Below are 43,274 nucleotides of genomic sequence, written 5' to 3' on the forward strand. Positions count from 1 at the left end.
CTGGACAGCGGCCGGACACTTGGCGTCATGGCCGTTACCCAGCAGCTCGCCCGGATCACCCCGGACTACTTGGAGCGCTGCCGCCGGCACGCCGCACTCCACGACGGAGATCCGGACTGGGACCCGCCCGCCGGGGACCACCTCGACCTCGACTGGTCCCCGGTCGCGCTCCGGGCCGTCTGCGAACGTGCGGGCCTGGAGAGTGCGGGCCTGGAGAGGACGCAGGTGGACGCACTGCGCCGCGCGCTCGACGGCTCCGCGGCGGTCGACCTGGGTGTCCTGAACACCTGGCCGTACCCGATCGCCTTCGTGGGCCCGGCCACCGCACTCACACCCGCCGAAGTCGCCGGAGTCGCCGCCGAGTTGGCCGAGATCGACTTCCCCGCCCTGCTCGACCGGCTCCCGTCCGGCCCCACCCTGGCCCCACTGCTCGGCTTCGACCTCGACGGCGACCCGGCGCGCTACCTGCTGCGCCACTTCCACGCCTTGCAGGCGTTCTACGTGGGCGCGGCCCGGCGCGGGCTGATGACCGTCCTCTGGTGGGACTGACCCAGCGCCTTCGCTCGCCCGGCCAGCTGGTCCAGGAAGTCGCGCAGACAGTCGGCCTCGGCATGCCGCGCAGACGGTCAGCCTCCGGCGTGCTGTGCAGACAGTCGGCATCCAGCGCGAACCCGGCGTCGCGGGAGGCGGCGAGCGAGCGCAGCACCCGGCCGTCGGTGGTGAGGGCGAAGAGCAGGCCGCCGCCGTCGCTGGCGAAGACCAGCGGGTGCGGGCCGTGGGCGGCGACCAGGTCGGGCGGGCGGACGAAGAAGCCGTGGTCGACGTCCGGGAGGCGGCGGCGGCGATCTCGCGGTAGAGCGCGGCGAGGTCGGCGGGCAGCGGGCCGAGAGCCTCGGCGGCGGCGCGAGTGGCGGGCGTGGCCGGGTGTGCCGCGTTGACGCCCGGTGGGCAGCCGAAACGGTCCTCGAAACCGGCCGTCAGGTCGGCGAGTGCCGCGTTCGTGCGGGCCTGCCAGGCGGCGATCGCGTCGGAGGTGAGTGGGGCGACCATGCTGCGCACCGTACCGGGCTCGAGGGACAGGCCCTCGGGAGAGACCTGGTGCGTGATCAGGGGCGGCGAGCTCGCGCGGCCGATTCGGAGGGTCTGCTCGTGCACAGGACGGCGGTGGCGCGCCACCGGCCCCGAAGGGAGACATTCTCGGGGCCGGTGGCAGCCGAACTACCAGACGGGGGCGAGGAGTTCGCCGGTGGTGGCGTGGTGGACGGCGATGGCCTCGACGGGGCACATCTCGGCGGCTTCGGTGAGGTCGGGGGACGGGGTGGCCGTGGGGTGGAGGGGGGTGGCGCGGCCGTTGGGGGCGAGGGTGAGGGCGTCGGGGGCGGTGCGGGCGCAGAGGCCGCTGCCGATGCAGCGGGACTGGTCGACCGTCACGACGACGGGGTCGGTGCTCACCAGGTCACCTCCAGGCGCAGCGGGCTGCGGGTGAGCAGGCCGGTGCGCCATGCGATGTCCTCGACGGGGGCGGCGAGGCGGAGTTCGGGCAGGACGCGGGCCAGGTGGTGGAGGCCGAGTTCGAGTTCCATCCGGGCCAGCCAGGCGCCGAGGCAGTGGTGCGGGCCGGCGCCGAAGGTCAGCGACGGGGTGCCGAGCGGCGTGAACAGGTCGGTGGGGCCGGGCGGGTAGACGTCCGGGTCGAGGTTGGCGGCGCCGGCGTCGCAGGCGATGATCGCGCCCTCGGGAATGACCACGCCGCCGATCTCCACGTCGGTGACGGCCCGGCGGAGCAGTCCGGGTGCGGAGGTGCGGTCGCCGAGCGGGACGGTGCGCAGGATTTGCTCGGTGGCGGCGGTCGCCGCCGACAGGTCCTGGCCGATCTTCCGCCAGGCGTCGGCGTGTTGGGGGTCGAGCAGGTAGACCAGGGCGTTGCCGAAGCTGGTCATGGTGGTCTCGTGTCCGGCGATCACCAGGCCGATGGTGAGCGAGGTCAGCTGTTCCTCGGTCACGCCGCCGGTCTGGTCGGCGGCCTGCACCAGCGAGCTCACCAGGTCCTCGCCGGGGTTCTTGCGGCGGGCCACCACCAGCTGGTATCCGAACTCGCTGAACTCCCGGATGGCGGTGCGGATTTCGTCCGCCGTGTACGCCGTGGTGGACAGTGCGTGGTCGCTCCAGTGGCCGAGCCGGTCGATGTCCAGGCCGTCGAGTTCCATCAGCCGGCTGATCACCCGGACGGGCAGCGGCTTGGTGAGCGCCGCGACCACGTCCGCGGGCGAGCCCGAGGCGACCAGGTCGTCCACCAACTCCCGTACCACGCCGTCCACCCAGGGCCGCCAGCGTTCGATCGCCCGTGGCGTGAAAGCGCGCTGCACGGTGCGGCGGATCAGCTGGTGGTCGGGGCCGTCGCTGTTCAGCATCGACGCCGGGTCGTCCAGGATGTTCGGCGTGGGCGTCAGCGGCGGCGCGTCCGGCGCGTACAGCGTGGCCCGGCCGAAGCCGGGGTTGGCGAGCGCCTGCCGGACGTCCGCGTGCCGGGTCAGCACCCACACCGGGGTGCCGGTCGGCAGCGCCGCCAGCCTCGGCGGGCCGGGCTCGGCGCGCAGCAGGCAGTGCAGGGGCACCAGCGGCTGCGCGTCGGGGGCCTCGGGGTGCGCGGCGGTGGTCATCCGTCCTCCTGGCGAGAGATCGCAGACTGCCGACCGGCAGCCACCCCGACCGTATGCGGCACACCCGCCCCGCAGCAGTACGGAATCCAGCCACCCGTGGAATCTCAACCGGCGGACAGGGGGCGGGTATTGGCCCGGACGGGTTTCAGCCGGCGACGACGGCCATCGCCTCGATCTCGATCAGGATCTCGGGCCGGAACAGCGCCACCACCTGCATCGCCGAACTCGCCGGGAGCCGCGCCGGGTCGATGTACGCCGCGCGGGCCTCGCGGATCGCCGGAAGGTATCCGATGTCGGTGACGAAGATGGTCAGCTTCACCACGTCGGCGAAGCTCGCGCCGGCCGCGGACAGGCAGCGGTCCAGGTTCGCGAACACCTGCCGGGCCTGCGCCTCGGGGTCGCCTTCGCCGACGACCCGGCCCTGCTCGTCGAGGGCGACCTGCCCGGAGACCTGGACCAGCCGGCCGGTGCCGGTGACCACGTGGGTGTAGCCGGTGGCGGGGGCGACGCCGGGCGGCTCGGTGATGTGGGTGAGGTGCGAGGAGTTCATGACGATCATCCTCGCCCAGCCGGGCCGCCCCGCGCACCCCCAATTCGGCGTACGTCAATCCTCGATCCGTGGCAACTCCCGCAGGAACGGCCGGTCGCCGTCCGGAAGTCGCTTGAGCGGACCGGCCGCCCGCAGCACCACGCCGAGCACCGCGTCCGGGTCGCACGCGTAACCGCCGCTCGCCCAGGCCGCGTTGGCCTCCACCACCGCCCAACCGCCGGGCGTGCGGCCGACGTCCACCACCGCCGCGCTCGGCAGCGGCGCGCACTCCGCCGAGGCCGCCAGCACCTCGGCGACGAACGCCTCCGGTCCGTCCAAATCGTCGGCGCCGATGGACAGTTCGCCGTCGCGCGCGTACCGGGACGCCGCCCGGACCGTGCCGTCCAGTACGAACAGCCGGTACTCGACGGCGAATTGCACCACCTCGCTGACCAGCATCGACACCTCCCCGTCCAGCAGTTCCGGGCCCGGAAGCTCGCCGCCGTCGCGGTACACCCGCGCCGCGAAGTGCTTGTCCGCCGGGGCCTTCACGAACGCCGGCCCGGTCAGCCGGCGCGCCGCCGCGAGGGTGGTCAACTCGACGCTGCGGCCTGTCAGTTCACGCGGCAGCGCGGCCAGCCAGCCGGCCGAGGGCTCCAACAGGCCGAGCCTCAGCGCCCCGCCGACCGCGTCCCCGAACAACGGGCCGCCGTACAGGTGCACCTGCTGCCCCAGCAACTCCTGCGGGGCCCGCCAGGACGATGCCGTGAACGCCCGCATCCCGCGCCGGCCGGCGGCCGTACGCAGTTGCAGACCGGTCTCGTTGATCCGGGGCGCGAGCAACAGGGTGGGGGAGAGGACGTTCATGCCAGTGATCATGACGCGCCGACACCCCGCCCTGCCAGCGGATTTCCCGAACCCGGGCCGGACTCAGCAGGCCGGCGGACGCTCCGGGCGGCCCCAGTCGGCGCCGGCCGCCGTGCCCGTCCCGTCGGTCAGCTGGAAGCAACTGCCGTACGGCCACACGGTGACCGAATCCGGCCGACGGTCGACCCCGAACAGCCCGTGCGGGCCGGTCGTGCCCCGCCACGATCCGTCCTCGCCGGGCGTCGGGGTGACCACCGCGAACGTCCGGCCCGGGGGGATCCAGTAGGCCCCGGCCCAAGGCTCCACCGTCAACTCCTGGGGTTCCTCACCGCTGTTGCCCACCAGCAGCCGTGCCGTTCCCCGCGCGACCATGCTCAGCCCCTCCCACGTCCGGCCGCCCCGCGCACCGGGACGGTGGCACTCACCGGCGTCCGGGCGGGCACCAGGTGGCTCAGAGAGTACGGCGCATCGCCAGCCGCGGCCAGCGGTCCAACCCGTGTTCGGCCTCCCGCGCCCGCACCTCCCGCAGCTCCGGCCCGAGCAACTCCGCCGGCACCGGCCGGAACCCGCAACGGGCGTAGTACGGCGCGTTCCACGGCACCTCCGCGAACGTCGTCAGCGTCAACGCCGGCAGCCCGTCGGCCCGCGCCACCTGCGCCGCATGCTCCAGCAACGCCCGCCCGACACCCCGGCGCGCCGCATCCGGATGCACCGAGACCTGCTCCACGTGCAACGCGTCGTCCACCCGCTCGGCGATCAGGTACGCCACCGGCCGGTCCTCGCCGTCCACCGCCACCCAGGCCAGCCCCGCCTCGACATACCGCCCCAACTCCTCGACCGACAGCGGCTCGTCCTCCGCGATCTCCGCCATCCCGACCTCGTGGAACCACCGACCGGCGGCCCGCTCGATCTCCTGAAGCGCCGACAGTTCCTCGACCCGCACCGTTCGTACTCGCATGCGCCTCATTGTGCCCCGCCCGGCAGGCGCCGGGCGCACCTGCCGCAGTAGGGTCACCCTGCGCCGTTACGGGGCGGGGGAGTTGAGATGCCGGACGGTTCGTTCGCGGTGTTCCGGTCGGTGCCGGTGATCGCGGTGGCGCTGGTCCGCTCCGCCGCACTGCGGGAGTACGGCACCCCCGTCGCCAAGCGGGCCTCCTACGTCTTCCTCGGCATCGCGGCACTGCCGGCGCTGTCCCTGGCGCTGGTGGTGTGTGTGGTCGTCGTAGGGCTCGCGGGCAGCTGAGCGTTGCCGCGGGCGGGTGCGGGCCGCCCGGCGGCGGGGCCGGGGTACTTGCGCTTGCCACCGCGCTTGGCCGACCCCGAGATGCGTCGACGGCGGCTCCCGGCGGCCGGAGGCGTCACAGGCCCGACGGGCGGCGGGGCGGTGCCGATCCCCGGCGCGATCGCGGGATCAGCCGGCCGCGAGGTAGACGACGTCGGCGAGAACGTCGCGGCCGGACGCGTCCGCGTTTGTGAGGTGCCCATCGAACGGGCCGACCTTCGTCACCGACCGGCCGCCGCGCAGCACGATCTGGAGGCCGTGCTCGGGCTCCCAGGCGCACTCGCACTCGATCGACACGTACACCTGGCGATCGCCGGCCCGGTCGTTCCGCTCGACCGTTACCTCGGTGCCGGGCCGGATGTGCTGCCAGATCTCGTCGGGGCCGCTGATCGGCACGAGGCCCTGATCGTCGCCGACCAGGTCCTTGACGTCCTGGTAGTACTGGAAGATCGGCAGGGCGGCGGACTCCAGGACGGACGCGTCGAGCGTCAGAAAGGCGTCGATGGCCGCGTGGAAGTCTTCCGGTGCCTCGTCGTCGTCATATCCCATGACAGCCACGGAACATGCCGCGCCGCCCAGCGCGGGCACGGGCAGGGGCGCGCTGAGGTAGCCGTCGTAGTCGGCGTCGAAGGTCACGTGTCCAAGGCCGGGTATGTCCATGGCGTCCACTCTAGAAGAAGCGCAGGTCACAAGGCCCGCCCCGGCGGTCAGCTCTCGGCGGGGAGGCGGCCGGTGCGGATCGCCGTGAGAAGGGCGGCGTGGTCGGCTTCGGACTGGTCGGCGTAGGTGATGGCGAAGGCGGTCAGGGCCTCGTCGAGGCGGTCGTCCTTGCCGCAGTAGCCGGCGAGCAGGGCGGCGTCGGCGGTGTGGGCGTGGGCGCGGGCGAGGAGGGCGGCGGTGAGGCGGGCGTAGTCGTCGAGTTGGGCGGGGGTCAGGGCGGCCGGGTCGACGCTGCCCTTGCGGTTGCGGAACTGGCGTACCTGGTACGGGAGTCCGGCGACGCTGGTCCAGCCCATCAGCGGGTCCGACACCACCTGCATGCGCTTCTGCCCGAGCACCACCCGGCGGCCCTCGTGGCCGCCGTCCGCGGGTATCGGGAACCCGGCCCGCACCAGGTGCGGCAGCAGCACCGACGGGCGGGCCTCCTTCACCTGGAGCACCAGCGGCCCGCCCCGGCGGTCGGTCAGCAGCACCACGTACGAGCGGGTGCCGACACTGCCGGTGCCCACCACCCGGAACGCCACGTCCTGGACCTGGAACCGGCCCAGCAGCGGGTGCAGTTCCGCCGGGACGGTGTCGCGGTAGGAGGCCAACGCGCCTGACACCAGGGAAGCTTGACGGTCCGTCACCTCGGTCAGGATCGGCGGTGCCGGAACGAACCGCCAACCCCCGTCCTCCGTAAGGACGGTGGAGCGCGCCGCGAACTTCGCGCCGGTGTTGCGCAGCGCCTTCGCCGACACCGCCGCCAGCACCTCGCTCAGCTCGTGCGCGTCCGCGAACTCCACCAACTGGTGCTCGGCGATGGCGTCCCAGGCGTTCCACGCGTCCAGCGCCGGCAGCTTGGCCAGCCGCCGCACCGTCCGCCGGTAGGTCGCCGCCGCGTCGAACGCGGCCTGCCGGCAGGCGAGTTCGTTCGCGCCCAGCTGGCGACCGGCCAGGACGAGGCTCGCCACCAGCCGCTTCAGGTCCCACTCCCACGGGCCGACGACCGTCTCGTCGAAATCGTTAAGGTCCAGCGCCAGCCGGCCCCGGGCGTCCCCGTACAGGCCGAAGTTCGCCGCATGCGCGTCCCCGCACAGCTGCGCGGTGACGCCGCTCACCGGGGTGGTCGCCAGGTCGTGCGCCATCAGGCCGGCCGAACCGCGCAGGAACGCGAACGGCGACGCCGCCATCCGCCCGACCCGCAGCGGCACCAGGTGCGGCAGCCGGCCGACGTTCGCCGACTCCACCGCGGCCAGCACGTCGGGCCGGGACGCCGACAGCACCAGCCCGGCGTGCGACTCCAGCGGCACCCGCTCCCGCAGCAGCTTCCCGCGCCGCTTCGGGCCCTCCGGGTCCGGGGCCGAGGCGAACCCGTCCACCGTGAACCGCCGAGCGGAGAAAGACAGTTGCCCGCCCTCCCGGACCTCCACCGTCGCCACCCCGTACTCCCTCCGCCACCGCGCCGAACCCCGACAGGGACCGCCCCCACCAGCGGTGACGCTACCCGGCCCGGCCCGCACCCCAGCGGGCGGGTCCGCCCCAGGGCCGCCCGGGGGCCGCCACGGAGCCGCCCCAGGGCCGCCACGGAACCGCCCCAGGGCCGCCACGGAGCCGCCCCAGGGCCCGCCGTACCATGCGGGCATGGCACACGACATCCACAACCTCGACCCGGCCTACCTCGCGTTCTGGCGCGAGTACCAGCTGTGCACCCTCACCACGCTGCGCCCCGACGGCACCCCGCACGTGGTGCCCGTCGGCGCGACCTTCGACCCCGAGACCGGGATCGCCCGGGTGATCAGCAGCCGGGAGAGCCGAAAGGTCCGCAACGTGCTGGCCGCCGGCGAGGCCGGGCAGCGGGTCGCCATCTGCCAGGTGGACCGGGCGCGTTGGGCCACCCTGGAGGGGCGCGCCGTCATCCGGCAGGACGCCGCGTCCGTCGCCGACGCCGAACGCCGCTACGCCGAGCGCTACCGCCAGCCGCGCGAGAACCCCGAGCGGGTGGTCATCGAGATCACCGTGGACCGGGCCCTCGGCCGCGCCTGAACGGTGTTCAGGCGCGCGCCGTGACGACGTGGAAGGTGACGGTGGCCAGGAACGGGCCGGTGGCGAGGTGCGCGAGCCAGCGGTCGGCGTCGGCGGGGGAGAGGTAGCCCGCGGCGACGGCGCGCCGGGTGACCCGCTGGAGGCCGAGGACCCGGTCGGCGGAGGCCACCTCGCGGAAGACCGGCGTGAGCGGGTGGACGTCGACCACCTCGAGACCGGCCTCGGCGGCCAGCCGCGGCAGTTGACTGCCGATCCGGGCGTTGCGCACCGCGTGGTCGGTGATGTACCGGGTGTACGCGGCGGTCAGCGACGGCTCCGGGTGGTCGATCGTCAAGGTGCCCCAGTCCGGTTCGCCCAGCACCAGCAGGCCGCCGGGACGCAGTACCCGGCGGGCCTCGCGCAGCGCGAGCGCCGGATCCGCGACGTGCTGCAGCACCCGGTCGGTGCGCGCCCGGTCGCAACTGGCGTCCGCCAGCGGCAGGTCGTGCACATCGGCGAGCCGCACCGCGACCTGGAACAGGTGCGCCGTCCGGTCGGTGGCCGCGTCGGCCGCCTCCCGGTCGTGGTCCACCCCGTACACGGTGCCCTCCGCGCCGACCGCCTCGGCCAGCGCCGCCAGGTCCGTGCCCGGGCCGCACCCCAGGTCCACCACGGTGTGGCCGCGCTCGGCGGCGAGCGCAGAGAGCATCGTCGCCTTGTAGGCGAGACCGAGATCCGAGACGGCCAGTCGATCCAGGTAGGCGATCGGGTGGGGCGGCACGGTCTCGAACACAGGGGAGGTCATGACCGGAAGTCAATCAAACCCGGACTCGCCAGGGAAGCGTCTTTCGCCAGGACAAGGGGCGTACGCCGGGGAGGTCAGGGGGAGCGGCAGCGCGTTCGACGGGGGAGCCGTGGCGCATTCCCGACCCTGCGCCGGACCGGTCGTCGGCGGCCCCGCGGAGCCACCGGCGGTAGCGCGTCAGTGGCCCCGCGGAGCCACCGGCGTCAGCGGGACGGTGAGTTGGGTCTCGGAGTCGAACGTCCGCGCCGCGTCGAAGGTTCCGGTCAGGTCCGGGTGGCGGCCCAGCAGGTCGTGGGCCTGCGCGAGGGCATCCGGTTCGAGGCGACGGGTCAGGCCAAGGTGCGGCATCCAACGGCCCGGCAGATACAGCGGATTGGGGTCGGGGACGGCGGCCAGCAGCCGCCACACCTCGCGGTGCAGCTCCACCAGCTCCGGGCTCGGCACCACGCCCCAGGCCAGCACCCGCCGCCGGCTGCGCGCGCTGAACGACAGCAGACCGGTGAACCGGACCTCCAACGGCAATGCGGCGGCCAGGAGTTCACCCAGCTCCGCGAGTTGCTCCGGTTCGACCGCCCCGCACGCCGCCAGCGTCAGGTGCGGCCGGTGCGCCGGGTGCGGATTGTCCGCCAGCGAGTCCACCCCACCGTCGGCCAACTGCCGCCACACCGTCCGCACCGCCCGGTCCAGCGCCGGGGCGCAGGTCAACTCGATGGTTCGCATGCCCCCACCGTAGGGCCCGCCCCGGGCACACCCGAGACCGACCCGTGTGATGGGCTGTGCGGATGCGCACCAGCGACCCGCACCCGCCACGCCCACCGCACCCGGCCGATCCCCACCGTCCGCTGGTGGAAAGGAAGTTGACGTTTAGTCAGATATGCAACCGTGCCCGCTGGCTGCTGGCCGCCGCGGCCGTCGTCGCACTCGGCCTGGTCGCCCCCGGCCTGCTGCCGTCCGCCGCCGGGGCGCTGCTCGGCGGGGCGCTCTACACCGCGCTGCTGCACACGCTGCTGATGGCCGCCGCGCCCCGCCTGCGGCCGTGGACCGCCGGTGCCGCCGCGCTCGCCACCAGCTTCGCCGTCGAGACGTTCCAGCTCACCGGCGTCCCCGAGGCGCTCGCCGCACACAGCCGCCTGGCCCGGCTCGCCCTCGGCACCACCTTCGACCCGTCCGACCTGCTCGGCTACACCCTCGGCGCACTCGCCGCCGTCGCCGCCCACCTCGCCGCCCGCCGCCTCGCCGGGGGGCGCGGCCGGCGGTAGGCGGGGGAACGCCGAACACGGCGTGTCGGCCGGGTCGGCGGGGGGACGCGCCGCCGGGCAGATGGGTACATTTGGGACATTCTGGAGCAGAGCACAGGCTTCGCGCGTCCACGCACAGCAGGCCGAACCGCCACAGAAGGCCGAACCGCCTTCGGAAAGGGTCTCCATGCACCCCGCCCTCAGCCCCGCCGTCCTCGCCGAGCTGCGTCGGCCGCGCCCGTACCCGGCGGTGTCGATCCTGATGCCCACGCACCGGCGGGAGCCGGACAACGCGCAGGACCCGGTCCGGCTGCGCAATCTGGTGGCCGAGGCGAAGGAGCGGGTCCAGGCCGATCCCCAGGTCGACCGCGCCGTCCGGATCGACGTGCTGGGGCAGCTCGACCAGGCCCTCAAGGAGGTCGACCTGGTGCACGCCGAGGACGGCCTGGCGATCCTCGCCGCGCCCGGCGAGCACCAGGTGTGGTCACTCGGCCGTACCGCCGCCGCCCGGGTGGTCCTGTCCGACACCTTCCTGACCCGGAACCTGGTCGCCGCGCAGATCGCCGAGCGCCCGCACTGGGTGCTCGCCGTCGCCGCCGACCGGGTGGTGCTGTGGGGCGGCATCGACGAGCGGGTGACGGAGGAGACCGGCTACGGCTTCCCGCTGATCCGGGAGTACGAAAATCCCGACCCGGAACGCCAGGAGCAGATCGGCGACACCCCCAGCACCTTCCGCGACGAGGAGACCAAGACCTTCCTGCGGCAGGCCGACACCGAGATCGCCAAGGTGCTGGCCGCCGACCCCCGCCCGCTGTTCGTGTTCGGCGACGCCCCCGCGCTCGCCCTGCTGGACGCCGTCGGCCCGATGGCCAAGGAATCCGCCGCGCAGGTCCCGCACGGCGGCCTCGCCCAGCTCGGCGCCGAGAAGGTCCGCCAGGTGGTCGAACCCGCCGTCCGGGCCCACGCCGACCAGGAGATCTCCGACGCGCTCGCCCAGCTCGACAAGGCCCGCGGCCGGAAGGCCTTCGCGGCCGGACTGGACGAGGTCTGGCAGACCGTCGGCGAGGGCCGGATCGCGCTGCTGGTGGTCGAGGAGAACTTCCGCACCACCGTCCGCGACGACGGCGACCACCTGGTGCCCGCCCAGGCCGACGAGCCCGGCGCCCGCGAGGACATCGTCGACGAGGTCATCGAACGCGCCCTCGACGCCGGTGCCACGGTCCGCTTCGTCCCTGACGGCACGCTCTCCGACGCCGGACGGATCGCCGCCGACCTGCGCTACTGAACGTCCGTCAGGGGCCCGTGCCGCGGCAGCCCGCGCGGTGCGGGCCCCTGACGTACGTCCGGGCTCCACGCGGTGGACGCGCCCAGCACGCGCGGTACGGGCCCCTGACGCGCGTCCGGGCTCACTCGGTGGACGCGCCCAGAATCGTGCCGACCGCGTACGTCACACCCATGGCGATGGCGCCGCCCACCACGTTGCGCAGCACCGCCCGGCGCGGATCCGCGTCACCCAGCCGGGCGCTCTTCCAGCCCGTGAACACCAGCGCGGCCAGCACCGCCACCACGGTGATCCAGATCCGGTACGAGGGCGGCGGCAGCACGATCGCCAGCAGCGGCAGCAGCGCACCCACCGTGAACGCCGCGAAGGACGCCCACGCGGCGTGCCAAGGATTGGTCAACTCGTTCGGGTCGATGCCGAGTTCGGCCTCCGCGTGGGCGCCGAGCGCATCGTGCGCGGTGAGCTGCACCGCCACCTGGTGCGCCAGCTCCGGATCCAGGCCCTTCGCCTCGTACAGGCCGGCCAGCTCCACCAGCTCGGCCTCCGGCGTGTGTCGCAGCTCGTGCCGCTCCTTCGTCAGCGCCGCCTGCTCGGTGTCCCGCTGGGTGCTCACCGACACGTACTCGCCCGCCGCCATCGACAGCGAACCCGCCAGCAGGCCCGCCAGACCTGCCGTCAGCAGCTGCGTCGAGGTGGCGTTCGCGCCGGCCACGCCCACCACCAGGCCCGCCGTCGACAGCACACCGTCGTTCGCGCCGAGCACCGCCGCGCGCAGCCAGTTCAGCCGCCCGCCCAGCCCCGGGTCGTGCGCCTCGTCGTGATCGGCCGGGCCGAGCCCGTGAGAAGCGGTCATGCCCCCAGTCTGCCCGCCGATCCCCGGGCGGACCCGTAGCGGCGGCCGGGCAGCGGAGAACGCGTCGCCGGCGGGCGGCTCAGGCGGGGGCGGGGCGGAGGCTCAGGCGGTGGCCGGGCGGCGGGTCAGGCGGTGGCCAGGCGGCGGGTCAGCTCGCGGTGCACCTGCCGGGAGGTCAGGCCCAGCGTGTGCAGGGCGATCCGGCCCGGGCCCTGGTGGTCCTGCTCCAGGACGCTCAGCAGCAGCCGCTCCGTCAGCAGACCCGCCCCGGCCGACGGGTCGGTGAGCCGGCGGTACACCCCCTCCGTACTCGAGGCGAACGGCGGGAACTCGCCGTCCGGCACCGGGAACCGCCACCACTTGTGGCCCTCCCACGCCTGCGCGATCGCCGACTCCAGGGCCTCCTGCGAGACCCCCAGCCCCGCGAGCACCGCCGCCGCCGTGTCGTCCACCGCCGTCAGCGCCAGCAGCAGGTGACCGGTGTTGGTCTCCCGGTGCCCCAGCTGCCGGGCCCGTTGCAAGGCCCCGTCCAGCAGCGCGTCCGATTCGTCCTCCGCCGCCTGCGCCTCCTCGCAACCGGCCTCGGTCGGATCCGCCGCCGCGAGGTAGTGCTCCACCAGGCGGTGGCCCAGCTCGGTCAACTGCCTTGCCAGGCGCTGTGCGTGCGCGATCCGCTGCATGTCCCCGGCGCCCGCCGTCTCGGCGTCGACCCGGGCCACCCACCCCGCAAGATCCAGATCTGTCATGTCCACCAGGCTGCCCGGGGCCCGCCGCCCGGTCAAATCCGCCCGAGGAATGGTCAACGGCGCCCGAGAGCCGTGCTGTTGGAGGTCAGAGCGTGGTCGGGTCCGGGTTGCCCTGCGGGCTGCCGGTCCACCAGTTCCCCGGCGCCTCGGGGTCGCGGCTGCTCCAGTACTCGACGATCGCGGTGACGAACTCCTCGGCGGACAGCGCGCCGTCCCCGTTCCGGTCCAGATGGGCGAACGCGGCGTCCACGTCGATGCGCCGCAACTGCGGGAAGTGGCCGCGCTGGAAGGCGAAGAACTCGTCCGCGTCCAACTGCCCGTCGCCGTCCGCGTCGGCGATCGCCAGGAACGCCCGCGCCAGGCCGCCGAGCACCGCCTCGGCCGCCGCCGGATCGTCCGCCAGCGCCGCCGTGGACTCCAGGAACTGCGCCCGCCCGATCGCTCTTACTCCGGCGGGCAGTTGGGGCAGATGAACCTCGCGCCAGATCGCCAGGTACGCGTCCACGATCCGCTGCTCCTGCGGCGATCCGGCCGGGTGTCCGAGCGAACGTGCCACCGACCGGCCCATCAGGACGTGGTCCTGCTCGGTCAGCAGGCCGTCGCCGTCCGCGTCGAGGTGGTCGAAACCGTGGGCGATCTTGGCGATGAGCAGGTCTTCGGACATTGATGACCCTCCGCTGGCCGGAATTGACGGAGAGTCAGTTTAGGTGAAGGGGTGAGGGCGGGGCTTGACCTCAAGCGCGCTTGAACTTTTAGGGTCGGACGTACCGCAGTGATCGACGAGACGGGGAGGACCCGGCCATGGAGTACTCGCACACCGACGCCGAACTGATCAAGCAGCCCATCGGCTACTGGAGTTGGGCGGCCTACAATGCGGTCGTCAGCCGCACCCGGGGCGCGCTGGCCGAACTCGGGCTCACCCAGCCGCAGTGGTGGGTGCTCGCCCAGCTGAACAACCCCGACGGGCCGCGCGTCCGCACCGAGGTGACCGACCTGCTGCACGGCTACCTCGACGCCGGACGGGAGGTCATGGAGGCCGAGATCGAGGGGGCCGTCGAGCACGGCTGGATCATCGAGACCGACGGCCGGCTCGCCCTGACCCCCGAAGGCCTGGCCGTGTTCACCAAGGGCGCCGCTCTCCAGGACGAACTGTGGGCGGAGCGCCACGCCGGCATCTCCGACGAGGAGTACCTGACCACGATCAAGGCCCTGCAGCGGTTCATCCACAACACCGGCGGCCAGGCCTGGCACCACTGACCGGCCGGCTCCCGCGCCGTTCCGGCACCCTGGCGGTAGGCTCGGCCGAACGAGGGTGCCGGCCGGGGGAGTTGTCGATGCGTGACGCAGAGGATCCGGCGACGGACGCGCGGATCAGGGCCTACGGGACGGCCGCCACCGCGCTCGCGCTGCTCGGCGACCGGCAGCTCGGCGAACTGCTCGCCGCCGCAGGGGAGTCGGCGCCCGGCGGGTCCGGAGTCGGCGGGCGGACCGGCGCGCTGGAGATCGACGGGATCCGGGTGTTCGTCAAACGGGTGCCGCTCACCGACCTGGAACTCGCGGCGGGCAACGTCCGCAGCACCGCCAACCACTTCGAACTGCCCGGGTTCTACCAGTACGGGATCGGCTCCACCGGCTTCGGCGCCTGGCGCGAACTCGCCGCGCACACCCTCACCACCCACTGGGTGCTCGACCGCGCCCACGAAGGCTTCCCGCTGATGTACCACTGGCGTGTTCTGCCCGACACCCCGGCCGACGGCTTCCTGGACCAGTTCGGCGGACTCGACGCAACTGTTGCCCACTGGGACGGGCACCCGGCCGTGCGCAGGCGGCTGGAGTCGCTCGCCGGCGCCACGCACAGCCTGGTGCTGTTCCTCGAACACTTCCCGCACACCCTCGCCGACTGGCTGCACCACCACCCCGACCGCACCGGCGCCCCGCACCACTGGGCGGCGGGCGAACTCGCCCGCGGCGCACGGTTCATGAACGAACGCGGCTTCCTGCACTTCGACGCGCACTTCACGAACGTGCTCACCGACGGCCGCCTGATCGCCTTCGCCGACTTCGGCCTCGCGCTCAGCGAACGCTTCGACCTCACCCCCGCCGAGCGCCGCTTCCTCGCCGGCCACCGCGGCTACGACCGCTACTACACCGCCAACCACCTGCTCCAGCACCACCTGCTCGACCGCTACCGCGGCGACACCGCGCGGACCGACTTCCTGCGCGAGTGGCTCGCCGGACACCGCCCCGCCACCGTCCCCGCACCCGCCGCCGACCTGCTCGACCGGCACGCCCCGACCGCCGTGGCGCTGGACGGCTTTCACCGCCGCCTCCGGACCGAGAGCAAATTGACGCCCTACCCGCTCGCCGAACTGGAGCGGGCCTACACCCCCTGACGCGCGTCAAGAAGCAATCGCGGCAGCCGACTTGTCCCAGTTGTTGTGCAGCCGGTCCAGGTACGACCGGGCCTCCGGGCCCGGGTGCGCGCCGCGCGCGAACGCCAGCATGTTGCCGGCGCCGGTGTTGTATCCGAGCGCCATCAACTCGTTGCGGTTGTACGAGGCCGACCACTTCGCGGGCAGCTGCGCCGAAAGGTCGTGCAGGTGCCAGGCGGCCGCCCGGACCGCCAGCGCCGGGTCGTCCGGCAGGTCCTCCCACGGCCGGTCGGCGAACGGGCGGCCCTTGCGGGTGTCCTCGTACGCGGCGCGGTGCATGTTGGCGACGCCGAACGAGGCCTCCGGCTTCATCTTCTGCCAGGCCCGCTCGACGTCCGGCCCGTGCGGTTTGTACGACTCGTTGAACAGGATCGCCATCAGCAGCTGCGGGTCGACGCCTGCCTCGGCGGCGTACTTGCGCACCTCCGGGGCGAACCGCGGCGGCGCGTAGTCGGCCGAACCCCGCGGTGTGGACGAGGAGTCCGGCGAGGGGTCCTGCGAGGCCGGGCCGCTCGCCGAGGCCGCGGGCGGGGTGGCGGACGGGGACGCGGAGTCGTCGCCGCGTTCGTACGCCCAGATCGCGAGGACCGCCAGGGCCAGCACCGCCCACGGCCATTTCGCGCCGCGCTCCGCCACCGCCGGGCCTCCTTCTGTTCCGGGCCGCTGCCCGGCCGCCGGTCCGTCGCCGACCGGCGACCGTGTCCTGCCGGCGGCCTGCCGCGTTCTGCCAGGTGTCGCCCACGGCGGGTGGCCCGCCGCGACGACCTGGGGGTGAGCTTACGTACCCGGACGGGATTTGTATGCTTCGCTCCAACCTCTACATGCGTGTAGAGGAACCGAACGGCGTCCGGTGCGCGTCTGTCAGGCCGAACCGGCCGAACGTCGCGCCGACGACGCGGCAGTGGACAAGGGGTGACCATGACGGGGCGAAGGCCAGCGGGCTCGCGCAGCGGAACACCGCTGTGGCGGGACGAGTACGGACAGCAGGCGCCCGCGCCGACCCCCGAACCGAGCGGGCGCCGGGCGGCGAGCGAGCGTCCGGTACCGGGCCAGCGTGCCGCGCGGCGCACCGCGGAGCAGCGGCGCCCGGCCGGCGGACGACCGGCCGGCGGGCGCGGGGCGGCCCCCCGCGGGGCCGACCGCCGCCGGGAGACGGCCGCCGCGCCGAACCGGATGCCCGCGGTGCTGCCGGCGCTCGGCCTGCCCGTACTCGGGGCGCTCGCCGACGAGATGTTCGGCGACGGCCTCGGCTGGCTGTACGCGACGTGCGCGGTGGTCGGTGCGGCGATGGCCGCGCTGGTCGCGACCCGGCGCGGCTGGTGGTGGATCGTCAGCGGGGCGCCGGTCGTCACGCTCACGGTGGCCTGCGCCGTCGACTACCTGGCGCACGGCGACCACTACCAGGGCGCCGGACTCGCCACCCAGGGCCTGAAGCTGGTCAGCGGCCAGTTCTGGCCGATGATCGCCGCCCTGGTCGCGGCGCTGCTGGCCGCCGTCGTCCGCACCCGCCGCACCCGGAAGGTCCACCATGGCTGAGCAGCGCAGCACCCGGCGGACCGGCACCCGCCCGTCCCGCACCGCCCCGCTGGTGATCGCCGGCCGCACCGTCGCCTGCGGCGTCTCGCTGGCCGTGCTCGCCGTCAGCGGCTTCGCCTGGTACACCGTCAACAACCTGAACGGCGTCACGCGCTCGCACGCGCTCGACGAGGCGAAGAAGAACGCCCCCAAGCACCTCGACAAGTCCATCAACATCCTGCTGATCGGCCTGGACAGCCGGAAGGACATGGACGGCAACGACCTGCCCAAGGAGTTCGTCCAGGACGAACTGCACGCCGGCTCCAGCGAGATCGGCGGCTACAACACCAACTCGCTGATCGTGCTGCACATCCCGCCCAGCGGAAAGGTTCAGGCGGTGTCCATCCCGCGCGACGACTGGGTGCAGACCTACGGCGCCGACGGCAAGATGCACAAGGTCAAGGAGGCGTACGGGTACGCCAAGGACGCCGCCGAGCAGAAGCTGCGCGCCAAGGGCGTCAAGGGCGCCGACCTCGAGCACCAGAGCCGGGAGGCCGGGCGCTCCGCCACAATCCAGACCGTGCAGAAGCTGCTCGACGTCCCGATCGACCACTTCGCCGAGGTCAACCTGCTCGGCTTCTACGACATCGCCAAGGCACTCCAGCCGATCACCGTCTGCCTGAACAAGCCCGTCAACGACCCGATCGTCTCCCGGGTCACCGACAGCAAGGGCAACGTGATCAAGCCCGGCGGCGGCACCGGCCTGCAACTGCCCGCCGGCGAGAGCCAGTTGGACGCCGCCCAGGCGCTGTCCTTCGTCCGCCAGCGGCACAACCTCACCAACGGCGACCTCGACCGCACCCACCGCCAGCAGGCGTTCATCGCCTCCGTCGAATACAAGCTCAAGCAGCAGGGCGTGATGGACGACCTGGGCAAGATGCAGTCGCTGCTCGACGTGGTCAAGAAGGACATCGTGATAGACGACGACTGGCAGATCCTCGACTTCGCCCAGCAAGCCCCCAACCTCACCGGCGGGAACGTCGAGTTCAACACCCTGCCGATCGACAAGTTCGCCAACATCGGCGGCCAGGAGGTCAACCAGGTCGACCCGGTCAAGCTGCGGCGCATCGTCAAGCAGCTGTTCGGCCAGGCCACCGACCCCGCGCCCGCACCCGCCGCCACCAGCGACGCGCCCACCACCGCGCCGCCCGCCGACGCCGCCAACACCACCGTGGACGTCCTCAACGGCTCGTCCGTCACCGGCGCGGCGGGGGACGAGTCCAAGGCGCTGGTCGCGCTCGGCTACCGGGCCGGGAAGGCCGCCACCGCCGACGCCAAGCCCAAGACCACCACCGTCAAGTACGGCGCCGGGTCCAAGGACGCCGCCGAACAGATCGCCGCCCGCTACGGCGTCACCGCCACCGCCGGGACCGGCATCGCCGCCGGCCACGTCCAGGTCACCCTCGGCACCGAGTACACCGCCCCCGGCGGAACGGCCACCCCTGCCGACCCCAGCCCCAGCGCGACGCTCCAGATGCAGGGCCCGCCGGTCAAGGCCGGGGGAGTGCCCTGCGTGGACTGACACCCCCACCCGGACAGAAGAACGGCCCCCGCCAAGCGGCGGGGGCCGTTCTCGCAGGTCGACTGCCGGCTACCAGGGCGTGGCGGCCTTCACCAGGAGGAGCAGGGCCACCGCAGCGTTCAGGGCGAAGACCGCCGAGGCGGCCGTTCCCGCCGCCGCGACCATCGCGGCCAGCCCGGCCGGGCTGGCCGGCGGCGGCCAGGACAGGCCGAGCGCCGGGCTCAGCAGCGCCGTCACCCGGCGCGGGACCGGGCCCGGCGCGGCAAAGGCCGCGAACGACGGCGACGGACCGGCGGACCGGGTGACCAGCGCCGCCCGGGCCACCGCGCGGGCCGTCAGCCGGCGGTCACCCACCGAACCCGCCGCCTCCTCGTCCGCCCACCGCTCCGTCGCATAGCTGATCGCCTTCTGCAACGGACGCAGGAACGGATTCACACAACTCGCCAACTGCGCCGCCAGAAGGTAGCGGTGATGCCGGTTCGCCAGGTGCGAGCGCTCGTGCGCCAACAGCGCCCGCTGCTCGTCCAGGTCCAGCGAATCCATCATCGCCGTCGACACCACCACCCGGCCGGGCACCCCCGGCACCGCGTACGCGTACGGCTCGGCGTCCGGCAGCACCACCAGATCCGAATCCAGCGGCATCGGCGCCAGCGCCCGCTGAGCCCGCGCCCGGATCCGCAGATGACGGCGCAACGAACGCGAACACGCCGTCAACACCGTCACCAGACCGACCACCGCGGCCGTACCCACCTCCTCGTGGAACGGCACCGCCGTACGGATCTCAGGATCCGACCAGTTGTCCGGCAGCGGGTTGCCCGGAATCTGCGCGGTGCCCACCACGAACAGCAACCCCAGCGCCAGCGTGCTGCACACCGCCATCGACACGCCGATCCAGCTCAGCAGCCGCACCGCGTTGCGCGGATGCAGATGATGCTCGGCCAGTCGCGCGATCGGCCACGACGTCAACGGCAGCACCAGCGGAAGGAAGACGAAGAAGCCCATCGATCACCGCCCGCTGCCCGGGCCCGCGCCGTCCTGCGGCGGGTCCGTCGCGTTCAGCAACGAGCGCAGCAGCTGCTCGTCCTCCGGCGTCAACGCCGTCACGAAACTCGCCAGCACCGCGTCCCGGTCCGGCTCGGTGTCGAGCAGCCGGCGCATCCGCCGGGCCGTCAGCCCCGCCGCGTCCGCCGCCGCCGACCACACGTACGCCCGGCCCACCCGGCTGCGCGACACCGCCTGCTTCGCCAGTAGCCGCGACAGGATCGTCATCACCGTGGTGTACGCCAGCTCGCCGCCCAGCTGCTCCTGCACCCAGGACGCCGTCACCGGCCCCGGCGCGCCGTGCAGCACCGTCAGCACCTCGGTCGCCAGCTCGCCCTGCCCACGGCGCCGACGGCCGCCCTCCTCGCCGTCACCGGAATCGCCGCTCTCCGGATCGAGGCCCGCCAACTCCATCGGAGACTCCCTCCGCCGCGGCCGCCCCGCGCTCGACATGGACTTCATCACCCCCATCCTAGGGGCCGCCCGTTCCCGCCCGAGGGTTGGGAAAGGATTGGGAAAGCGTTTACCGGCGACCGGTTAGGGTGTGCGCCACCCGTGGTGATCGTTTACCGCCGCGCCCCACCCCCCACCCCGTTCCACCAGGAGAGATCCCGTGTCGCACCGCCGCGCCCGCACCTCACCCCGCCGCCCCCGCGGCCGACGCGCCGTCCTGCTCTCCGCCGCCACCGTCCTGGTCATCGGCAGCGGCGTCGCCGCCCTCGCCGCCACCAGCAAGGACCACCCCGCCCCGCACGCCGCCGAACCCGCCGCGAGCACCCCCACCGGCACCGACACCACGCCCGCGCCCGGCGACAGCGCCTCCGCCTCCCCCTCGGCGTCCGCGTCCGCGTCCGGATCGGCCTCCCCCTCGGCCTCGGCCTCACCGGCGCCCTCCGGATCCGCCTCGGCCTCCGCCAGCGGCTCCGCCCCCGCGCCCACCCGCAACGCCGCACCCGCCGCCAAGCCCGGCACCGCACCCGCCACCTTCACCGGACTCGCCTTCGACACCTGCACCGCCCCCGCCCTCGCCACCATGACCGCCTGGCACGGCACCTCCCCGTACGGCGCCGCCGCCGTCTACATCGGCGGCAAGAACCGCGGCTGCGCCCAGCCCCAGCTCACCGCCGGCTGGGTCAGCTCGGTCAACTCCATCGGCTGGAAGCTCGTCCCGCTGTACGTCGGCGCACAGCCCCCGTGCCAGACCGGCAGCAGCCCCGAGAAGATCACCGCCGACACCGCCACCACACTCGGCACCAGCGACGGCAACGACGCCGTGGCCAAGGCCGCCGCCCTCGGCATGCGGGCCGGCAGCACCCTCTACCTCGACATCGAGGCGTACAACACCGCCGACACCGGCTGCGCCGACGCCGTCCTCGCCTACACCCAGTCCTGGAACCGCGCCGTGCACAACTCCGGCTACTGGGCCGGGTTCTACGGCTTCGCCTCGTCCAGCGCCGCCGGCATCGCGCAGGCCGCCGGCGCCCCCGACCTGCCCGACGCCCTCTGGTACGCCCGCTACGACGGCGCCGCCGACACCACCGGCAGCTTCCCGTTCGCCGCCGGTCTCTACACCGGCCACCGCCGCGCCCACCAGTACCAGGTCAACCAGAAGGAGAGCTACGGCGGCGCCGCCCTCACCGTGGACCGCAACGCCTGGGACGCGCCCGTCGCCGTCGTCGGATGAGCCTGCGGGGACGGTGAGTTGACGGCACGTCCGGCGCCGTGGACTACCGTCCCCGTATGCACAGTGACACCACGGACCCCGGCCTGCGGGCGATGGACAGCACCGCCGGATACGCCGACGCCGCCGAAGCCCTGGTCGAACAGTACGAGAGCGTGAGCTTCGCGGAAGTCCACCGCGAAACGCTCCACCTGTACCCGGCCGGGCCCGCCGCCGTCCTCGACATCGGAGCCGGCAGCGGACGCGACGCCGCCGCCCTCGCCGCGGCCGGCCACCGCGTCACCGCCGTCGAACCCACCGCCCCCATGCGCGAACTCGGCCGGGCCCGGCACGCCCGGCACCCCATCGACTGGGTCGACGACGCCCTCCCGCACCTGCCCGGCCTCACCGCCCGCGCCGACCGCTACGACCTGATCCTGCTCACCGCCGTCTGGATGCACCTCGACGCCGAACAGCGCGCCACCGCCATGGCCACCCTGGCCGGCCTGCTCGCCGACGACGGCCGGATCGTCCTGTCGCTGCGCCACGGCCCCGTCCCGCCCGGCCGCCGGATGTTCCCGGTCGACGCGCCTGAGACCGTCGCCCTCGCCCGCGCGAACGGGCTCGCGCCGCTGCACCTCGCCCGGCGCGAGGACCCGCACGCCAGGGCCGGCGTCAGCTGGACCTACCTCGCGCTGCACGCCGATCGGACATCAAGTGCCGCCCCCGGGACGCAGGGTGCGCCGGGCCTGGACGAGGACGGTGTCAGCAGGTCGTAAGGTGGAGACGCCCGGCGCCCGGCGGGTCGGCCGCGCGGCGTCGGCACCCATCACCGGCACGGCCACAACGGCCGAGCACCGAGGGAAGGACGACCTGCGCCATGGCAGCTGACATCCGGGTGGAGTTCCTGGGGGACCGCGAGTACCTGGTCCGGGTCGAGGAGGGGGCGGCCCAGGCCTCCACCCAGATCCGGGTCACCGACACCGTGCTCGAGCGGACCGGACTCCCCGAGGCCGACGAGCGCCGGGTGGTGCACGAGACCGTGGCGTTCCTGATCGAGCGCCAGCCCGTCATCGACATCCCCCCGATGATCGACTTGGACGACCTCGCCGACGCCTACGGCGACAGCTACCTGCAGGAGCTGGAGCGCCGCCTCGGCCGCTGACCGGGAGGAGAGGGCGGCCGGAGCCTTTTGGCCCGGCCGTCCGACTTGGGCGGGTATCCGACGAAGCGTCGGAAAATGGTTCGACAGGGGGCCGGGCGGGCTGGCAGGCTGCGGGCCATGAGCTACCGAATCGAGCTTTCTGTTACCCGGTGAGCGCCATTTCACCAGCGCCGCCGGCCGTCCTTCACGACCACGCCCGGCTGCTGCTGAGCGACGCCCTCCCACCCCGGGGCGGCCACGCCCTGCCCGGCCCCGCGGCCGACAACGACCGGTCGCGGCTCACCAGGGACGAGGCCGAGCACGCCGTCCGCGCCATCCTCACCCCGCTGCCTGGCGACGTCGGCACCGTGCACCACCGCCTCGCCGAGCTCCGGCTCGCCGCCCGTCACTTGCCCGCCATCATGACGATCGTCGACCAGCTGGTGTTCGACGATGCGGCGGCAGCCCGTGGGCTGGGGCGGCAACTGGTGCGCACCGCCACGAGCGTGCCCGCAGCCGCCGTCGGCATCACCCTGCTCGGCCGCCTCGGCGACGCCACGGACGTGTCCGGCGTGCGCGCGCTCGGCACCCTCCGCCCGCTCGGCGGTCCGGCCGTCCGCGCCCTCGACCGGCTCGACCGCCCCACCGCCGCCGCTCTCTCGCTCGCCCTCGACAAGCACCCGGAGGACGTGCAGCCGCTGGTCGACGCGCTCTGGACGGGCGACCGAGCCGCCGTCCGCACCGCCCTCCGCGCCCTGCCCGCCACCGTCCCGCTCTCCGCCGGCACCGCCCGCCGGATCACCGAAGCCACCCACCTGCCCGACCTGCTCGACCGCCACCCCGACGACAGCGAACTGCTCGCCGTCGCCGCCCACCTGTTGGTCCGGCTCGCCCACTCGCACGACGACCCCACCGAACTGCTCGCCCACCCCGACGCGCCGCGCCTCTACGAAACCGTCATCGCCCGCGCCGCCCAGCTGCCGCACACCCTCGACACCGCGGCCACCCTGCTCTCCCTCGCCCTCGACCTGTCCAGCGGCACCGCCGTCCTGCTCGACTGGCCCCCCGGCCGGCGCGCCGAACTGCTCACCGCGCTCGACGCGTTGACCGCCGCGTCCGCCCACGTCGCGTACCGCCGGGAGCGCGACCGCGTACAGCGGCGGCGCGCCATGTGGATCCGCCGCACCGGCCGCCACCCGTTCGAACACCCCGCCGCCCCCGAGCCGATCCGGATCGAAGTGGTGGCCACCGACCCGGTCGAACGGCTGAGCCTCGAGACCCGGGTGCTCATCGACGGCCGCCCGATCGTCCCCGCCCTGTTCCGGGACGGCCCCGCGCTCACCCCCGCCCTGCTGCTCGACGAGGGCCGGCTGCGCGCCCGACCCGAGCCGCACGAAGTCCAACTCGCCGAAGCCACCTGCACCGGAGGCTGCTGCGGCGAACTCTTCGTCACCATCCGGCGGGACGGCGAACACGTGGTGTGGGAGAACTGGCGCCGCACCATGGGCGGCCGGGCGCCCTTCGACCCGCCCACCCACCGCTTCGACGCCGCCGCCTACGACGCGGCGATCGCCCGGGCCGAGGCCGACGCGTCCTGGATGTGGCACGCCCGCGACATCGCCCGGCTGATCAAGGCCGCCCTGATCTCACGGCCTGAGCTGATGCGCCGCTGGGACGCCGAACGCGGCTGGATCGGCACCAGCCCCGACGAGCCCGACACCGTGGAGATCCTGTTCCGGTACGTCCCCGGGCAGGGCAGCGGAAACCCCGACCGGCCCGACCGCCCGCTGGGATTCCGCTGGACCGTCCAGGACGACGGCAGCCCGCCCGAGTCCCAGGCCGCGACCGTCCTGCGGCGGCTGGCGGCGGAGGACCCGAAGCGCTACGCCAAGGTGGTCGCCGGGAGCAAGGAGCGCGCCGAGGAGCTCGGATACGCCTGGCCGTATCCCAATTGACTTTCCGTCAGGGATTCTTGTCGCAGGCATCGGACGAAGTGTCCGGCTCCACCGGGATTGCGGGATTTGCGCAGGTGAGGGCAGGTCCCGCAGGCTCTACGCATGAGCACACCCGTGTACCGGGGCCCCGCCCTGCTGCTGGCCGACGGACTGGAGATCCCGGTCCAGGCCGACCTGACCGGAAACGTCCCCGAACTCGGCCTGCCCGGCTGGACCGGCATGCTGGAGAGCGCGGACACCCGGTTCAGCGCGGGCAACGTCCGGTCCGGGCGACTGCGACTGCCCGGCGGCTGGGAGGGCGGCTTCGCGGTGATGCGCCGACTGCTCGGCGTCTCCACGGTGTGGATCAGGGGCAACGACGTCGAGGCGTCACCGGCGGACTGGCCCACCGCCTGACAGCGCATCGGCGGCGAGGCGGCGTGGTGGGGGCGCCCGGGAGGCGCGGGGCGCGCGCGGGCGGCGCACGGCGTGCAAGGCCGGTGCACTGCAAATCCGAGTGGACCAACGGCGAATCGCTGTCGCTCACCGGGGTCGGCACGCTACGGTCTGTGCTCTGGAGGTGGCCGATGACTGAGCAGCAGACCTGCCCGGGCTGCGCCGGGGCTCGCGGCACGGAGAAGACCGAACACTCCGTGGAGACCGACGGACAAGGGTGGCAGCAGCCCGTGCAGCGCACCTTCTGGTCGCCGTGCACGGTGTGCGCGGGCTCGGGGGTGGTGCACCGATGAGGCTGGTCTTCGTCTGCCAGAGCTGCGGCTGCCACTACCTGGTGCCACCCGCCCTGCACTACCCGGACGGCGGCCGGGCCAGCGCCGTCTGGTGCTCCGTCTGCCAGCTCGCCGCGGCCCGCCGCGGCGCCAGCGAACCCACCGAACTCGCCGCCGTCGCCGTCCTGCTGGCCGTCCGCGCCCTCAAGGCCGCACTCGCCGCCCGCCCCACCCGCGACCAGCCCCGCCCCGACCGCCGCCCCACCCGCCCCAGCACAAGCTCCCGCGGCCGCACCCGCCCCACCACCCGCACCCGCCTGGCCTGACCCCCGGCCCGCCCGCCCGGGCCGGTGCACCTGCCGCCACCGCTGCCCTGTTGCGTCGCAGGCCTGTCGGGGCGCGGGAAACCGCTTGGGCAGGGCGGAAGGTGGCGCGTACGCTCTCGGAGCATGTGCTACCACGCGTTCAACGGCGCCTTCCGGCACTACGTGTGCGTCACGTGCCGACTGGCCTTCAAGGGGAGCACGTGGCCGATTAGGGAGCGGGTCTGTCCCGGCTGCCGGGGGCAACTCGTCTTCGCCGGTTACGACTTCGCCGCGCCCAGGCGGCGTGACACGAGGGCGTGGTCCGTCGTGGCGGCCGTGCTCGGGGAGGGGCTGACGTACGACCACCGGCCGGGGTGCGGGTGTTCGCACCTTCCCTCGTACCGGCCCCGGACCAGGGCACAACTGCGAGTCCGGCGGCAGGCGGCCGCGCGGCTCGGGGTGCCGTTGGCGGTGACACTCGCGCGGCGCGACGCGTTCACGCCGGAGACCCGTGACGAGGAGCCGGCGGTGGGGGCTGCCGGCCGCGACACGCCCTGAGCTGGTCGTGCCGCGAGGCAGCAGTGCGTCAAGGCCGGCCGCCGAGCCCCAGCTTCCGCACCCCGAACGGCGAGAAGGTCATGTGGGCGGCCCAGCCGTGCTGGACGAGCGCGATCTGCGAAGGCACCGGCGTCACCGGGTAGATGGCGATGCTGCGCGACCAATTCGCCAGTAGGCCCTCGGTGGTGTCGACAGCGGTGACCACCATGGTGACCCGGACGTCCTCGTCGCCCCAGGTGTTCCACAGAGCCCAGCCCTCGGGCCTGGCCTCGACGCCGAGGCGGGCGCACGCCTGCTCGTAGGTCTCCGTCATGCCCTGGGGCATCGCGCCGGGGCGCAGCAGGACGACGCCCACGAGCTTCAGTTCGGGGCGGTCCTCCTCGTCGAGGCAGCCGTCCCCGGGGAAGTGGTAGTGGCGAAGCGCCCGGGCCAGGGCGTTCACCGCCCGTTGCAGGTGCGTCGCCTCTTCCGCTTCGGGTTCGAAGGACAGCCAGCCCTCGGCTGACGCGGCGTTCGTCACCGCGGCGGCGAGGCGCTCGATCTCGCGCAGGTGGTCGAGTTCGGAGAGTTCGGGTCGGGTCACGCGGTGAGTGTCGCAGCGGTGAACGGCCCTCGCACTCGATTTCTTCAGGCCCAGCAGTCGGTCGAAGCCGCCTCGGTGGCGAACTGCTCGAAGGAGCGCGGCGGGCGCCCAAGGGCCTGTCGGACGCCGTCGGAGACGGTGGTGCCGCGGCCGTCGCGGAGGTCGACCAGGAGGCCGGTGAACAGGGCGGCGTCGGCCGGCGCGCCCGCAGCCAACCCGGCCGGTGCCGGACGATCCATGGGAGATCGTCGCGAAAACCTTTGTGATCGTCTAACGTGACGTCACATGGATGTCCTGAGCGACCTGCTGCACCGCGCCCGCGTCACCAACGCCCAGGTCCGGCAACTGGTCTGGCGGGCCCCATGGTCGATGACCTTCGCCGACGCCCCGCCGCTCACCGTCGTCGCCGCCCTCGGTGGCTGGGCCACCGTGCGGCTCGACGACGACCCGCAGGCCGGGCACGTCCGGCTGGCCGCCGGAGACATCGCGCTGATCAGTGGCACCGCGCAGTACACCATCGCCGACTCGCCGGAGACGTCGCCGCAGGTCGTCGTCCGCGAGGCCGATGCCCGCGCTCGGCATCCGCTCGCGCCGCGCACCCACGGCGACGGGATGCCCGGCGCCACCACGCTGCTGCGCGGCGCCTACGAACTCCGTGGCGATGTCGCCGAACGCCTGCTGGGCACCCTCACCCCGCTCGCCGTCGTTCCTGCCGGGCCGCGTACCCGCGCTGTCCTCGACCTGCTGGCCGCCGAGACCGCGCACGAGGCACCCGGCCAGGACGCCGTGCTCGAACGGATGCTGGACCTCGTCCTGGTGCTCGCCCTGCGCGAGTGGTGCGCCCGCCAGGACACCCGAGTGCCGTCCTGGCACCGGGCGCTGGCCGTCCCCGCGATCGGCGACGTGCTGCGCCTGCTGCACGAGAACCCCGCCCGCCGCTGGACGGTGGCCGAACTCGCCGCAAAGGTCGGCCAGTCCCGGGCCACCTTCGCCGCGCACTTCACCGCCGCCGTCGGCGAACCCCCGCTCGGCTACCTCACCGGCTGGCGGATGACCCTCGCCGCCGACCAACTGCGCGACACCGACCGCACCGTGGCCGCCGTCGCCCGCGACGTCGGCTACGAGGACGCGTTCGCCTTCAGCACCGCCTTCAAACGCGCCCGCGGCGCGAGCCCCGCCAACTGGCGCCGCGCCCAGCGCTCCTCCTGACCGCCGGCTACGTGTTCGGCCGGCGGACGGTGCGCGGGCCCAGGGGAGTGGCGCCGAGAGCGGTGACGCGCTCGCGCAGGCCCCGGTCGGCGGTGACCACCAGGCAGCGGCGGGACGGCTCCTCGGCGACCAGGTCGACGATCCGGTCGTCACCGCTGCCGGGAGCGGACTCCACCCGCACGCCGGGCACCGACTCCACCCCGCGGGCGGCACCCTCCACCACCAGAACGACCGTCAGCGGGCCCGGCAGCTCCGGCAGCCCGTCGCGGGCGACCATCACCAGTGAGTCGCGCAGCCGCTCCGCCGCCCCGCGCCGATCGCGCCACCAGCCGTCCGGGACCGAGCCGACCACGTTCGCGCCGTCCACGATCAGCAGGGGCGGCGGCTCGGTCTCGTTGTTGTTCTTCACGAGCGTCAAGAGTGCCACGGCGCGGGCAGATGGAGGAGTGGTGCGATCGGGGAAAAGGCGGAGTGAAGGGGAATTTGACTGCTGGTACGGACCTGTAGTTACCAGGAGGTATTGTCTGTGCGGCAATCCCGCACCAGCATTTTGTTTTTCGATCGGACCCCCCCTCTCATGAATCACGGCACCATGGCCCACCTCGACGGTTTTCAGTACGGGTGGGTGAACCCGGTCGTCGCGTATGTCATCGCGTGCGTGGGCGCCGCCATCGGACTGCGGTGCACGGCCCGGGCCATGACGTTGCCACAGAAGAAGCGGGCCGGCTGGCTGGCGCTGGCGGCCGGTGCGTTCGGGTGTGGAATCTGGTCGATGCACTTCATCGCGATGCTCGGATTCATGGTCGACGCCTCGACGCTGGTGTACGACATTCCGCTGACGCTGCTGAGCCTGCTGGTCGCGGTGGTCGTGGTCGGCCTCGGCATCGGCTACGTCGGCTACCGGGGCAGCGGCACCGGCACCCTGCTGATCAGCGGCGTGCTGACGGGGTGCGGCGTCGCGGTGATGCACTACCTCGGCATGGCCGCCATGCAGGTGGAGGGCAAGGTCTCCTACGACACCCTGCTGGTCGTCGCCTCGGTCGCGATCGCGATCGCCGCCGCCACCGCCGCGCTGTGGATGACCCTGCACATCAAGGGCCTGACGGCGGCTCTCGGCGCGGCGCTGATCGCCGGCATCGCCGTGGTCGCGATGCACTACACCGCGATGGCCGCCGTCACCGTCACCCTGGACGGCCGGGCCGGCGGCGCCGGCGTCCCCGCCTCGCAGTTCGCCCTGCCCGTGGCCGTCGGCATCGTGGTGGTGCTCGCCGTGGCCGGCCTGGCGATCGCCTTCTCCCCGCAGGACCCCGAGCCCGGCACCGTCCCGGCCGCCGAGCCGATCCGGGTCGACCTGTTCGGCCAGGAGCGCCCCTGAGACGTGCCCCACGGGCGGTCGCGACAGGCTCCGCGACTGCAACGGGGTGCCGCCCCCCCCGCCTCAACGCCCCCCCGCCTCAACGCCCCCCCGCCTCAATGCCCCCCCGCCTCAATGCCCCCCCGCCTCAACGCCGCCCGCTCCGGGCGGCGTTCGGCGTTCACGTGGTCAGGGCCTTCCAGTCACCGTCCACCGGTCGCCCGGCCGGGCCTCGATCAGCCCCTCGGCCGCCAATGCGCGCAGAACGGCCACGACCGTCGGCCGGGCCGCGCCGTACGTCTCGGCGATGTCGCGCACACGCGGCAACTCCGTCATCGTCGGGTCGGCGGCGATCTCCGCCCGAAGCACATCGCCAAGGACGACGACCAACGCCCCGCTTCGAACTTCCTCCGACATGTCGGCACTCCATTCATCGGCCGGCTCCGGCCGAACCGAACGATGCACTGCCGTGCAGGCCCGCGTCCAGAGCCGCACCGCGGTCGGCAGCGTCTGGTCCGCCGGCGTTCGCCCGCCGCCGTCGGCGACGCGTTCGGGGTGGTGGAGCTCAGCTCGAAGTGACGGACGGCGCGGGCGAGTCGATGGCGATGGTGCTCGCGGTGCCCAGCCGGGCCGCGCTGAAGTGGCGCTGTGCGTACGCGGCGACGGTGGTGGCGGCGCCCAGGGCGAGCCAGCCGAGGGGGCCGGTCGCGAGGACCGCGCCGGTCAGGAGGAGGGGGCCGGCCGCCTTTTCGGTGGACTGGGCCATGCCGGCCACGCCGAGGTATTCGGGGCGGGCCCGTTCCGGGGCCAGGGCCACCGACAGCTCCCAGGAGACCACCGAGCGGATCAGTTCGGCGAAGGTCACCAGCACCGCTGCGACCAGTAGCAGCGCCGAGGCGAGGACCGGCCCCGTCCCGTACGCCGCGGCGGCCGCCGCGCAGCAGCCGAGCAGCGTGAAGCCGTACACCGGCACGGCCCGCACTGCCTGGCGGGGCGTCCGGACGGCGGCCGAGACGCGGAGTTGGGCGGCCACCACCAGGACCGTGTTGATCGCCAGGAAGGCCGGGACGAGTGCGTGCGGCGCGTGGGTGGCGTGGATCAGCCACAGTGGCAGGCCGACGTTCAGGATCGCGTCGTCGATGGTGAGTGCGCAGTCAAGGGCGACGAAGCGCAGGTAGCCGCTGTCGCGCCACGGGTTCGGGCGGGGCCCGGTGCCGGCGTCCGGGGCGGGGTGCCCGGATCCGGCGACCACCCGGCCCTCGTGGCGCGGTTCCCGGATGCCCGCCACCAGGGCGGCCGACAGCAGGAAGGAGAGCACGTCCGCGAGCAGCAGCGCCCGGTACGCGGCCGGGGTGCCGACCGCGAGGCCGATCGCGGCCAGGCCCGCGCCCGCCGCGTAGCCGGCGTTCATCGCCGTCCGGGACAGCGCCCGGTACACCGAACGCCGGTCGCCCGCCGCGTCGGTGGCGAACAGCATCTCCATCGCGCGGGCCGCCCGGTCGCCCAGCGCGGTCACCGCGACCAGGGCCAGCAGCGCGCCGAACGAGGAGCAGAGCAGTATCGCCGCGAGCGCCACCGACCGCAGCAGGTGGCACCCGATCAGCACCGGCCGGCTCCCGAGGCTCGCGGCCAGCCGCCCGGCGAGCGGCGAGCCGGCGATCCCGGCCACCGAGGCGACGCCGAGCAGCAGCCCGACCTGGCCGGCCGTCAGCCGCTCCACCTCGGTGAAGTACAGCACGCAGGCCGCCGCCCACACCCCCGACCCGGTCCGGTCGGTGAACACCGTCAGCAGCATGGTCCGCCCGGCCGCGCCCCCTGGCGGGTTCCGCAACTGGGCCAGCAACCCCGCCCCGCCGTCCCTGCTTCCCGTCGCCATCGCGGCCACCCCGTTCACGCCGTCGTTCTTCCGTACCGGGAGCACTCTGCCGGAGAAGTCTCTCGATATCAAGATGCTTGATGTCGAGATGTTGCGCGACGGGGGTGCGACGGAAGTGTGGCATTGACGGTGTGTGAGGCCTGGGGCGTTCACCCGCGCGTCGACCCGCAGGGCGTCGAGCGTCGATCCGCAGGGCGTCGAGCGTCGACCCGCAGGGCGTCGAGGCGGCCGTTCGGTTCGACGCGCCGAGTAGTCGCGCCGGTGCCCCGGACCCGTTCGGGTCCGGGGCACCGTATGCGGGGTCACTCGGGGAGCAGGTTGTACTCGCTCAGCAGCTCGCCGATCTCCGAGGTCTCCAGCCGCTTGTTCAGCCGCTTGCGCAGCGCGTGGGGGCCGGGCAGTGCCACCGGCTTGCCGTCGCGCAGCCGGCTCGCCGCGTTCAGCAGCGCCCGCACGTCGTACGTCGAGTTGAACACCTCGGGGATGCCGCGCTCCACGCCGAGCAGGCGGTACGCGGCCTCCATGCCGGTGCGCACCGAGTACTCGGTGGTGAAGATGCAGTCCCGGTCGCCGGCCTCCGCGAACTGACCGATGAAGGCGAAGTTCACCGCGCCCGGCGGCACCACGTCCGGCCGGTCGCCGGCCTGGCGGGGCATGAAGAACGACGTCACGTACGGCATCATCACCGGCACGCACTTGGCCGCCTCCGCCGCCAGCTTGTCGATGTGCTCCACCGGAACGCCCAGGTGGTACAGCCACTCGCGGGTGATCTCCTCGCCGGTGCACTCCTGCATCGGCTTCTTCACGTAGTCGCCGGGCACGTCCACGAACAGCGAGTACAGCCACACCACGATCTGGTCCTTCGGCTGCTGCTTGAAGTGCGGCTGCCGGTTGACCGTCCAGCTCAGCAGCCAGGACGAGTCGCGGGCGGTGACGATGCCGCCGGTCACCACCCGGCCCGAGAACGGGTCCCGCTTGCAGACCTTCTGGATGTACTCCGGGATCCGGTGGTCCAGCGTGGTGACCGTCGCCGACTCCCACTTGGTCTGCGGGACGTGCGCGCCGAACACGTCCGGACGGCCGAAGTCCGGGTGCTTCGCCGCGATCCGCCGCCACAGGTCCCAGGCCGGCGCCGGGCCCTCCTTCAGCTTCGCCGGGGTGTGCTGGTCGCCGTTGTCGGAGTTCTCGGTCAGCGAGCCGATGGTGGTGAACAGCAGGTCGTCGGCGGTCAGTTGAACCCCGCCCGGCTCACCGCCGGAGACCCAGTGCAGCGCCGTCGCCTGCTTCCGGCCGTCCGTGAAGGAGAAGTCGACGTCGGTGACCTCGGTGTCGTACTGGAACACCACACCCTGGTCCATCAGCCACCGCACCAGCGGCAGCACCAGCGACTCGTACTGGTTGTACTTGGTGAACTTCAGTGCCGAGAAGTCCGGCAGACCGCCGATGTGGTGCACGAAACGGTGCAGGTAGAGCTTCATCTCCAGCGCCGAGTGCCACTGCTCGAAGGCGAACATGGTCCGCCAGTACAGCCAGAAGTTCGACGACAGGAAGTCCTCGCCGAACACCTCGTCGATCCGCTTGCCCTCCATCTCCTGACGCGTCGCCAGGAACACCTTCAACAGGTCCCGCTGCGCCCGGTCATTGAGCGCGAACAGGCCGTTGGTGCCGGCGTCGCGGCCCTGCTGGTGGGTGACGCGCTGGAGGGAGAAGTTCGGGTCGTCCTTGTTCAGCCAGTAGAACTCGTCGAGGACACTGGCCCCCTCGATCTCGATCGACGGGATCGAGCGGAACAGGTCCCACAGGCACTCGAAGTGGTTCTCCATCTCGCGGCCGCCGCGGACCACGAACCCGCGCTCCGGCTCCTTGATGCCGTCCAGCGCGCCGCCCGGAATCCGCTGCTGCTCCAGGATGGTGATCCGCTCGCCCGCCAGTTGTCCGTCCCGGACCAGGAACGCCGCGCCCGCCAACGATGCCAGCCCCGAGCCGACGAACCACGCCCGCTTGCCGTCCACTCCCGCGGGCTTGCGCGGCCGGGCGAACGCCTCGTAGTTGCCGCTGCTGTAGTACATCGACGCTCCCTCATCCGTTCCACGGGCCGACCAAGATCGCCGGCCCCAGGTCCCACCCAACCCGTCCTTACATCCGCGCGCACGGCGGGTTGCCCGCATTGCGCCGTCTGGGTGAATTCGGCTGCTGCCGGGTTCCGGCGGATCCCGCACCGGGCATTGGCATGCGCCGCACCGCTGCCTAGGGTCGAAGACAGGCGCACGCGGACAGGGGGACACCGTGACCGGACACCACGACCTCACCGAACCCATCGGCCAGTACCTGCGCCGGACCGCCCTCGCCAGCAGCCACGGCGCCCTCTACTTCACCGACCGGCACGGCCACCCGTTCCACCTGCGCTCCGCCCACGACCCCGACCGCTGGCAACTGCCCGGCGGCGACACCCGAACCGGCGAAACCCCCTGGCAGAGCGCCCGGTCGAGGGCCCGCGAGCAACTCGGAATCGACGTCGAAACCGAACGCCGCCTGCTCGCCGTCCTGCACCACGCACCCACCGCCCAGCGGCCACTCGCCGCCACCGACTACATCTTCGACGGCGGCACCCTCGACGACGACCAACTGCGCGGCATCCGCCTCACCACCGCCCACACCGACTGGGCCGTCGACACCCTCTGGCGCTGGCGCAACCGGATGCGACCCCAGGACCACCGCCGGCTGATGCTCGTCGACCGCGCCCGCCGCGCCCGCACCACCCTGTACGCCGAGGACACCGACCCCGGCGCCGACGCCTTCGAAGGCGTCCTCGTCCTCGTCACCACCCCCGCCCGCGACCGCGTCCTGCTCAACCTCCGCGACGACCACCCAGGCATCGCCTGGCCCGGCCACTGGGCCCCCATCGGCGGCTGGCGCGAAGGCCACGAGAACGCCCACGACTGCGCCACCCGCGAAATCCGCGAAGAAGCCGGCATCACCGTCACCGCGCTGCGCCCACTCGACGCGCCGCGCCACCCGCTGATCGCCGACACCACCACCGTCCTGCACGCCGTCTACGACGGACCCGAGGGCGCCCTCGTCCTCGGCGAGGGCCAGGCCGTCCGGCTGGTGCGCCGGGAGGAGATACCCGCCCTGCGCACCCCGCCGTACCTGGCGCACTACCTGGCCCACCTCTGACGCGCCACTACACCTCCTGGACGACCGCGCCGTCCGCGTCGCACACCCGGATCCGCAGGCCGAACTCCTCGCGCAGCGCCGCCGCCTGGGCCGGGGTGGCCAGCAGGTGGAGGTCGTCCCCGCAGGTCTCGTCGGCGGGGACGGGGTGGAAGACCCGGGGGTCCGCACCGCCCGGCTCGAGGTCGCCGATGCCCAACTCGATGGCCCCCAGGTCGAGGTAGTCGTCGGACGGCTGGTCGATCCACCACGACTTCGCCACGCCGTTGACCTTGAAACGGAGCTCCCGGGTGTCGCCGATCTCGCCGACCAGTTCCACCCCGGTGACCGTGACCGCGCCGCCGATGATCCGTGCCGCGTTCCTGAGGACGGACTCGTAGGCGCTCTCCGCGAAGTCGACGTCCTCGCCGTGCGCCCGCACCGCGACGCCGCACTCGTCCAGCACCCCGGCCAACTCCTGGGCGCGCCGCTCCGGGCGGGGCTCGCCCCAGGCCGCGGTCGACGCGACCTGCTCGTCCGCCGTCCGACGGTCGATCATGCCGAGTTCGTGCAGGCGCACGACCAGGCGCTGGTAGGTGTTCATCCCCGTGTTGTTCTCCATGCCCCGGATCCTGACATCCCGTTAGGACAGAGCCGACGCATGTTCCTTGGTGGATACGGGAGTTGGCGCAATGTCAATAGTCGGTATCCGGACGTTTGGTGTGATTGGTGCGCCAGGTGGATAGGCTTGCGGGCAGCACGGCCGGAACGGCCGCTTCACCGAGGGGGAATCCACACCGAAATGTCGTACCTGCGCACCTTCCTGCCCTGGATCGTCTTCGCGGTGATCCCGTCCGCCCAGTGGCAGTGGGCCGCCCTGGCCGGTCTGGTCGTCGCCTCGGCCGTCATCCTCCAGCAGCGCAGGGCCGGAGCCGCCTGGGACGCGCTGATCATCGAACTCGGCTCCGCGCTGTACTTCGCCGCGCTCGCCGTACTCGCCTTCGCCGACCCGCACTCCGGCATCCGCGACTACTCCGCGACGCTCTCCTCCGCCTGCCTCGCCGTCATCGCCGGCACCTCGCTGCTGATCGGCAAGCCGTTCACGCTCGGCATCGCCAAGCGCAGCACCCCGCCCGAGATCTGGCCGCTCAAGCCGTTCATCCGGGTCAACGTGATCATCACCTCGGTGTGGACGGCCGCGTTCGCGATCACCGCCGTCGTCCTGGGCGTACTCGCCCACGCGGGCCACGGCCACTCGCTGGCCTCGCTGCTGGTCCAGCTCGCCGGGTTCGCCGTGCCGATGGTCTTCACCATCCGCTACGTCGCCCTGGTGCAGTCACGCCGGCCCGACGGCCCGTCGGGTCAGCCGCAGTCCGGGCGGTAGCCGACGGCAGGCAGCAGCCGCGACCACTCGTCGCGGGGGAGTGGGGCCCGCAGCACCGCGCAGGCCCGCGCCACCGCGGCGTCCGGCGACAGGCTCCACAGCGGGGCGGTGCCGTCGTCGCCGCCGACCAGGGCCCGGCCGTCGGGCAGGAACGCGAGACCGTTCAGCGACTGCGCCGGGCCGGTGAGGGTGGTGGCCGGGGCGTCCGGGTGCGCGGTGTCCCAGCGGCGCAGCCGGCCCTCGCGGCCGACCGCCGCCAGCGCCCGGCCGTCCCGGGCGAACGCCAGCGCCAGCACCGTGTCGTCCAACGAGCGCCGGACGGTGTCCAGTCGCGCACCGGCGCGGGTGTCCCACACATTCACCAGCCGGTCGTTCCCGGCGGTCGCCAGGTAGCGGCCGTCCGGGCTGACGGCCAGCCGGCGCACCTGATCGGCGTGCCCGTAGGCGCTGGCGCGGACCGGCCGCCCCGGATCGGCGACGGTGAGCAGGCGGACGAACTGCGAGTCACCGGCGAACGCCAGCTCGGCGCCGTCACCGAGGAACACCAGGGCGTGGACGCGGTCGTCGTTCGCGGGCCGGCGCTCCTGCAACGGCGAGCCGTCCGGCGGGCCGAGCAGCAGCCGGCCGGATGTGGTGCCCACCGCCAGCTGCGACCCGTCGGGGCTCAGCGCGACCGCCGACACCCGGCCCGTCACCCGCAGCGAGGCCCGCACCGCGCCGTCCGCCGCACCGCGGACCTGCACCGCGCCGCTGTCGGTGCCGCTCGCCAGGGCGCGGCCGCCCCGGTCGAAGGCCAGCGCGGTGACCGCACTGCCCGACGGACCCGTGACATCGATCGGACGCGGCACCGGCCCGCCCACGTCCCACAGCGCGAGCCGGCCGTCGGCGGTGCCGACCGCCGCCCGGTCCCCGGCCGCGGCGACGGCCGTGACCTGTGGATGCTCCGGCCACGGCGCCAGATCCGTGCCCCGCCGCAGATCCCAGACCAGCACACTCCCCGGCGGTGAACCGAACGCGGCCGAGGTGACGACGGTACGGCCGTCCCGGCCGATCGCCGCGCCCAGCACGAACGTCGGATGGCCGTGCAGCTCGGCCGCCACCCGGCCGGTCGCCACGTCCCACACCCGGGCGGCGCCGTCGTCGCCCGCGGACACCAGGGTGGCGCCGTCCGGCGTCAGGTCCAGCGCGTTCACCGAACCGACATGACCGGGCGGCAGGTCAGTGGCCGGCCACTGCCGCGGCCCGGTGTCCGGGTCCGCCGGACGCCACAACCGGATCCCGCCCTGCTCGTCGCCGACCGCCAGCAGCCCGCCGCCCGCCGCGAACGCCAACGACCGGGGCGACGGCGAGCGGCCCGCGAACACCACCGGCGCACCGCCGTCCCGCCGCGGCGGCGCGTCCACGTCCCGCACCAGCACCGCGCCGCCGACATCCGCCGAGGCCAACTGGTGGCCGGCGCCGAACGCCAACCCCTGGATCGCGCCCGCATGGTCCGCCAGCGTCCGCACCGGCGGCGCCGCACCCGCGTCCGTGCGCCACACCCACACCTGGCCCAGCAGCGCCTTGTCGCCGGAGCCCGCCGCCAGCAGCGCGCCGTCCCGGCTGAACGCCAGCCGCTTGGCCTTCGCCGGCCTGCCCTCGCCGTTCACGGGCATCACCGGGGCCGGCAACGGCGCCCGGTCGGCCACCCGCCACAGCAGGATCCGGCGCCGCTCGTCGCCCGTGAGCGCGGCGGCCAGCACCGACCCGTCCGGGCCGAACTCCAGATCCTGCACCGGATGCCCGACCTCCCCCTGGAGCTCGGCGACCCGCGCGGTGGTCGCGGAATCCCACAGCGTCACCCGGCCCTGCGCGTCACCCGTGGCGACCAGCTTCCCGTCCGGGCTCAGCGCCAGCCCGTTCACCCCGTATTCGAAACCCGGGATCCGCCCCGCCAGGTACTGGCCCTGGGTGCTCAGCACCGCGTCGTCCGCCTCCCGGCGCAGCTCCGGAACGCCCGCCTCGGCGATCCGGCGCGCCGCCACCGACTGCCACAGCGCCGCGTACGGGTCACGGGACGAACTGCGCTGCGCCTCGGAGAGCAGCACCAGTGCGCTGCGGCCGTCCGTCGCCGCTTCCGCCCGCTCGTGCTCCTGCCGCAGCAGGTCGCCGGCGAGCGCCGCCGCGACCAGCAACAGGGCCAGGATGCCAGCCAGTTGACGGCGGGTCCGGACCCGGCGGCGCTCCGCCCGGCGCTCCTGGTCGGCGCGGTGCGCGGCGGCGGCCAGGAAGTCCCGCTCCACCGGCGCAAGGCCGCGCCCGCCGTCGGACGCCGCCCAGGCCCGGACCACCTCCAGCCTGCTGCCCCGGGGCAGCAGGGCCTCCTCGCGGCCCGACGCCGCCCAGTTCTCGGCGTCCTGGGTCAGCTGCTGATGCAGTCTCAACTCGTCCCGGCTGTCCTCGATCCAGCCGCGCAGCCGCGGCCAGGCCCGCAGCAGCGCCTCGTGGGAGAGCGTCGCGCCGGCCGCGTCCAGGGTGATCAGCCGGTCGTCCGCGAACGACGCCAGCACCTGCTCCACCTGGCCCGGCTCGGCGTCGGCCGCCGCCAGCTGCGACAGTTCGGCGCGCCTCCGCGACACCTGACCGTCCGGGCCGAGGTGGACCAGCCGCAGCAGCACCCGGCGGGCCGCCACCCGGGCCGGACCGTCCAGCCGCGACCAGGCCCGCTCCGCCGTCAGCGCCACCGAACCGTGCAGGCCGCCGATCGCCCGGTAGCCGGACAGCGACAGCGCCCGCCCGCAGCGCTGCTGCCACACCGCGCGCAGCGCGTGCGCGAGCAGCGGCAGCGCCCCCGGGTCGTAGGCGCCGCCGTCCGGGGCGCCGACCGCGGCGCCGTCCAGGCCCAGATCGGCCAGCAGCACCTCCAGCAGGCCCGGCTCCAGCTCCAGCCGGGCGGTGCGGGCCGGTGCGGTGATCGCCCGGCTCAACTCCTCGGCGCTCATCGGCCCCAGCGCGAGCTGACCGCGCCGCACCGCCGCCAACACGCCCTGGTGCGCCAGCGCGTGCCCGTACAGGTCGGCCCGCAGGCCCAGCACCACCAGCCGGTTGCCGTCCGGTCCGGCCTCCTCGCACAGCCGGTCCAGGAACGCCCGCCGCTCACCCGGATCGGCGCACAGCGTGAACAACTCCTCGGCCTGGTCGACGATCCAGACCGGGCAGGCGCCCCGGGCGAGCGCGTTCAGCCGCGCCATCGGTTCGGCAGTGGGGGAGAAGACCTCGGCGTCGACCGCCCCCAGCGCCGGCAGCGCGCCGCGCCGCAGGGCCGGCACCAGCCCCGCCCGCAACAGCGAGGACTTGCCCGCGCCCGACGGGCCCACCACCGCGACCGGGCCACCCCGGTCCGCCAGCCGCTCGCCCAGCAGCGCCAGCAACTCGGCGCGCGCCCGGTCCCGCCCGTGGAACCAGCGCTCGTCCTCCGCCCCGAAACTCGCCAGCCCCGGGTACGGGCACTGACCGCGCACCGCCAGTTCCAGCAGCGCGCCACCCGTCCGCAACGCCTGGTCGCAGGCCCGCGCGAACGCCGCCGTGGGTGGCTTGTCGCCGCTCTCCACCTTGCTGATGTGGCTCTTGTCGTAGTGCACCTGACGGGCCAGCTTCTCCTGCGAGAGCCCGGCCGACTGCCGCCGCTCCCGCAGCACCGCCCCGAACCCGGCCCCGCGCCCACCCTGCCCGGGCACCCGCCCGCGATCGCCCTCGGTGCTCACCGCGACCCCGCCTCCCTCGACTCCACCCCACCCAACGAGCCCGCCCGACCCCGGACACGGGGCGCCGCGCCACCCGGGAGGCCGTCAGGAAACGGGCAGGTGGGAGGGGTTGTCGAGGTGCCGGGCCCGGACGACAACCGGCAACCGGTGCGCGGGCGGCATCCGGCGGGCAACGCTGTCACCGGGGCCGCAGCAATCACCGCCGCACTGACGCTCCGTCACCACCGCACCCAGGAGGACCTTCCCATGACGCCCACCCGTCGCGCCGCCTGCTTGCTGGCGCTCGCAGCGTTCGGACCGGCCGCCCCCGCCGACGCCGCCGGCGGACCGCAGACCTACACCGTTCGCGGCTTCGACAGCTCGCACCACAACCACGAGACCAGGAACGGGGAGAAGGCCTACGACTGGCCCGCGATCGCCCACGACGGCCAGCAGTTCGTCTGGCTCAAGGCCACCGAAGGCACCGGCACCGTCGACAACTGGTTCACCCGGGACCTGGCCGGCGCCCGCTCCGCCAACCTGATCCACGGCGCCTACCACTACTTCCGTCCCGACCAGGACGGCGCCGCCCAGGCCGACCACTTCCTCGCAACCCTCCGCGGCGCCGGCCACACCGGCACCAAGCCGGGCGAACTGCCACCCGCCGTGGACGTCGAGGCGTGCACCCGTGACGGCCACCGGCTGCAACCCGCCCAGCTGGGGGCCTTCCTCCGGCGCGTCGAACACGCCACCGGCAGCGCACCGGCCGTCTACACCCGCCGCGACATCGTCGACGACTGCCTCGGCGGAACGAAGGACCTCGCCGGTTATCCCAGCTGGCTCGCCCGCTACGGCACCACCGAACCCCGCCCGCTCCCCGGCGCCACCACCTGGGACTTCTGGCAGCACAGCGACCACGCCCAACTGCCCGGCACCGCCGGCCTCCCGATGGACGCCGACGTCTTCCACGGCGACCGCGCCGCCCTGCGCCGCCTCGCCCACCTCAGCTGACCGAACCTCAACCCCCCACCCCGAAAAGGAAACACCACCATGAACCGCACCCACCGCCGGAGCATCACCGCCCTCGTCCTGCTCGGCACCCTGGCCCTCGGCACCCCCACCCTCGCCACCGCCGCGGACACCGTCACCACCACCCGGGCCGCCGACGCCCCGAAGACCACCCGCGCCGAGGAGATCCGCCGCGCCAAGGCCTGGCTGACCGCCGACCACGGCAAGCCCGTCCCCTACAGCCAGCACAAGACCTGGTCGGACGGCTACCGCCAGGACTGCTCCGGCTACGCCTCGATGACGCTGCGCCTGCCCAAGTCCGGCCCGAACACCGTCGCGCTGAAGAACGACGGCTGGACCAGGGCGATCAAGATGTCCGAACTGCGGCAGGGCGACCTGGTCATCAAGGCCAACAGCAGCGACCCCGACCACCGCCACGTGGTCATCTTCGACAGCTGGGACAACAGCAAGCACACCTCCTACCACGCCTACGAGCAGGCGGGCGGCGTCGGCACCCGCTACACCACGCACACCTACGGCCTCAAGGACGGCGACGGCTACCACGCCCACCGCCCCGCCAACCTGACGGACTGACAACCCACCGGCCGGGCTTCTTTACTGCGACCGGAATTCAAAAACCTCGCAAAGAGGCGGTACTGAATTCCACCCGAACAGCCAAGAACAGGGATGCCAACTTGAAAACTGTTGACGCCGCCGGAGGGTGAAGACCCGCACCGGCACGCGCCCCCACCTGCGTGAACAAGGTTCCTGAGTTTTCCCTTAACCGGGTCCATTGACTGTCCATCGGCAGCTCTGCTTTGCTTCAGCCCGCAGACGGACGACCGGCCCCGTACGAGGCTCCGTCAACTCGCCTGCCGCCACCGGAAATACGGAATGCCGCGTATTTCCGTGGGCGGCAATCGTTCCCGGTCGTGCCCCACCGTCCGCTCCCGCCCCCAGGTTTATCGGCCGCACTGCGCCCCACCGAGGTACGGGCGGCCGGAGGAGAGAGGCTCCCCACCCATGGGTATGACCCCCACCGCCATGCGTTCGAGGATGGCGGCGCTGACCGCCGCCGCCTCGCTCGCGCTCGCCGCCGCCGGCCTCGCCGCCACCGCGGCCCCGGCGAACGCCGCCACCCCCGAGCCGGCCGCCGTGTCCTCGGTCTCCGGCCAGGCGCACCACGGCTCCGCCGGAACCGGAGGCGTCTCCAACGAGTTCAACCCGTTCGCCCCGGCGCAGACCAACAGCACCGTCCCGGGCGTCAAGCAGCACGCCAAGCAGAAGCAGGACCAGATAGCCCACCAGCTGCAGGCCGCGGCCACCGGCCAGCAGACCCTGTCCTACGGCGGCGGCGTCGACGGCATCGGCGTGCAGAGCGGCCACTCCAAGGTCTACCTGGTGTTCTACGGCAACCAGTGGGGTTCCCAGGGAACCGACGCCAACGGCAACCTGACGTTCTCCAACGACGCGGCGGGCGCCGCGCAGGCCGCGCAGAACATGTTCAAGGGCATCGGCACCAACGGCGAGACCTGGTCCGCCGACCTCACCCAGTGGTGCGACGGCCCGAACGTCGCCTCCGGCGCGGTCTCCTGCCCGTCGAACGCCGCGTTCATCCCCTACCAGACCGGCGGCGTGCTCTCCGGCGTCTGGTACGACAACGCGGGTGCCTCCCCGGCCTCCTCCACCGGCCACCAGCTCGGCGTGGAAGCCGTCAACGCGGCCGCCCACTTCGGCAACACCACCGCCGCGGCCAACCGCGACGCGTACTACGTGGTGCTGTCGCCGAAGGGCACCAACCCGGACAACTACCAGAGCCCGACCCAGGGTTACTGCGCCTGGCACGACTACAACGGCGACACCACCCTCACCGGCGGCGCCGTCACCTCCAACTACGGCGACATCGCGTTCTCCAACCAGCCGTACAACATCGACATGGGCTCCTCCTGCGGCGTCGGCTTCGTCAACTCGCCCGGAACCCTGGACGGTTGGACGATGACCCTCGGCCACGAGTGGCACGAGATGATGTCCGACCAGAACCCGGCCGGCGGCTGGACCAACCACGTCTCCGGCTCCTCGTACAACGGCCAGGAGAACTCCGACGAGTGCGCCTGGCTCCAGCCCGGCACCGCCGGCGGCGCCGCCAACGTCAGCTTCGGCTCGTACGGCACCTTCGCCGAGCAGGCCAGCTGGTCGAACGACACCAACTCCTGCGCCATCACGCACGCCATCCTCACCCACGGCGGCGGCACCACCAACACCGTCACGGTGACCAACCCCGGCACCCAGAGCGGCACCGTCGGCACCGCCGCCAGCCTGCAGATCCACGCCACCGACTCGGCGTCCGGCCAGACCCTGACCTACGCGGCCACCGGCCTGCCGGCCGGCCTGTCGATCAACTCCTCGACCGGCCTGATCTCCGGCACCCCGACCGCCGCGGGCACCTCCTCGGTGACCGTCAGCGCCACCGACACCACCGGCGCGGCCGGCTCCACCAGCTTCAGCTGGAGCGAGGCCGGCACCGGCGGCGGCACCTGCACCGCCGGCCAGCTGATCGGCAACGCCGGCTTCGAGACCGGCACCGCCGCGCCGTGGACCTCCAGCGCCGGCGTGGTCGACAACTCCACCTCCCAGCCCGCCCACAGCGGCTCCTGGAAGGCCTGGCTGGACGGCTACGGCTCCGCCCACACCGACACCGTCTCCCAGACGGTGACCATCCCGGCCGGCTGCAAGGCCACCTTCAGCTTCTGGCTGCACATCGACACCGCCGAGACCGGCACCACCGCCTACGACAAGCTGACCGTCCAGGCCAACTCCACCACCCTGGCGACCTACTCCAACGTGAACGCCGCCACCGGGTACGTGCAGAAGTCCTTCGACCTGTCCTCCTACGCGGGTCAGAGCGTCACCCTGAAGTTCACCGGCACCGAGGACGCCTCGCAGCAGACCAGCTTCGTGATCGACGACACCGCGCTCAACGTCTCCTGACGCGGTAACAGCCTCCCCCAGGGGGGGGGGGGGGGGGGGGGGGGGGGGGGGGGGGGGGGGGGGGGGGGGGGGGGGGGGGGGGGGGGGGGGGGGGGGGGGGGGGGGGGGGGGG

At 73.4% G+C, this 43,274-nt stretch carries 48 protein-coding genes; 24 read left to right on the forward strand and 24 right to left on the reverse strand.

Features of this window, described 5'->3' with window-relative positions:
• Positions 1-27: 27 nt before the first annotated feature.
• Both ACGFWJ_RS07835 and ACGFWJ_RS07840 read left to right on the forward strand, forming a co-directional pair.
• Entirely contained in the window at positions 28-549 is a 522-nt protein-coding gene (locus ACGFWJ_RS07835) for a DUF1877 domain-containing protein (RefSeq protein WP_392946370.1), read from the forward strand.
• 94 nt (positions 550-643) lie between these two features.
• The gene (locus ACGFWJ_RS07840; RefSeq protein WP_392946373.1) at positions 644-856 is read left to right on the forward strand and encodes a hypothetical protein; all 213 of its coding nucleotides are present in this window, start codon (positions 644-646) and stop codon (positions 854-856) included.
• Positions 857-1,218: 362 nt separating this feature from the next.
• Here ACGFWJ_RS07840 and ACGFWJ_RS07845 read toward each other — a convergent pair whose 3' ends face one another.
• The 6 genes from ACGFWJ_RS07845 to ACGFWJ_RS07870 form a co-directional block, all read right to left on the reverse strand.
• The gene (locus ACGFWJ_RS07845; protein WP_387649540.1) at positions 1,219-1,452 is read right to left on the reverse strand and encodes a ferredoxin; all 234 of its coding nucleotides are present in this window, start codon (positions 1,450-1,452) and stop codon (positions 1,219-1,221) included.
• Complete coding sequence (locus ACGFWJ_RS07850; RefSeq protein ID WP_392946377.1) at positions 1,449-2,660, reverse strand: cytochrome P450; 1,212 nt, start codon at positions 2,658-2,660, stop codon at positions 1,449-1,451. The genes ACGFWJ_RS07845 and ACGFWJ_RS07850 overlap by 4 nt, the downstream gene beginning before the upstream one ends.
• 145 nt (positions 2,661-2,805) lie before the next feature.
• Positions 2,806-3,210 carry a RidA family protein gene (locus ACGFWJ_RS07855; RefSeq protein ID WP_387862346.1) on the reverse strand — a complete coding sequence of 135 codons (405 nt, stop codon included), beginning with the start codon at positions 3,208-3,210 and terminating at the stop codon, positions 2,806-2,808.
• Positions 3,211-3,264: 54 nt separating this feature from the next.
• Complete coding sequence (locus ACGFWJ_RS07860) at positions 3,265-4,056, reverse strand: ATP-grasp domain-containing protein (RefSeq protein ID WP_392946381.1); 792 nt, start codon at positions 4,054-4,056, stop codon at positions 3,265-3,267.
• A gap of 63 nt (positions 4,057-4,119) precedes the next feature.
• On the reverse strand, positions 4,120-4,428 hold the full coding sequence (locus tag ACGFWJ_RS07865) for a hypothetical protein (RefSeq protein WP_392946384.1): 309 nt from the start codon (positions 4,426-4,428) through the stop codon (positions 4,120-4,122).
• 79 nt (positions 4,429-4,507) lie between these two features.
• Entirely contained in the window at positions 4,508-5,014 is a 507-nt protein-coding gene (locus ACGFWJ_RS07870) for a GNAT family N-acetyltransferase (protein WP_392946387.1), read from the reverse strand.
• Between the two features lie 87 nt (positions 5,015-5,101).
• Here ACGFWJ_RS07870 and ACGFWJ_RS07875 point away from each other — a divergent pair, with 87 nt between their 5' ends.
• Entirely contained in the window at positions 5,102-5,299 is a 198-nt protein-coding gene (locus tag ACGFWJ_RS07875) for a hypothetical protein (protein ID WP_392946390.1), read from the forward strand.
• 168 nt (positions 5,300-5,467) lie between these two features.
• Here the strand turns inward: ACGFWJ_RS07875 and ACGFWJ_RS07880 are convergent, their stop codons facing one another.
• Together ACGFWJ_RS07880 and ACGFWJ_RS07885 are read right to left on the reverse strand one after the other, a co-directional pair.
• Positions 5,468-5,998 carry a DUF6985 domain-containing protein gene (locus tag ACGFWJ_RS07880; protein WP_392946393.1) on the reverse strand — a complete coding sequence of 177 codons (531 nt, stop codon included), beginning with the start codon at positions 5,996-5,998 and terminating at the stop codon, positions 5,468-5,470.
• Between the two features lie 47 nt (positions 5,999-6,045).
• Positions 6,046-7,683 (reverse strand): DUF2252 domain-containing protein, encoded by a 1,638-nt coding sequence (locus ACGFWJ_RS07885; RefSeq protein ID WP_392946395.1) that lies wholly within the window; start codon positions 7,681-7,683, stop codon positions 6,046-6,048.
• On the opposite strand from ACGFWJ_RS07885, the gene ACGFWJ_RS07890 reads away from it, so the two are divergent.
• Complete coding sequence (locus tag ACGFWJ_RS07890) at positions 7,682-8,083, forward strand: pyridoxamine 5'-phosphate oxidase family protein (protein WP_387649515.1); 402 nt, start codon at positions 7,682-7,684, stop codon at positions 8,081-8,083. The genes ACGFWJ_RS07885 and ACGFWJ_RS07890 overlap by 2 nt on opposite strands.
• A 7-nt stretch (positions 8,084-8,090) precedes the next feature.
• Here the strand turns inward: ACGFWJ_RS07890 and ACGFWJ_RS07895 are convergent, their stop codons facing one another.
• Positions 8,091-8,867, reverse strand: coding sequence for a methyltransferase domain-containing protein (locus ACGFWJ_RS07895; protein ID WP_392946400.1), 777 nt, complete (start codon positions 8,865-8,867; stop codon positions 8,091-8,093).
• A gap of 177 nt (positions 8,868-9,044) precedes the next feature.
• Positions 9,045-9,587 carry a 2'-5' RNA ligase family protein gene (locus tag ACGFWJ_RS07900; protein WP_392946403.1) on the reverse strand — a complete coding sequence of 181 codons (543 nt, stop codon included), beginning with the start codon at positions 9,585-9,587 and terminating at the stop codon, positions 9,045-9,047.
• 137 nt (positions 9,588-9,724) lie between these two features.
• Here ACGFWJ_RS07900 and ACGFWJ_RS07905 point away from each other — a divergent pair, with 137 nt between their 5' ends.
• Positions 9,725-10,126 (forward strand): DUF2809 domain-containing protein, encoded by a 402-nt coding sequence (locus tag ACGFWJ_RS07905; protein ID WP_392946406.1) that lies wholly within the window; start codon positions 9,725-9,727, stop codon positions 10,124-10,126.
• Positions 10,127-10,292: 166 nt separating this feature from the next.
• On the forward strand, positions 10,293-11,390 hold the full coding sequence (locus ACGFWJ_RS07910; protein ID WP_392946409.1) for a chemotaxis protein: 1,098 nt from the start codon (positions 10,293-10,295) through the stop codon (positions 11,388-11,390).
• 121 nt (positions 11,391-11,511) lie between these two features.
• On the opposite strand, the gene ACGFWJ_RS07915 is transcribed toward ACGFWJ_RS07910, so the two are convergent.
• The 3 genes from ACGFWJ_RS07915 to ACGFWJ_RS07925 form a co-directional block, all read right to left on the reverse strand.
• A complete protein-coding gene (locus ACGFWJ_RS07915) occupies positions 11,512-12,240 on the reverse strand; it encodes a VIT family protein (RefSeq protein WP_392946412.1) in 729 nt (242 codons plus the stop codon).
• Between the two features lie 125 nt (positions 12,241-12,365).
• Positions 12,366-12,986 carry a Clp protease N-terminal domain-containing protein gene (locus ACGFWJ_RS07920; protein ID WP_387862367.1) on the reverse strand — a complete coding sequence of 207 codons (621 nt, stop codon included), beginning with the start codon at positions 12,984-12,986 and terminating at the stop codon, positions 12,366-12,368.
• A gap of 85 nt (positions 12,987-13,071) precedes the next feature.
• On the reverse strand, positions 13,072-13,650 hold the full coding sequence (locus ACGFWJ_RS07925) for an EF-hand domain-containing protein (protein ID WP_392946416.1): 579 nt from the start codon (positions 13,648-13,650) through the stop codon (positions 13,072-13,074).
• Between the two features lie 137 nt (positions 13,651-13,787).
• Between ACGFWJ_RS07925 and ACGFWJ_RS07930 the strand changes: the two genes are divergently transcribed.
• Together ACGFWJ_RS07930 and ACGFWJ_RS07935 are read left to right on the forward strand one after the other, a co-directional pair.
• Positions 13,788-14,243 (forward strand): MarR family winged helix-turn-helix transcriptional regulator, encoded by a 456-nt coding sequence (locus tag ACGFWJ_RS07930; RefSeq protein ID WP_392946419.1) that lies wholly within the window; start codon positions 13,788-13,790, stop codon positions 14,241-14,243.
• A 77-nt stretch (positions 14,244-14,320) separates the two neighbouring features.
• Entirely contained in the window at positions 14,321-15,379 is a 1,059-nt protein-coding gene (locus tag ACGFWJ_RS07935; protein WP_392946422.1) for a protein kinase family protein, read from the forward strand.
• Between the two features lie 6 nt (positions 15,380-15,385).
• On the opposite strand, the gene ACGFWJ_RS07940 is transcribed toward ACGFWJ_RS07935, so the two are convergent.
• Positions 15,386-16,054 carry a transglycosylase SLT domain-containing protein gene (locus ACGFWJ_RS07940; protein ID WP_392946425.1) on the reverse strand — a complete coding sequence of 223 codons (669 nt, stop codon included), beginning with the start codon at positions 16,052-16,054 and terminating at the stop codon, positions 15,386-15,388.
• A 282-nt stretch (positions 16,055-16,336) separates the two neighbouring features.
• Here ACGFWJ_RS07940 and ACGFWJ_RS07945 point away from each other — a divergent pair, with 282 nt between their 5' ends.
• Entirely contained in the window at positions 16,337-16,954 is a 618-nt protein-coding gene (locus ACGFWJ_RS07945; RefSeq protein WP_392946427.1) for a DUF6542 domain-containing protein, read from the forward strand.
• Complete coding sequence (locus ACGFWJ_RS07950; protein ID WP_392946430.1) at positions 16,947-18,515, forward strand: LCP family protein; 1,569 nt, start codon at positions 16,947-16,949, stop codon at positions 18,513-18,515. Before ACGFWJ_RS07945 ends, ACGFWJ_RS07950 begins: the two co-directional genes overlap by 8 nt.
• 69 nt (positions 18,516-18,584) lie before the next feature.
• Here the strand turns inward: ACGFWJ_RS07950 and ACGFWJ_RS07955 are convergent, their stop codons facing one another.
• The gene (locus ACGFWJ_RS07955) at positions 18,585-19,517 is read right to left on the reverse strand and encodes a M56 family metallopeptidase (protein ID WP_387649481.1); all 933 of its coding nucleotides are present in this window, start codon (positions 19,515-19,517) and stop codon (positions 18,585-18,587) included.
• Positions 19,518-19,520: 3 nt separating this feature from the next.
• Positions 19,521-19,970: a BlaI/MecI/CopY family transcriptional regulator gene (locus ACGFWJ_RS07960; RefSeq protein ID WP_392946433.1), complete on the reverse strand. Its 450-nt coding sequence runs from the start codon at positions 19,968-19,970 to the stop codon at positions 19,521-19,523.
• 199 nt (positions 19,971-20,169) lie between these two features.
• Between ACGFWJ_RS07960 and ACGFWJ_RS07965 the strand changes: the two genes are divergently transcribed.
• From ACGFWJ_RS07965 to ACGFWJ_RS07995, 7 genes are all read left to right on the forward strand, one after another.
• On the forward strand, positions 20,170-21,240 hold the full coding sequence (locus ACGFWJ_RS07965; RefSeq protein WP_392946436.1) for a glycoside hydrolase domain-containing protein: 1,071 nt from the start codon (positions 20,170-20,172) through the stop codon (positions 21,238-21,240).
• Between the two features lie 56 nt (positions 21,241-21,296).
• Positions 21,297-21,995, forward strand: a complete 699-nt coding sequence (locus tag ACGFWJ_RS07970; RefSeq protein WP_392946439.1) for a class I SAM-dependent methyltransferase — start codon at positions 21,297-21,299, stop codon at positions 21,993-21,995.
• A gap of 101 nt (positions 21,996-22,096) precedes the next feature.
• Positions 22,097-22,381 (forward strand): hypothetical protein, encoded by a 285-nt coding sequence (locus ACGFWJ_RS07975; protein WP_392946441.1) that lies wholly within the window; start codon positions 22,097-22,099, stop codon positions 22,379-22,381.
• 149 nt (positions 22,382-22,530) lie between these two features.
• The gene (locus ACGFWJ_RS07980) at positions 22,531-24,315 is read left to right on the forward strand and encodes a hypothetical protein (protein ID WP_392946443.1); all 1,785 of its coding nucleotides are present in this window, start codon (positions 22,531-22,533) and stop codon (positions 24,313-24,315) included.
• A gap of 102 nt (positions 24,316-24,417) precedes the next feature.
• Positions 24,418-24,711: a hypothetical protein gene (locus tag ACGFWJ_RS07985; RefSeq protein WP_387649461.1), complete on the forward strand. Its 294-nt coding sequence runs from the start codon at positions 24,418-24,420 to the stop codon at positions 24,709-24,711.
• Between the two features lie 170 nt (positions 24,712-24,881).
• Positions 24,882-25,043, forward strand: a complete 162-nt coding sequence (locus ACGFWJ_RS07990; protein WP_387649458.1) for a hypothetical protein — start codon at positions 24,882-24,884, stop codon at positions 25,041-25,043.
• Positions 25,040-25,348 (forward strand): hypothetical protein, encoded by a 309-nt coding sequence (locus tag ACGFWJ_RS07995; protein WP_392946447.1) that lies wholly within the window; start codon positions 25,040-25,042, stop codon positions 25,346-25,348. Before ACGFWJ_RS07990 ends, ACGFWJ_RS07995 begins: the two co-directional genes overlap by 4 nt.
• A gap of 565 nt (positions 25,349-25,913) precedes the next feature.
• On the opposite strand, the gene ACGFWJ_RS08000 is transcribed toward ACGFWJ_RS07995, so the two are convergent.
• Both ACGFWJ_RS08000 and ACGFWJ_RS08005 read right to left on the reverse strand, forming a co-directional pair.
• Positions 25,914-26,468, reverse strand: coding sequence for a hypothetical protein (locus tag ACGFWJ_RS08000; protein ID WP_392946449.1), 555 nt, complete (start codon positions 26,466-26,468; stop codon positions 25,914-25,916).
• Between the two features lie 44 nt (positions 26,469-26,512).
• Positions 26,513-26,707, reverse strand: coding sequence for a hypothetical protein (locus tag ACGFWJ_RS08005; RefSeq protein WP_392946451.1), 195 nt, complete (start codon positions 26,705-26,707; stop codon positions 26,513-26,515).
• 46 nt (positions 26,708-26,753) lie between these two features.
• Here ACGFWJ_RS08005 and ACGFWJ_RS08010 point away from each other — a divergent pair, with 46 nt between their 5' ends.
• A complete protein-coding gene (locus ACGFWJ_RS08010) occupies positions 26,754-27,677 on the forward strand; it encodes an AraC family transcriptional regulator (RefSeq protein WP_392946454.1) in 924 nt (307 codons plus the stop codon).
• A 7-nt stretch (positions 27,678-27,684) separates the two neighbouring features.
• Here ACGFWJ_RS08010 and ACGFWJ_RS08015 read toward each other — a convergent pair whose 3' ends face one another.
• Positions 27,685-28,086 (reverse strand): NTP pyrophosphohydrolase, encoded by a 402-nt coding sequence (locus ACGFWJ_RS08015; protein ID WP_392946457.1) that lies wholly within the window; start codon positions 28,084-28,086, stop codon positions 27,685-27,687.
• Between the two features lie 168 nt (positions 28,087-28,254).
• Between ACGFWJ_RS08015 and ACGFWJ_RS08020 the strand changes: the two genes are divergently transcribed.
• Positions 28,255-29,052 carry an MHYT domain-containing protein gene (locus tag ACGFWJ_RS08020; protein WP_392946459.1) on the forward strand — a complete coding sequence of 266 codons (798 nt, stop codon included), beginning with the start codon at positions 28,255-28,257 and terminating at the stop codon, positions 29,050-29,052.
• A gap of 168 nt (positions 29,053-29,220) precedes the next feature.
• Here ACGFWJ_RS08020 and ACGFWJ_RS08025 read toward each other — a convergent pair whose 3' ends face one another.
• From ACGFWJ_RS08025 to ACGFWJ_RS08035, 3 genes are all read right to left on the reverse strand, one after another.
• On the reverse strand, positions 29,221-29,448 hold the full coding sequence (locus ACGFWJ_RS08025; RefSeq protein ID WP_392946462.1) for a GntR family transcriptional regulator: 228 nt from the start codon (positions 29,446-29,448) through the stop codon (positions 29,221-29,223).
• Between the two features lie 148 nt (positions 29,449-29,596).
• Positions 29,597-30,952 (reverse strand): MFS transporter, encoded by a 1,356-nt coding sequence (locus ACGFWJ_RS08030; protein WP_392946465.1) that lies wholly within the window; start codon positions 30,950-30,952, stop codon positions 29,597-29,599.
• Between the two features lie 257 nt (positions 30,953-31,209).
• The gene (locus ACGFWJ_RS08035; protein ID WP_387649434.1) at positions 31,210-32,976 is read right to left on the reverse strand and encodes an oleate hydratase; all 1,767 of its coding nucleotides are present in this window, start codon (positions 32,974-32,976) and stop codon (positions 31,210-31,212) included.
• Positions 32,977-33,193: 217 nt separating this feature from the next.
• Between ACGFWJ_RS08035 and ACGFWJ_RS08040 the strand changes: the two genes are divergently transcribed.
• Positions 33,194-34,084 (forward strand): NUDIX domain-containing protein, encoded by an 891-nt coding sequence (locus tag ACGFWJ_RS08040; RefSeq protein WP_392946468.1) that lies wholly within the window; start codon positions 33,194-33,196, stop codon positions 34,082-34,084.
• Between the two features lie 7 nt (positions 34,085-34,091).
• Here the strand turns inward: ACGFWJ_RS08040 and ACGFWJ_RS08045 are convergent, their stop codons facing one another.
• Positions 34,092-34,682, reverse strand: coding sequence for a hypothetical protein (locus ACGFWJ_RS08045; protein ID WP_392946471.1), 591 nt, complete (start codon positions 34,680-34,682; stop codon positions 34,092-34,094).
• A 180-nt stretch (positions 34,683-34,862) separates the two neighbouring features.
• On the opposite strand from ACGFWJ_RS08045, the gene ACGFWJ_RS08050 reads away from it, so the two are divergent.
• On the forward strand, positions 34,863-35,444 hold the full coding sequence (locus tag ACGFWJ_RS08050) for a hypothetical protein (RefSeq protein WP_392946473.1): 582 nt from the start codon (positions 34,863-34,865) through the stop codon (positions 35,442-35,444).
• Here the strand turns inward: ACGFWJ_RS08050 and ACGFWJ_RS08055 are convergent.
• A complete protein-coding gene (locus ACGFWJ_RS08055) occupies positions 35,423-39,187 on the reverse strand; it encodes a helix-turn-helix domain-containing protein (protein ID WP_392946475.1) in 3,765 nt (1,254 codons plus the stop codon). The genes ACGFWJ_RS08050 and ACGFWJ_RS08055 overlap by 22 nt on opposite strands.
• A gap of 246 nt (positions 39,188-39,433) precedes the next feature.
• Here ACGFWJ_RS08055 and ACGFWJ_RS08060 point away from each other — a divergent pair, with 246 nt between their 5' ends.
• The 3 genes from ACGFWJ_RS08060 (at position 39,434) to ACGFWJ_RS08070 (ending at position 43,162) form a co-directional block, all read left to right on the forward strand.
• Positions 39,434-40,177 (forward strand): glycoside hydrolase family 25 protein, encoded by a 744-nt coding sequence (locus tag ACGFWJ_RS08060; RefSeq protein WP_392946478.1) that lies wholly within the window; start codon positions 39,434-39,436, stop codon positions 40,175-40,177.
• A gap of 39 nt (positions 40,178-40,216) precedes the next feature.
• Entirely contained in the window at positions 40,217-40,768 is a 552-nt protein-coding gene (locus tag ACGFWJ_RS08065) for a hypothetical protein (protein ID WP_387649417.1), read from the forward strand.
• A gap of 429 nt (positions 40,769-41,197) precedes the next feature.
• Positions 41,198-43,162, forward strand: coding sequence for a putative Ig domain-containing protein (locus ACGFWJ_RS08070; protein ID WP_392946481.1), 1,965 nt, complete (start codon positions 41,198-41,200; stop codon positions 43,160-43,162).
• The last annotated feature ends 112 nt before the right edge of the window (positions 43,163-43,274 follow it).

This window comes from Kitasatospora sp. NPDC048407 (genome assembly GCF_043200475.1).
Taxonomy (GTDB): domain Bacteria; phylum Actinomycetota; class Actinomycetes; order Streptomycetales; family Streptomycetaceae; genus Kitasatospora.

What these genes read in the sequence shown, in the direction of transcription:
- ACGFWJ_RS07850 (WP_392946377.1), bottom strand. Translation starts at nt 2,660, where the DNA reads ATGACCACCGCCGCGCACCCCGAGGCCCCCGACGCGCAGCCGCTGGTG.
- ACGFWJ_RS08005 (WP_392946451.1), bottom strand. Translation starts at nt 26,707, where the DNA reads ATGGATCGTCCGGCACCGGCCGGGTTGGCTGCGGGCGCGCCGGCCGAC.
- ACGFWJ_RS07915 (WP_392946412.1), bottom strand. Translation starts at nt 12,240, where the DNA reads ATGACCGCTTCTCACGGGCTCGGCCCGGCCGATCACGACGAGGCGCAC.
- ACGFWJ_RS07865 (WP_392946384.1), bottom strand. Translation starts at nt 4,428, where the DNA reads ATGGTCGCGCGGGGAACGGCACGGCTGCTGGTGGGCAACAGCGGTGAG.
- ACGFWJ_RS07900 (WP_392946403.1), bottom strand. Translation starts at nt 9,587, where the DNA reads ATGCGAACCATCGAGTTGACCTGCGCCCCGGCGCTGGACCGGGCGGTG.
- ACGFWJ_RS07975 (WP_392946441.1), top strand. Translation starts at nt 22,097, where the DNA reads ATGGCAGCTGACATCCGGGTGGAGTTCCTGGGGGACCGCGAGTACCTG.
- ACGFWJ_RS08010 (WP_392946454.1), top strand. Translation starts at nt 26,754, where the DNA reads ATGGATGTCCTGAGCGACCTGCTGCACCGCGCCCGCGTCACCAACGCC.
- ACGFWJ_RS07995 (WP_392946447.1), top strand. Translation starts at nt 25,040, where the DNA reads ATGAGGCTGGTCTTCGTCTGCCAGAGCTGCGGCTGCCACTACCTGGTG.
- ACGFWJ_RS07860 (WP_392946381.1), bottom strand. Translation starts at nt 4,056, where the DNA reads ATGAACGTCCTCTCCCCCACCCTGTTGCTCGCGCCCCGGATCAACGAG.
- ACGFWJ_RS08035 (WP_387649434.1), bottom strand. Translation starts at nt 32,976, where the DNA reads ATGTACTACAGCAGCGGCAACTACGAGGCGTTCGCCCGGCCGCGCAAG.
- ACGFWJ_RS08025 (WP_392946462.1), bottom strand. Translation starts at nt 29,448, where the DNA reads ATGTCGGAGGAAGTTCGAAGCGGGGCGTTGGTCGTCGTCCTTGGCGAT.
- ACGFWJ_RS07935 (WP_392946422.1), top strand. Translation starts at nt 14,321, where the DNA reads ATGCGTGACGCAGAGGATCCGGCGACGGACGCGCGGATCAGGGCCTAC.
- ACGFWJ_RS07875 (WP_392946390.1), top strand. Translation starts at nt 5,102, where the DNA reads ATGCCGGACGGTTCGTTCGCGGTGTTCCGGTCGGTGCCGGTGATCGCG.
- ACGFWJ_RS08065 (WP_387649417.1), top strand. Translation starts at nt 40,217, where the DNA reads ATGAACCGCACCCACCGCCGGAGCATCACCGCCCTCGTCCTGCTCGGC.
- ACGFWJ_RS07890 (WP_387649515.1), top strand. Translation starts at nt 7,682, where the DNA reads ATGGCACACGACATCCACAACCTCGACCCGGCCTACCTCGCGTTCTGG.
- ACGFWJ_RS07960 (WP_392946433.1), bottom strand. Translation starts at nt 19,970, where the DNA reads ATGGAGTTGGCGGGCCTCGATCCGGAGAGCGGCGATTCCGGTGACGGC.
- ACGFWJ_RS07990 (WP_387649458.1), top strand. Translation starts at nt 24,882, where the DNA reads ATGACTGAGCAGCAGACCTGCCCGGGCTGCGCCGGGGCTCGCGGCACG.
- ACGFWJ_RS07870 (WP_392946387.1), bottom strand. Translation starts at nt 5,014, where the DNA reads ATGCGAGTACGAACGGTGCGGGTCGAGGAACTGTCGGCGCTTCAGGAG.
- ACGFWJ_RS07920 (WP_387862367.1), bottom strand. Translation starts at nt 12,986, where the DNA reads ATGACAGATCTGGATCTTGCGGGGTGGGTGGCCCGGGTCGACGCCGAG.
- ACGFWJ_RS08050 (WP_392946473.1), top strand. Translation starts at nt 34,863, where the DNA reads ATGTCGTACCTGCGCACCTTCCTGCCCTGGATCGTCTTCGCGGTGATC.
- ACGFWJ_RS07855 (WP_387862346.1), bottom strand. Translation starts at nt 3,210, where the DNA reads ATGAACTCCTCGCACCTCACCCACATCACCGAGCCGCCCGGCGTCGCC.
- ACGFWJ_RS07945 (WP_392946427.1), top strand. Translation starts at nt 16,337, where the DNA reads ATGACGGGGCGAAGGCCAGCGGGCTCGCGCAGCGGAACACCGCTGTGG.
- ACGFWJ_RS07925 (WP_392946416.1), bottom strand. Translation starts at nt 13,650, where the DNA reads ATGTCCGAAGACCTGCTCATCGCCAAGATCGCCCACGGTTTCGACCAC.
- ACGFWJ_RS07985 (WP_387649461.1), top strand. Translation starts at nt 24,418, where the DNA reads ATGAGCACACCCGTGTACCGGGGCCCCGCCCTGCTGCTGGCCGACGGA.
- ACGFWJ_RS07930 (WP_392946419.1), top strand. Translation starts at nt 13,788, where the DNA reads ATGGAGTACTCGCACACCGACGCCGAACTGATCAAGCAGCCCATCGGC.
- ACGFWJ_RS08070 (WP_392946481.1), top strand. Translation starts at nt 41,198, where the DNA reads ATGGGTATGACCCCCACCGCCATGCGTTCGAGGATGGCGGCGCTGACC.
- ACGFWJ_RS08020 (WP_392946459.1), top strand. Translation starts at nt 28,255, where the DNA reads ATGAATCACGGCACCATGGCCCACCTCGACGGTTTTCAGTACGGGTGG.
- ACGFWJ_RS08045 (WP_392946471.1), bottom strand. Translation starts at nt 34,682, where the DNA reads ATGGAGAACAACACGGGGATGAACACCTACCAGCGCCTGGTCGTGCGC.
- ACGFWJ_RS07955 (WP_387649481.1), bottom strand. Translation starts at nt 19,517, where the DNA reads ATGGGCTTCTTCGTCTTCCTTCCGCTGGTGCTGCCGTTGACGTCGTGG.
- ACGFWJ_RS07885 (WP_392946395.1), bottom strand. Translation starts at nt 7,683, where the DNA reads ATGCCCGCATGGTACGGCGGGCCCTGGGGCGGCTCCGTGGCGGCCCTG.
- ACGFWJ_RS07970 (WP_392946439.1), top strand. Translation starts at nt 21,297, where the DNA reads ATGCACAGTGACACCACGGACCCCGGCCTGCGGGCGATGGACAGCACC.
- ACGFWJ_RS07835 (WP_392946370.1), top strand. Translation starts at nt 28, where the DNA reads ATGGCCGTTACCCAGCAGCTCGCCCGGATCACCCCGGACTACTTGGAG.
- ACGFWJ_RS07910 (WP_392946409.1), top strand. Translation starts at nt 10,293, where the DNA reads ATGCACCCCGCCCTCAGCCCCGCCGTCCTCGCCGAGCTGCGTCGGCCG.
- ACGFWJ_RS07950 (WP_392946430.1), top strand. Translation starts at nt 16,947, where the DNA reads ATGGCTGAGCAGCGCAGCACCCGGCGGACCGGCACCCGCCCGTCCCGC.
- ACGFWJ_RS07880 (WP_392946393.1), bottom strand. Translation starts at nt 5,998, where the DNA reads ATGGACATACCCGGCCTTGGACACGTGACCTTCGACGCCGACTACGAC.
- ACGFWJ_RS08060 (WP_392946478.1), top strand. Translation starts at nt 39,434, where the DNA reads ATGACGCCCACCCGTCGCGCCGCCTGCTTGCTGGCGCTCGCAGCGTTC.
- ACGFWJ_RS07895 (WP_392946400.1), bottom strand. Translation starts at nt 8,867, where the DNA reads ATGACCTCCCCTGTGTTCGAGACCGTGCCGCCCCACCCGATCGCCTAC.